The following is a 55,433-nucleotide window of genomic DNA, read 5'->3' as shown; positions in this document are numbered from 1 at the left end:
GCGGCGGTGCTGGGTATTGCGAGCATTTTGCAGACCGTGCCATCGCTGGCACTGCTTGCGGTGCTGATCTCGCTGCTCGGCGCCATCGGTGCGCTGCCGGCATTGATTGCGCTCACGCTCTATTCGCTGCTGCCGATCATGCGCAACACGGTCACCGGCCTGGCCGAAGTGCCGAACGGCCTGCGCCTGGCGGGTACCGCCCTTGGCATGACACCGCCGCAGAGCCTGCGGCTGGTGCTGCTGCCGCTTGCATTGCCCACGCTGCTGGCTGGCATTCGAACGGCCACGGCCATTGCCATCGGCACGGCGACCATTGCGGCGTTCATCGGCGCTGGCGGATTCGGCGAGCGCATCGTGACCGGGCTGGCGCTCAACGACCGCGAGCTGCTCTTGGCCGGGGCGCTGCCGGCCGCGGCGCTGGCGCTGCTGAGCGAGGGGATTTTCGAGCTCGTGGAAATGCTGATGCGGCGCCGCCGCCGGGCGTCGCCGCTTTCGCTTCCGCCATGAGGCACTCGCGCAGCAGCGCGGCGCCTGCGCCCAGTGTCTTGTCGGCACGGTGGCAAAAGTGGCACTGCTGGCTGGTTGCGCCTTCAGGGCCGATGCGGCTTACCGGCAATTGCACCAGCGTTCCGGCGGCCAGGTCGTCCGCCACGAGCCATGAGGGCATCTTTCCCCACCCCAGGCCCGCGCGCAGCAACGCAAGCTTGGCGTACATGTCGGTCACGCGCCAGGTCGAAGGCGAAAGCACGTCGATGTCGTAGCCCTGGCTGAGCGTGCTCGGGTCTTCCACCACGATTTGCACGTGCTCCGCCGCGGCGGTGTCCAGGCCTTTGGCGCCGCGTTGCCGCGCATGGACGGCCAGCGCATGGGAAGGCGCCGCTACCGCCAGCGTATGCAGCACCATCAGGAACTCGCGGCTGATTTTTTCTTCGGCATGGCCGAAGGCCGCAATGGCCAGATCGCACCGTCCCGAACTCAATGCATCGATGGTGCCGCCCATCGAGCTGTATTCCACGCGGATGGCAATGCTCGGATAGACCGCATGCATGCCGCGCAGCGCGCTGGCCAGAAGATCAGGCGGAAAAAGCGTGTCGACCGCTATCGCCAGGCCCAGCTCGATGCCTTGCTCGACCCCCTGCGCGCGCGAGCGCAACGCCTCGACCTTCGACAGGATGACCCTTACGTCGCCAAGCAGCGCCTTGCCCGTGGGCGTGAGCACGGGCTTGTGGCCGGAACGGTCGAAGAGCCGCACCTGGAGCTGCTCTTCGAGATTGGCGATGGCATGGCTCACGGCCGACTGCACGCGGTGCAGCCGCGCGGCACCGGCGCGAAAACTCCCGGCGTCCGCCACGGCGACGAACATCTGCATCTGGCTCAGCGTGAGGATGTCCAGCATGATCTTCTCAATCGATTGACTTGACCGATATTATTCGCTTTCATTGATCATGCATTCGCCGCAAAGTGGCGGCATGCAGAAGCAATTTGAAATGGCCGGCGCCCCGCCCGCCGCCCTTCCCCTCTCGTCTTCTTCAACGCACTGGCGCGGCGTGGCGCTGGTGGTGGCCGCCGGTGTGGTGGCCTCTCTCCAGGTCGGCAAGGTCGCCATTGCGGTGCCGCAGTTGCGCGCCGATTTCGGACTCGACCTCTCGATGGTCGGCTGGCTGATGGCGATGTTCTCGCTGCTGGGCGTGGCCGGTGCCGTGCCGGTCGGCGCATGGGTGGCGCGCGCCGGCGACAGGCGCCTGGTGCTTGCGGGGCTGCTGGCCATCGCCGCGGGCAGCACGGCGGGTGCGCTGGCAAACAGCGTGGCAATGCTGCTGGCCGGCCGCATCGTCGAGGGCCTGGGGTTCGTGCTGATCACCATTGCCGGGCCCTCGGTGCTGCAGCGCATGGTCTCGCCCGGCGGCAAGGACCTGGCGTTTGCAATCTGGAGCTGCTTCATGCCGACCGGCATTGCAATTGCACTGTTCAGCGGCTCGCTGCTCGATAGCTGGCGCGGCTTCTGGCTGGGCAATGCCGCGCTTGCGACCCTGCTCGCGGTCTTGCTGTTGCTTGGCGTTTCGCGTGGTGCCACCGCCAGTGCCGCGCCGGTGTCATGGATCAGCATGGTGCGCGATGCGGCCGCCACCGCCAAAGCCGGTGCGCCGGCGCTGATCGCGACCTCGTTCGTGATCTACAGCCTGCAGTTCTTCGCGCTCTTCAGCTTTCTGCCGGTGCTGCTGATCGAGCGCATGGGCGTAGGCATGGCGGCCGCCGGATCGCTGAGCGCGGTGGCCTGCTGCGTCAATGTGGCGGGCAATCTTGCAGCCGGCGTGCTGTTGAAACGCGGCGTGGCGCGCTGGCTGCTGGCAGCGGTGGCCAGCGCGTTGATGGGGCTCTCGGCCATTGGCATCTTTCTGCCGGTGCTCGGTGCGTTGCCGGCGTTCTTGCTGTGCCTGGCTTTCTCGGGCGCGGGCGGCCTGCTCCCTGCAACGCTGATCGGCACCTCACCCATCGTGGCACCGAGCGCGCGGCTGGTACCGATGTCGATGGGCTTGCTCATGCTGGGCAGCAATCTCGGGCAGATGATCGGCCCCGTGATCGTGGGCGGTGCGGTGGATTCGATGGGCTGGCCGGCGGCGGCCGTCATCGTCGCACTGGCAGGCGCGATGGGTGTGCTGCTTGCACTGGGGCTGCGGCGCTCGATGGCGCGCAGCGGCCACCCGCTCTGAAGGCGGGTGGCCGGGGGAACATCAAGCCAGCGTGTAGGCCGTCTTCACCGTGGTGAAGAACTCCTGCGCGTACTTGCCCTGCTCGCGCGGGCCGTAGCTCGAACCCTTGCGGCCGCCGAACGGCACGTGGTAGTCCACGCCCGCCGTCGGCAGGTTCACCATCACCATGCCGGCCTGGCTGTGGCGCTTGAAGTGCGTGGCGTACTTCAGGCTCGTGGTTGCAATGCCTGCAGAGAGGCCGAACTCCGTGTCGTTGGCCGTGGCCAGCGCTTCTTCGTAGTTCTTCACGCGAATCACGCTCGCCACCGGGCCGAAGATTTCTTCCTTGTTGATGCGCATGGCGGCCGCCGTTTCGCTGAACAGCGTGGGGGACATGTAGTAGCCGTCGGTCTCCAGCTTGAGGAGCTCGCCGCCCGCGGCCAGCGTGGCGCCTTCGCCCTTGCCGATGGCCACGTATTCCATGTCCTGGTCGAGCTGCGACTTGGACGAGACGGGGCCGATGTCGGTGCCCTGTGCCAGCGCATCGCCCACCTTGATCTTGGCCATGCGGGCCTTCATCGCCTCGATGAACTTGGGGTAGATGCCTTCGGTGACGATCAGGCGGCTGGAAGCCGTGCAACGCTGGCCGGTGGAATAGAAGGCGCTTTGCACGCTCAGCTCCACGGCCTGGGTCAGGTCGGCGTCGTCCAGGATGACTTGCGGGTTCTTGCCGCCCATCTCCAGCTGCACCTTCTTGTGGTTGGTCACGCACTGGATGGCGATGTTGCGGCCCACGCCCACCGAGCCGGTGAAGCTGATGGCATGGATGCCGGGGTGGTTGACCAGCGCGTTGCCGATGACGCTGCCGCGGCCCATCACCAGGTTGAACACGCCCGCGGGAATGCCCGAGCGGTGGATGATTTCGGACAGGGCCCAGGCGCTGCCGGGCACCAGGTCGGCGGGCTTCAGCACCACACAGTTGCCGAAGGCCAGGGCCGGGGCGATCTTCCAGGCCGGAATGGCGATGGGGAAGTTCCAGGGGGTGATGAGGCCGACGACGCCCACGGGCTCGCGGGTGATTTCGACGCCAATGTTGGGGCGCACCGAGGGCAGCACCTCGCCCGAGAGCCGCAGGCATTCGCCGGCGAAGAACTTGAAGATCTGGCCGGCACGGGTGGCTTCGCCGATGCCTTCGGCCTTGGTCTTGCCTTCTTCACGGGCGAGCAGCGTGCCGAGCTCTTCCTTGCGCGCGAGGATTTCGGTGCCAATCTTGTCCAGCGCGTCGGAGCGTGCCTGCACGCTGCCGGTGGCCCAGGCGGGGAATGCGGCGGTGGCGGCGGCCACGGCGGCTTCCACGTGCGACGCATCGCCCTGGGTGTACTGGCCCAGCACGTCGGCCAGGTTGCTGGGGTTCACGTTGGGGCTGTAGCTGCTGCCCGCGCGCCATTCGCCGCCAATCAGGTTGTCGAAGTTTTGCATGTGTTTTCCTTGCTGCTCGATGAAAAGAAAGAAGCCGGGCACTGGGTGTCCGGCTGCGGAAATGGAAACGGGAGACTAAACCTTCAGCGGACCAGACATGGTTTTTTATTGTCGAAAGTCCACCCGGGGATCAGGTATTGCATGGCCTGCGCGTCGTTGCGCGCACCCAGCCCGTGCTTCAGGTACAGCTGGTGCGCCTTCTCGACCTCGTCCATGTCGAGCTCGATGCCAAGCCCGCCGCGGGTCGGCACCTTCACGAAGCCGCCCTCGATCTGCAGCGGCGCCTTGGTCAGGTGCTGGCCGTCCTGCCAGATCCAGTGCGTGTCGATGGCCGTGACCTTGCCCGGGGCGGCCGCCGCCACGTGCGTGAACATGGCAAGCGACACATCGAAATGGTTGTTCGAATGCGAGCCCCAGGTCAGGCCCCAGGCCTGGCACAGCTGCGCGACGCGCACGGAGCCCTGCAGGGTCCAGAAGTGCGGGTCGGCCAAGGGAATGTCCACCGACTGCAGCGAGAGGCTGTGCACCATCTCGCGCCAGTCGGTCGCAACCATGTTGGTGGCAGTCGGCAGGCCGGTGGCACGGCGGAACTCGGCCATGACCTCGCGGCCGGAAAACACGCCTTCGGCACCGCACGGGTCTTCGGCATAGGCCATGACGCCGTGCAAGTCGCGGCAGAGGCGAATGGCGTCTTGCAGCAGCCAGCCGCCGTTGGGGTCGAGCGTGACGCGCGCTTGCGGAAAGCGCTCGTGCAGCGCGCGAATGGCTTCCACCTCTTCTTCGCCGCGCAGCACGCCGCCCTTGAGCTTGAAGTCGGTAAAGCCGTAGCGCGCATGCGTGGCTTCGGCCAGGCGCACGATGGCTTCGGGCGTCATTGCTTCTTCGTGGCGCAGGCGGAACCAGTCGTTGTCGGCGCCGGGGTCGCTCTCGTACGGCAGGTCGGTCTTCTTGCGGTCGCCCACGTAGAACAGGTAGCCGAGCATCTGCACCGCGTCGCGCTGCTGGCCTTCGCCGAGCAGTGCGGCCACCGGCACTCCGAGGTGCTGGCCCAGCAGGTCGAGCAGTGCCGCTTCGACGGCAGTGACCGCATGAATGGTCACGCGCAAGTCGAAGGTCTGCTGCCCGCGGCCCTCGCTGTCGCGGTTGGCGAAGGCGCTGCGCATGCTGTTGAGCACGGCGTTGTACTTGCCGATGGGCTGGCCCACGATGAGGCCGCGCGCGTCTTCGAGCGTCTGGCGGATCTTCTCGCCGCCCGGCACTTCGCCAACGCCGGTGTTGCCGGCGCTGTCGGTCAGGATCAGCAGGTTGCGCGTAAAGAACGGGCCGTGCGCACCGCTCAGGTTCATCAGCATGCTGTCGTGGCCCGCGACGGGCACCACGCGCATGCCGGTGACCACAGGCGCGCCGGAAACGGAAGATATGGAAGCTGGATTTGTCATTTGCGCGAAACCTGGTGGACGGTGGATGCTAGATGCGCACGGCTTGCCGGGCCAGCAACTTCCAGTCGTTGCCCTGCTTCTTCCAGATGCCGAGGATCTTCAGCGCCACCTTGCCGGGCTTGCCCGAATCCAGTGTATCGGCCGCCAGCGTGTGGCGCACGATGGCCGTGTCGCCGCCGACCACCTTGATGGTCTGCTCGGTGATGGTGATGCTGACGAAGTCCGACTTACCGGCGACCAGGTCGCCGATGAAGCTGTCCTTGGTGTCGACCCTGCCGCCCGAATGGCCGTAGCTCAGGTCGTCGGCCACCAGCGCGCCAAGGGCGGCCGGGGTCGGGTCGATCATGGCCACGCGCAGACGCTCGGCGGCTGCGGCCACCGCCGGCTCCGCCGATGCGCCGCCGCCCGCGGGCATCATCGCGCAGCCCGTGAACAGCATGGCCGATGCAGCGACCAGAAAAAGCTTCTTGATGAACATGTGTCGTTGTCTCCGTTGTTGTTGTGGTTGTCGCTTCGGCTGTTCTGCTTACTGCGGGCCGAGCGCGTCGATGAGCGCCTTCAGTTGCTCCATCTCGGCGGGCTTCAGGTCGGTGAGCGGCGCGCGCACCGGGCCTGCGTCGTGGCCGACGATCTTGGCGCCGGCCTTGACGATGCTCACCGCGTAGCCCGGCGTGCGGTTGCGCAGCTCGAGGTAGGGCATGAAGAAGTCCTTCAGCAGGCGATGCTGGGTGGCCATGTCGTCGTCGCGCACGGCTTCGTAGAACTGCACGGCGGTCTTCGGAATGAAGTTGAAGACGGCCGACGAATACACCGGAGTGCCCATGGCCTTGTAGGCCGCTGCATACACCTCGGCCGTGGGCAGGCCGCCCAGGTAGGCAAAGCGATCGCCCATCTTCTGGTAGATGGCAACCATGGCTTCGATGTCGCCAATGCCGTCCTTGAAGCCCACGAGGTTCGGGTTGCGCTCGGCCAGGCCGGCCAGCGTTTCGGGCTTGAGGCGGCTGGTGGCGCGGTTGTAGACGATCACGCCGAACTTCACGCTCTTGCACACGGCCTCGACGTGCGCGGCCAGGCCTTCCTGGCCGGCTTCGGTCAGGTAGTGCGGCAGCAGCAAAATGCCGTGGGCGCCGGCCTTCTCGGCCTCTTGCGCGCACTGGATGGCAAAGCGGGTCGGGCCGCCGGCGCCAGCAATGATCGGCACCACGCCGCGGCAGGTGTCGACCGCGGTCTTGATGATGCCGGGGTACTCGTCGCCCGTCAGCGAGAAGAACTCACCCGTGCCGCCGGCCGCGAACAGCGCGCTTGCGCCGTAGGGAGCAAGCCACTCGAGACGCTTCTCGTAGCTGCTCTTGTTGAAGTCCCCGTTCGCGTCGAAGTCGGTCAACGGAAACGAGAGCAGGCCGGAGCCCATGATGGATTTGAGTTCTTGAGGGTTCATCGAGACACCAATAAGGGTAATAAAAAAAGAATCCGTTCTTTTCGGGGACTACCGCGGAGCCGGCTTTGCCGGGCCGCTGGTAGTGCCCCCGGAAGGGGGTTGGCGCGCGCGACACGAAGTGCGCGCAGACTGGGGGAGAGCCTTAATCCAGCTTGATTCCGGCGTCGGCGACGACCTTGGCCCAGCGCACGCGCTCCTTGCCGAAGAACTGCTCTTCTTCGGCCGGCGCCATGGTCACGACCTCTGCGCCCTGCCCTGCAAGGCGTGAGCGGATGTCGGCCGAGCGGATGACGGTGATCAGCTCTTTGTTGAGGCGCTGCACGATGGCGTCCGGAGTGCCCTTGGCAACCCGCACACCCTGCCACGTGCCGGACTCGAAACCGGTCACGCCCTGCTCCGCGATGGTGGGCACTTCGCCGATGAGCGGCATGCGCGTCGACTTGGAAACGCCGAGCACCTTGAGCTTGCCGCTCTGCACATGCGGCAAGGTGGCGAGCATGCCGTTCATCAGGATCTGCGTCTGGCCGGCCACGGTGTCTTGCACTGCCTGCACGCCGCCCTTGTAGGGCACGTACTGCCAGCGCGCGCCGCTGGCACGCTCGAGCGCCACGCCGGCAAGGTGCGGCGCGCTGCCCGTGGCGGTCACGGCAAAATTGATGTCCGACTTTTTCGACAGCGCAATCAGCTCTTTCAGGCTGTTGGCCTGCACCGACGGGTGCACCACGAGCAAGTGCGGCGAGTAGGCCAGCATGGTCACGCCACGCAGGTCCTTCGAAGGATCGAACGGCAGCTTTGTATAGACGGATGGGCTGATGGCCAGCGCACCCACGTCGCACAGCAGCAGCGTGTAGCCATCGGGCCTGGACTTGGCGACGTAGTCGGCGCCGAGGTTGCCGTTGGCGCCCGGCTTGTTCTCGACGATGACCGGTTGGCCGAGTGCTTCCGACAGCGGCTGGCTGATGGAGCGGGCAATGATGTCGGACGAACCGCCCGGCGGGTAAGGCACCACAATACGCACCGGCTTCGATGGCCAGTTGTCGGCCGCATGTGCAGCGCCGCTGGCTGCAAGTACACCGCCGCCGAGGGCGCCGAGCATCAGATCGCGTCTTTTCAAACTCATTCAAGTCTCCAGCTGGTTTGTGTTGTCAGTCATCGTACAACTACAAACAACGATTGTCCAGCGTATTGCTGGAAATTTCGTTCAGGAAGCCGTCGGCGGCGTGGTGGCGGCCGTCTGCTGTGCCGCTTCCTGCGCCACGCGCAGCCGCTCTCGGCTGTTGGTCAGGTGGATGCGCATGGCCGCGCGGGCCGATTCGGGATCGCGGCGCGCAATTGCTGCATAGATTTCTTCATGCTCGCGGTTCACGCGGCTCAGGTACTCGCCGCGCCGGTCGTAGTTGCGAATCGCGGTGATGCGCGTGCGCGGAATGATCGTGGTGCCCAAGTGGCTCATGATGTCCGCGAAGTACGGATTGCCCGTCGCCTGGGCAATCTGCAGGTGAAAGCGGAAGTCCGGCGCCACCGTGTCCCCCGCCACCGCCACGTTGCGCTCGAAATCGTCGAGCGCCTGGCGCATGGCGAGCAGGTGCTCCTCCGTACGCCGCGAGGCAGCCAGCCCTGCGGATTCGGTCTCGAGGCTGATGCGAAGCTCGAGCACCGCCAGCACATCCACCGAGTTGGCAATATCGGTCGAATCGAGCCGGAACATGCCCGCCGCGCGCGGCTGCAGCACGAAGGTGCCGACGCCATGATGCGTTTCCACCAGGCCGGCGGCCTGCAGCTTCGACAGCGCTTCGCGCACCACGGTGCGGCTCACGCCGAACGACTTCATGATGGCCGATTCAGTGGGCAGCTTGTCGCCCGGGCGCAGCGACTGATTGCGAATTTTTTCGCCCAGGTCTTCGACCAGCCCATGAGCAAGACCGCGCGGGCGCGCACGCCCCACGAAGGAGCCGCCGCCGGCGACTTCCGTCGCCGCATCCGAAATTGAGGGATTACCCGTAGCCGTTTGGACCATGGTCAAGATAATAATCCCCTATTAGTTGTACGACAACAGATAACTTATCACTCCCGATCCTTCGTAAGTGCCGCTCTATCCATCGGCCGGTTATTTGGACTGACTCGATATCCGGATGAAGTTTGCCGCCAGATCAGGCCGCCTGGATTCACGGCCGACAGGAACCCACCCATTCACGCGCCAATAAACATGTCGACGTCCTCACAAGTTTCAAGCAACAAGCTCCACCGGATTCTGCTCACCGGCGCGGCCGGCGGCCTGGGCAAGGTATTGCGCGAACGCCTGCGCCCCTATGCCGAGATCCTGCGCCTTTCCGACATTGCCGCTGTCGCGCCTTCCGAGGGCGCGCATGAAGAAGTGGTGCCTTGCGACCTTTCCGACAAAGCCGCGGTGCATGCGCTGGTCGAAGGCTGCGACGCCATCGTGCACCTTGGCGGCGTGTCGGTCGAGCGTCCGTTCGAAGAGATTCTCGAAGCCAACATCAAGGGCGTGTTCCATATCTATGAAGCCGCCCGCCGCCACGGCGTGAAGCGCGTGGTGTTCGCGAGCTCGAACCACGTGATCGGCTTCTACAAGCAGAACGAGCGGATCGACGCCGGCGCCGCACGCCGGCCCGACGGCTACTACGGCCTTTCCAAGTCCTTCGGCGAAGACGTGGCGCAGTTCTACTTCGACCGCTACGGCATCGAGACCGTGAGCATCCGCATCGGCTCGTCTTTCCCCGAGCCACTCAACCGCCGGATGATGAGCACCTGGCTCAGCTACCGCGACCTCACCACGCTGATCGAAAAATCGCTCTTCACGCCGGAAGTGAAGCACACGGTGGTCTACGGCATGTCGGCCAACCGCGATGTCTGGTGGGACAACAGCGCGTCGGCGCACCTGGGCTTCGTGCCGCAGGACACCTCCGAAGTGTTCCGCGACAAGGTCGAGGCCCAGCCTCCCGTGGCGCCGACCGACCCGAACGCCATCTACCAAGGCGGCGCTTTCACGGCGCAAGGCCCGTTCGGCGACACCCAATGACTGCCGGCATGAAAGCCGAACTCGTTCTGGATGTGCAATGCGCGACCGGCGAAAGCCCGGTCTGGCGCGCGGACGAGCAGGCGCTCTATTGGGTCGATATTCCGGCCAGGCACCTGCATCGCTGGCACGCCCCGACGGGTGAACACAGCCGCTGGGCCGGCGACGAAATGCTCGCCTGCATCGCACCGCGCGCAGGCCACACGGGCGAATGGATTGCCGGCATGGAGAGCGGCCTGTTCGCAATCGCAACGCGCCCAGACGGCACGCTGGCCGCGAGCCCCATTGCCAGCGCGGCGCATGCCGAACACGGCATGCGCTTCAACGACGGCCGCTGCGACCGCCAGGGCCGCTTCTGGGCCGGCACCATGCAAATGGACATGGCGGCGGCCCACGAGGTCGGTCGTGTGTACCGCTACCAGGCCGACGTGAACGCGGGTGCCGCATTGCGCCCGCAGTTCGAACAGATGATCGTTCCGAACGGCCTTGCCTTCAGCCCCGACGGCAAGACCATGTACCTCTCGGACTCGCATCCGCTGGTTCAAACCATCTGGGCCTTCGACTACGACATCGACACCGGCACTCCGCATGGCCGCCGCGTGTTCGTCGACATGAAGCCGCTACCGGGCCGCCCCGACGGCGCCGCGGTCGACGCCGACGGCTGCTACTGGATCTGCGGCAACGACGCAGGCCTGGTGCACCGCTTCACGCCCGAGGGAAAGCTCGACCGTTCGCTCGAAGTGCCGGTCAAGAAGCCCGCCATGTGCGCCTTCGGCGGCCCGCAACTCGACACGCTCTTCGTGACATCGATCCGCCCGGGCGGCGACCTGTCCGATCAACCGCTGGCGGGCGGCGTTTTTGCGCTGCGCCCGGGCATCAAGGGTCTGCCGGAACCCGAATGCCGTTTCTGATTGCTTTTTAACCACCAACCCGAAGAGGAAGACAAATGAAATACACCCGCCACCTGATTGCACTGGCCGCCAGCGCCTGCGCGATGACGGCAAGCGCTGTCGAGTTCCGCTCGGCCGACGTGCACAACAGCGACGACTACCCCACCGTCGCGGCCGTCAAGCACATGAGCGAACTGCTCGACAAGCGCAGCAACGGCAAATACAAGATCAAGGTGTTCAACAAGAGCGCACTCGGCAGCGAGAAGGAAACGCTCGACCAGGTCAAGATCGGCGCGCTCGAAATGAACCGCGTGAACATCAGCGCGCTGAATTCGATCTGCCCCAAGACGCTGGTGCCGACGATGCCCTTCCTGTTCGACTCGATCGCCCACATGCGCAAGTCGCTCGACGGCCCCATCGGCGAAGAAATCCTGAAGGGCTGCGAGCACGAAGGCCTGGTCGGCCTCGCCTTCTACGACAGCGGCGCACGCTCCATCTACGCCAAGAAGCCGGTGAAGACGCTGGCCGACGCCAAGGGCCTGAAGATCCGCGTGCAGCAGTCCGACCTGTGGGTTGCACTGGTGAGCGCCATGGGCGCCAACGCCACGCCAATGCCCGCTGGCGAGGTGTTCACCGCGCTCAAGACCGGTCTCATCGACGCTGCCGAAAACAACATTCCTTCGTACGACGGTTTCAAGCACTACGAAGCAGTGAAGTTCTATTCGCGCACCGAACACTCCATGGCACCTGAAATGCTCGTGATGTCCAAGGCCATCTACGACAAGCTGCCCAAGGCCGACCAGGACCTGTTCCGCGCCACGGCCAAGGAATCGGTCGCGTTCCAGCGCAAGAAGTGGGACGAGCAGGAAGCCAAGTCGCTCGAAGTCGTGACCAAGGGCGGCGCCCAGATCGTTGCCGACGTGGACAAGGCCTCGTTCCGCTCGGCCATGACGCCGGTCTACACGAAGTTCATCTCGACGCCTGACCTGCAGCGCCTGGTCAAGGCCGTGCAAGACAACAAGTAGCGCGCCCCGGCCCTTCCCGTTCTGCGGGGAGGGCCCCACCCATATTCAGGGAAATTCCCATGACACTTACCGTTCCCGCGGTAGACACGATGGCGACCGGAGTGCCGGTCGAGCTCGAAGACCTGGTCAATCCGAACGGACGCCCTCCGTCCAACCACGCCTATTCCCGCTTCTGCGCGTTTCTCTCCAAGGCCAGCCTGATGCTCGCCGTGGCGATGCTCATCACCATCATCGTGTGCGTTCAGTACCAGGTGGTCGGCCGCTATGTTTTCAACGACACGCCGACCTGGGCCGAAGGCCTTGCGCTGCAGCTGGTGCTGTATGTCACCGCGCTTGGCGTTGCCGTGGGCGTGCGCGATGCCGGCCACATCGGGCTCGACTCGCTGGTGGTGCTGCTGCCCGAATCGCTGCGCCTGAAGATCGAAGTGCTGATTCATGCGCTGGTTGCGCTCTTCGGCGGAATCATGGCGTGGAGCGGCTGGATCTGGACCTCGCTCAAGTGGACCGACATCAAGCCCATGATGGGCATTCCGGTGGGTCTGGACTATCTCGCGCTCGTGATCGCGGGCCTCCTGATCGTGCTTTTTTCGATTGAACATATCGTCGCCCTGCTGCGCGATGAAGAAGTGGTGCCCGCGTGGAACTGACTGTCCTCTCTCTCGTTTTCCTGGTGCTGCTGGTGCTGGGCGTACCGGTCGCGTTCTCGATCGGCCTGGCCTCCGTTGCAACGGTGCTCTATGCGGGCCTGCCCGTTGCCGTGGTGTTCCAGAAGATGGTCGGCGGCATGCAGATCTTCTCTTTCCTGGCGATTCCGTTCTTTGTGTTTGCCGGTGAACTCATGCTCTACGGCGGCATCGCGCAGCGCATCGTCCGCTTTGCGAACAGCCTGGTGGGCCACGTGCGCGGCGGCCTGGGCATGAGCAACGTGATCGGCTGCACGCTGTTCGGCGGCGTTGCCGGCTCGCCGGTGGCCGACGTCTCGGCCATGGGCTCGGTGATGATTCCGCTCATGAAGAAGGAAGGCTACGACGCCGACTACGCCGTCAACGTGACGACGCACGCGGCCCTGGTGGGTGCGCTGATGCCCACGTCGCACAACCTGATCATCTTCACGCTCGCGACCACCGGCATTGCGTCGGTCAGCGTGCTGAGCCTGATTCTGGCGGGCCTCATTCCGGCGCTGCTGCTCACGGTGTGCAACCTGGCCGCCGCCTACTACGTGGCGATCCGCCGGGGCTATCCGATTCGCGGCGCCTTCCCCGGCTGGGGCGAGGTGCTGGCGGCGTTCATCGGCGCGCTGCCCGGTTTGATGATCGTGGTGATCATCCTGGTGGGCATTCTGTCGGGCGTGTTCACCGCCACCGAATCGGCCGCAACGGCCGTGCTGTGGGCGTTGGGCGTCACGGTGCTCGTCTACCGCTCGCTCAGCCGCAAGGACTTTCTCAAGGCCTGCGCCAAGGCATGCAAGACGACCGGCGTGGTGCTGCTGCTGATCGGCATCTCTTCCGCGTTCGGCTACTTCATGGCGCTGTACGAAGTGCCGCAGAAGACCGGCGAGCTCATGACCAGCGTCTCGAGCGATCCGTGGGTCATCTTCCTGATGATCAACGTGCTGCTGTTCGTGCTGGGCACCTTCCTCGACATGGCGGCCACGATCCTGATCTGCACGCCGATCTTCCTGCCCATTGCCATGCAGTTCGGCATGAGCCCGGTGCAGTTCGGCATTGTCATGCTGATCAACTGCGCGCTCGGCCTGAACACGCCGCCGGTGGGCACCACGCAGTTCATAGGCTGTGCGATCGGAGGGGTATCGGTCGGGCAGGTGATGCGGTCGATCTGGCCGTTCTATGGTGCTCTTTTGATCTGCCTGATGCTCGTGACCTACGTGCCGGCGTTCTCGATGTGGCTGCCTGACCTCGTCAACGCGGTGAAGTAACAGCAAAGACCAGCAACGCGAATCCCGTTTCCCGATGGCCGACTCACCACTCCCCTCTTCCGCGGCGGCGCGCCCGCCGCACCGCATCCACATGCACGCGGCGGACAACGTCGCCATTGTTGCCAACGACGGCGGGCTGAAGGCGGGCGCCACGTTCGCCGACGGGCTGGTGCTGGTGGACAACGTGCCGCAGGGCCACAAGGTCGCGTTGACCGACCTGGCCGAGGGCGACGCGGTCGTGCGCTACAACGTGGTGATCGGCTACGCGCTCAAGGCCATTCCGCGCGGCAGCTGGGTACACGAGCGGCTGCTCAAGATGCCCGCCGCGCGCGAGCTCGAGGGCTTGCCAATTGCCACCGTCAAGCCGCCCGTGCAGCCGGCGCTCGAGGGCTACACCTTCGAGGGCTACCGCAACCTCGACGGATCGGTGGGCACGCGCAACATCCTCGCCATTACCCAGACCGTGCAATGCGTGGCGGGCGTGGTCGACTTTGCGGTGCAGCGCATCAAGGCCGAGCTGCTGCCGAAGTACCCCAACGTCGACGATGTGGTGGGCCTTTCGCACAGCTACGGCTGCGGCGTGGCCATCGATGCGCCCGATGCGGTCATCCCGATCCGTACGCTGCGCAACATCAGCCTCAACCCGAACTTCGGCGGCGAGGTGATGGTCATCAGCCTGGGCTGCGAAAAGCTGCAGCCCGAGCGCCTGCTGCCGCCCGGCAGCATTGCGCTGGTGGACGAACGCAATGTGGCCGACATCGGCACCACCGCCGACGAAAAACTCGACGTGGTGTGCCTGCAGGACGACGCGCACGTGGGCTTCATGTCGATGATCGACTCGATCATGCGGCAGGCCGAAGAACACTTGGAGCGGCTGAACGCCCGCAGGCGCGAAACCGTGCCGGCCAGTGAGCTGGTGGTGGGCGTGCAGTGCGGGGGCAGCGATGCGTTCTCTGGCGTCACGGCCAACCCGGCCGTGGGCTTTTGCACCGACCTGCTGGTGCGCGCCGGCGCCACCGTGATGTTCTCGGAAGTGACCGAGGTGCGCGACGGCATCGACCAGCTCACCTCGCGCGCCACAACGCCGGAGGTGGCCGAAGCCATGATCCGCGAGATGGCCTGGTACGACGCCTACCTGGATCGCGGCCGCGTCGACCGCAGCGCCAACACCACGCCGGGCAACAAAAAGGGCGGGCTCTCGAACATCGTCGAAAAGGCCATGGGCTCGATCGTCAAGAGCGGCAGCGCGCCGATCTCGGGCGTGGTCTCGCCGGGCGAAAAGGCAAGGCAGAAAGGCCTGCTCTACGCCGCAACACCTGCCAGCGATTTCATCTGCGGCACGCTGCAGCTGGCCGCCGGCATGAACCTGCACGTGTTCACCACCGGCCGCGGCACGCCCTACGGCCTGGCCGAGGTGCCGGTGATCAAGGTCGCCACGCGCAGCGACCTTGCGCGTCGCTGGCACGACCTGATGGACGTGAACGCAGGCCGCATTGCCGACGGCGACGCCACCATCGAAGACGTGGGCTGGGAAATGTTCCGCCTGATGCTCGACGTGGCCAGCGGCAGGAAGAAAACCTGGGCCGAACAGTGGAAGCTGCACAACGCGCTGGTGCTGTTCAACCCCGCACCCGTGACCTGACTTCATTCGACGACCTCGAAAGGAAACACCATGGAAGACCTCAAAGGCAAGACAGCGCTCATCACCGGCGCCAGCACCGGCATCGGCGCGGCCGTGGCCGTTGCGTTCGCTGCGCGCGGCATGCGCGTGGCGGTGCACTACAACAGCTCGGCCGATGCCGCGAACCAGGTCGTCGAGACCATTCGCAAGGCCGGCGGCGACGCCTTTGCGCTGCAGGGCGACGTGCTCGACACCGCCGCCATCCGCGAATGCGTGAAGCAGACCGCCACGCGCTTCGGCCGCATCGACGTGCTGGTGAACAACGCGGGCAGCCTGGTGAAGCGCGTGCCCATTGCGGAGTTCGACGATGCGCTGTTCGACGAAGTGATGCACATCAACGCACGCTCGGTGCTCGCGTTTGCGCGCGAGGTGGTGCCGCTCATGCGCACCCACGGCGGCGGCAACATCATCAACGTGACGTCGGTTGCGGCACGCACCGGCGGCGGCCCCGGCGCCTACCTGTATGCGGGCTCGAAGGGCTTCGTGAGCACGGCCACGCACGGGCTCGCACGGGAGCTCGTCGGCGACAAGATCCGCGTGAACGCAGTCGCGCCCGGCGTTATTCAGACACCGTTCCAGGACCGCTTTTCCACGCCCGCCATGCTCGAGTCGTTCCGCGCCGGCATTCCGATGGGACGCATCGGCACGCCGGACGAATGCGTGGGCGCTTTCCTCTACCTGGCCTCCGAGCAGCTTTCGGGCTACGTGACGGGCCAGGTGATCGAGGTGAACGGCGGGCAATACATGCCCTGACGGCCAGACGAATTTCAGCCTTTTTCCCCGAGGCTTGCGGAATCAAGATCAATAACGGAGACAACAACCAATGAGAAGAAACAGATTCCTGCGCGGCCTGGCCGCCCTTTCGGCGACGGCAAGCCTCTCGCTCGGCTACGCGGCGCTGGCCACGGCCCAGAGCAACAGCAACAACTTTCCGAACCACGCCATCGAACTGCTGGTGCCCTACCAGCCGGGCGGCGGCACGGACGGCCTGGCTCGCGCGTTCTCCGAAGCGAGCCGCAAGCACACGTCGCAGAGCATCGTGATCGTCAACCGCCCCGGCGCCGGCGGTGCCATCGGCTGGACCGAGGTGATCAACTCCCGGCCCGACGGCTACAAGCTCGCGGTGCTGACGGTGGAGCTTCTCACGCTGCCGCACCTGGGCCTGGCCAAGTTCAACTACGACGACTTCCAGCCGATTGCGCAGCTCAATGCCGACCCGGCCGCCATCACCGTCAAGGCCGACGCGCCCTGGAACACGATCGAGGAGTTCCTGGCCGCGGCAAAGAAGTCGCCCGAGAGCGTTCGCGTCGGCAACTCGGGCAATGGTTCCATCTGGCACCTGGCCGCGGCAGCGCTGGAAGATAAGACCGGCACCAGGTTCGGCCACATTCCCTTCCAGGGCGCGGCACCCGCGGTGCTGGCATTGCTGGGTGGACACATCGAGGCGGTGGCGGTGAGCCCGGCCGAAGTGACGACGCATGTGCAGTCCGGCAAGCTCAAGGTGCTGATGGTCATGGCCGACAAGCGCGTGAAGGGCTTCGACAAGGTGCCCACCGCCAAGGAGCGTGGCATCGACCTGTCGATCGGCACCTGGCGCGGCCTTGGCGCGCCCAAGAACACGCCGCCCGAAGTGATGGCAAAGCTGCGCGAGATCACGGCCAAGACGGCGGCCGAGCCGCTCATGCATGAAGTGATGGACAAGCAGAACCTCGGCTATGTCTACACCGATGGCGCGGTGTTCAAGGAAACGCTGGCCAAGGACAACGCCTACTTCAAGGCGCTGATCGCCAAACTCAATATCAAGCCATGAACCGCAAGCCCACTCTTTGCACGCTGCGTGGCGCGGTTGCGCTGCTGTCGCTGGCTGCCGCGGGCCACGCCCTGGCGGGCACCTGGGTCTATGTGTCCAACGCCGACAGCCAGGAGGTCTCGGTGCTCGAACTCGACCGCTCGCTCGGCGTGCTCAAGCCGGTGCAGGCACTGAATGTCGGCGGCACCGTGATGCCGATGGCGGTGAGCCCCGACAAGCGCGTGCTGCATGCCGCGCTCCGTTCGCAGCCGTTCCGCGTGGTCAGCATGTCGATCGACCCGGCCACCGGCAAGCTGCAGAAAATCGGCGAAGCGCCCCTGGCCGACAGCATGGCCAACATCGATCTCGATGCAAGCGGCAAATGGCTCTTCGCGGCGTCCTACCAAGGCGGCAAGATCTCGGTCAACGCCATCGGCAAAGATGGTGCCGCGGGCGCAATCCAGCAGCTGGTGCAGACCGGGCCGAACGCGCACGCCGTCCACGCGGACGCGAGCAACCGCTTCGTGCTTGCAACCAGCTTGGGCGGCGACAACGTATCGAGCTGGCGCTTCGATGCGGACAAGGGCCTGCTGTCGGCCAACGATCCGCCGCTGACCATGTCCACCGCGAAGTCCGGCCCGCGCCACTTCGTCTGGGACAAGGCGCAACGCCGCGTCTACCTGCTGAACGAACTCGACGCGAGCCTGCACGTGTACGCCTGGGACGCCGCGCGCGGCACGCTCAAGCTGGAGCAGAGCACCACCACGCTGCCGCCCGGATTCACCGGCAAGCCGTGGGCGGCCGATCTGCACCTGACGCCCGACGGTCGCTTTCTGTATGCATCGGAACGCACGTCGAGCACGCTCTCGGCCTTCAGGGTGGACCCGTCCACCGGTCAGCTGAAGCCGCTCGGCCAGACACCGACCGAAAAAACGCCGCGCGGCTTCGCCATCGATTCGAGCGGCCGCTACCTGATTGCCGCCGGGCAGGAGTCGCACAGCGTTGCGCTGTACGCCATCGACCCGGCGACCGGCGCCCTGGGCAAGCCTTCGCGCATCAGCGTGGGCAAGAACCCGAACTGGATCGAAATCGTCGACACGCCGTGACGACGACCCGCAACATCATCAAAGGAGACCTCGCCATGCAACGCCGCACACTCATCCGCACCGCCCTCGCCTCTTCGATTGCCGTGGGCCTGCCCGCCTTCGCGCAGGGCACCGGCAACTGGCCCACAGGCAAGGCCATTACCTATCTCGTGCCGTTCCCTGCGGGCGGCACCACCGACGTGCTGGCCCGCCTGATCGGGCAGAAGCTCGGCACGGTGCTGGGCACGAGCGTGATCATCGACAACAAGGGCGGCGCCGGCGGCAGCGTGGGCTCCGAAATCGGCGCGCGCGCCGCACCCGACGGCTTCACGATGGTGGGCGGTACGATCAGCTCGCACGCAATCAACATCAGCCTGTACCCTAAGCTCGGCTACGACCCGCAGAAGTCGTTTGCGCCCGTCACGCTCATCGGCACCAACCCGCTGGTGCTGGTGGTGAACCAGGCGAGCCCCTACAAGACCTTGAAGGACGTGCTGGAAGCCAGCAAGACGAAGTCGGGCGGGCTTTCGTCGGCGTCCGCCGGCACGGGCACGTCGCAGCACCTGTCGCTCGAGCTGCTGGCGTTCAAGTCCGGCGTCAAGTTCACGCACATTCCGTACAAGGGCAGCGGCCCGGCCATCCAGGACGTGATCGGCGGCCAGGTCGACATGATGTTCGACACCAGCGTGGTGGCAGGCCCGCACGTGCAGAGCGGCAAGCTGCGCGCGATTGCCGTCACCTCTGCCAAGCGCCTGGCTTCGATGCCCGACGTGCCGACGGTTGCGGAGTCCGGCATTGCGGGCCTGCAGGACTTCGAGGTGCTGTCGTGGCAGGCGATCTTCGTGCCCGCGGGCACGCCGGCGCCCATCGTCGACCGGCTGCACACCGAGATCCGCAAGATTCTTGCAACGCCCGAAATGCAGGAGAAGCTCAAGGGCTTCGGCATGGAGCCCGCGGACCTGAGCACGGCAAAGATCGCGGCCTTCCAGAAATCCGAAGTCGAGAAGTGGGCCCAGGTGATCAAGGCGGCGGGCATCAAGGCGGATTGATTTCGCCCAGGGGGCCGGCGAGCCCCCTCCCCGCTTGCGCGCCCGGTGGGCCGGGTGCGCGATACAAGGGAAGCTTCCTACGTCCGGACGCCGGGGGCCTTTATAGAATGCCCCTCCGATTTGCATTCCAGGCCTGCCCGGCCATTCACACGTGTCCGACCGCTCAGCCGTACTGCACCAATACCTGTTTCCCAAGCAGGCACTGACAAATTTTGCCGGCTGGGTCGCAGGCAAGGAACGCGGCGCCGTCACCACGTGGATCATCCGGCGCTTCGTGGCCAAGTACGGTGTCGACATGGGCGAAGCGCTCGAGTCGGACATCAACCACTACAAGAGCTTCAACCAGTTTTTCACGCGCGCGCTCAAGCCGGGCGTGCGCCCCCTGGCCGACGCCGATCTGGTGTGCCCGGTGGACGGCGCAATCAGCCAGTTCGGCGCCATCGAGGGCGACCAGATCTTCCAGGCCAAGGGCCATAACTACACGACCACCGCGCTGGTCGGCGGCGACTCGACATTGGCGGCCCGCTTTGCGCACGGCAGCTTTGCCACGCTGTACCTGAGCCCGAGGGACTACCATCGCATTCACATGCCATGCGACGGCCGGCTGCTGCGCATGATCTACGTGCCCGGCGACCTGTTCTCGGTCAACCCCGCCACGGCGCGTGGCGTGCCCGGGCTGTTTGCGCGCAACGAGCGCGTGGTGTGCGTCTTCGAAACCGGGCGCGGCCCCTTCGTGCTGGTGCTGGTGGGTGCCACCATCGTCGGCAGCATGGCCACCGTGTGGCACGGCGTGGTCAATCCGCCGCGCGGCGGCGAGCTGCGCGAATGGAACTACGCCGACCAGGAGATCGTGCTCAAGAAGGGCGACGAGATGGGCCGCTTTTTGCTCGGCTCCACCGTGGTCATGCTGTTCCCGGCGCCCGCGCTGGTGTTCAACCCCGATTGGTCGCCCACCCGTGCCGTTCGCCTGGGCGAAGCCATGGCCGATTTTGTCAATTTGTGAGGCTTTGTCTCAGGGCCCGCATGCAGCATGCACCCGTAGCTATAAAACTAGTAGCATCCTGATCCTTGCGCTATAGTCGCCGACCAACGAGCGGCCATAGCAAGCCAACAAGAACGCGAGGCACCGGCCCTGCCACCAGGACCGATGGCCCGCCCAGCCCCGAGGAGATGATGTCGATGAGTACCAAGGAAAACGCAGCCATCAGCCAGCTGCTCGCACTGCTCGAAGCGCGCTATGCACTGCGCGTGCTCTGGGCGCTGCGCGACGGGCATGCGCAAACCTTCAGGCTGCTGCAGGACAGTGTCGGCGGCATCACTCCCAATACGCTCAATACGCGCATCAAGGAATTGCGCGAGGCCGGTCTCGTCAGCCATGGCGGCGACGGCTACAGCCTCACGGTGAGCGGACAAGACTTGCTCAAGCGGCTGTCCGACCTGCAGGCCTTTGCGGGCAAGTGGCAGCTGGGCCAGGTCAAGAAGGCCACGGCACCGGCGCCTGCCGCGCCTGCTTCATCGCCGGCCCCTGCCGTGCCTGCGGCACCCGCTGCTTCCGGCTCGGCGGAGTCTCCGGCGCCGGCACCGTCCTCCACGCCCTCCTCATCTACCCCGCCCGCCGACCCTGCCAATTGAGCAGGTCGGCAGGGCCGCGCGGGGCATCGGTAAACTTCTGGCCTTCGCTGGTCCATCCATTCATCATCCAAATTGACGCAAGGAGCGTTCACATGCCTACCACTCCCTCCGGCCTGCAATACGAAGACACCACCGTGGGCGACGGCGCCGAAGCCAAGGCCGGCCAACACGTGCACGTGCACTACACCGGCTGGCTCTACAACGACGGCGTGCAAGGCGCCAAATTCGATTCGAGCCGCGACCGCAACGACCCGTTCGCGTTTTCGCTGGGCGCGGGCCAGGTCATCAAGGGCTGGGACGAAGGCGTTGCCGGCATGAAGATCGGCGGCAAGCGCACGCTGATCATTCCCGCCTCGCTGGGCTATGGCGCACGCGGCGCCGGCGGCGTGATTCCTCCCAATGCCACGCTGAAGTTCGACGTCGAACTGCTCGACGCGCATTGATCGCAGCCTGCCCTTGGCACGAAGGCCCGGTTCCGGGCCTTTTTCATGCCTCCGCGGCCACTTAGGCCGCATTTTTTCGCTTGAAATGCCCCTGACCAGCCCCAAGTGGCTGGCTATCGTTTGTTTCCCGGCACACGCCGGTTCTTTGAAAAATGTCTGACCCGCAACAATCCGCACAGAATTCTCAAATGCTGCAAGGCGAGCCAAGCCCCGAAGAACTGGAGGCCGCACAGGCTGCCAACGAAGCCGAGGCACAAGACGCCTTGGTCGCGGCTCAGGGCGAGCTCGCCGCACTGCAGGCCAAGAATGCCGAACTGGCCGATCAATACCTGCGCGCGCAGGCCGACGTGCAGAACGCGCGCCGCCGTGCCGACGACGAGATCACCAAGGCGCGCAAGTTTGCGGTCGAAGCTTTTGCGGAGAGCCTGCTGCCCGTGACGGACAGCCTCGAAGCCGGCCTGGCCATCAAGGACGCCACGCCTGAACAGATTCGCGAAGGCGCCGAAGCCACGCTGCGCCAGCTGAAGAGCGCGCTCGAACGCAACAAGGTGATCGAGGTGGCTCCGGCCCCCGGCACCAAGTTCGACCCGCACCAGCACCAGGCCATCTCGGTGGTGCCCGCGCCCGACCAGGAGCCGAACACCGTGGTGAGCGTGCTGCAGAAGGGCTACACCATCAACGAGCGCGTGCTGCGCCCGGCGCTGGTCACGGTCAGCGCGCCCAACTAATCCGCTCTACCGATACACACGATTCCCACAGGAAATCCCCGCTTCATACCTTGAATCGCGCCGGGTTATCCACAAGTTCATAACAACATATTTTTCAGGCTTTCAGGAGTAAAGAACATGGCAAAGATCATCGGCATCGACCTCGGCACCACCAACTCGTGCGTGTCGATCATGGAAGGCAACACCACGCGTGTGATCGAGAACTCGGAAGGTGCGCGCACCACGCCGTCGATCGTGGCTTACCAGGAAGACGGCGAAGTGCTGGTCGGTGCCTCGGCCAAGCGCCAGGCGGTGACGAACCCCAAGAACACGCTCTACGCAATCAAGCGCCTGATCGGCCGCAAGTTCGAAGAAAAAGAAGTCCAGAAGGACATCGACCTGATGCCCTACACCATTGCCAAGGCCGAGAACGGCGACGCATGGGTGGAAGTGCGCGGCAAGAAGATGGCGCCCCAGCAAGTCAGCGCCGACATCCTTCGCAAGATGAAGAAGACCGCCGAAGACTACCTCGGCGAGGCGGTGACGGAAGCCGTGATCACGGTGCCGGCCTACTTCAACGACGCACAGCGCCAGGCCACCAAGGACGCCGGCCGCATCGCGGGCCTGGACGTCAAGCGCATCATCAACGAGCCCACGGCTGCGGCCCTGGCTTTCGGCCTGGACAAGCAGGACAAGGGCGACCGCAAGATTGCCGTGTATGACCTCGGCGGCGGTACCTTCGACGTGTCGATCATCGAAATTGCCGACGTGGACGGCGAGAAGCAGTTCGAAGTGCTGTCGACCAACGGCGACACCTTCCTGGGCGGCGAAGACTTCGACCAGCGCATCATCGACTACATCATTGCCGAGTTCAAGAAAGAGCAAGGCGTCGACCTGAGCAAGGACGTGCTGGCCCTGCAGCGCCTGAAGGAAGCGGCTGAAAAGGCCAAGATCGAGCTGTCGAACAGCGCGCAGACCGACATCAACCTGCCCTACATCACGGCCGACGCCTCGGGCCCGAAGCACCTGAACATCAAGCTCACGCGCGCCAAGCTCGAGAGCCTGGTCGACGAGTTGGTCGAGCGCACCATCGCGCCCTGCCGCCTGGCTATCAAGGACGCCGGCATCAGCGTGTCGGACATCAACGACGTGATCCTGGTCGGCGGCATGACCCGCATGCCCAAGGTGCAGGAAAAGGTGAAGGCCTTCTTCGGCAAGGAGCCGCGCAAGGACGTGAACCCCGATGAAGCCGTGGCCGTCGGCGCTGCCATCCAGGGCCAGGTGCTCTCGGGCGACCGCAAGGACGTGCTGCTGCTCGACGTGACCCCGCTGTCGCTGGGCATCGAGACCATGGGCGGCGTGATGACCAAGATGATCACGAAGAACACCACGATCCCGACGAAGTTCGCGCAGACCTTCTCCACGGCCGAGGACAACCAGCCGGCCGTGACCATCAAGGTGTTCCAGGGCGAGCGCGACATTGCCGCGGGCAACAAGCTGCTCGGCGAGTTCAACCTCGAGGGCATTCCGCCGGCAGCGCGCGGCACGCCGCAGATCGAGGTGAGCTTCGACATCGACGCCAACGGCATCCTGCACGTGGGCGCCAAGGACAAGGGCACCGGCAAGGAAAACAAGATCACCATCAAGGCGAACTCGGGCCTCTCGGAAGACGAGATCCAGAAGATGGTGAAGGACGCCGAGCTGAACGCGGCCGACGACAAGAAGAAGCTCGAGATCGTGCAGGCGCGCAACCAGGGCGAAGCCATGGTGCACAGCGTGAAGAAGTCGCTGGGCGAACACGGCGCGAGCCTCGACGCCGGCGAGAAGGAAAAGATCGAAGCCGCGATCAAGGACCTGGAAGAAGCCCTGAAGGGCGAGGACAAGGCCTCGATCGAGGAAAAGACCAACACGCTGATGACCGCAAGCCAGAAGCTCGGCGAAAAGATGTATGCCGAGGCGCAGGCCGCGGCAGGCGCCGCCGGCGGCCCGGGCGCTGCCGCTGGCCCGGAAGCTGCGAGCGCACCGGCCGATGACAACGTGGTCGACGCCGAAGTCAAGGAAGTCAAGAAGGACTGATCCTCAGTCTTTCGAACAAGGCTGGAATACCTGAGCGGGTGTTCCAGCCTTTCTCGCTTCAAGTTACGGCTTCACGCCCGCCCCGACCGAACCAGCCATGGCCACAAAACGCGACTATTACGAAACCCTCGGCGTTCCCAAGAACGCGAGCGAGGAAGAAATCAAGAAGGCTTATCGCAAGCTCGCGATGAAGCACCACCCCGACCGCAACCACGGCGACACCAGCAAGGACGCCGAGGCCAAGTTCAAGGAGGTGAAGGAAGCCTACGAAATGCTGTCGGACGGCCAGAAGCGCGCGGCCTACGACCAGTACGGCCACGCCGGCGTCGACCCGAACATGCGCGGCGGCCCGGGTGCAGAGGGCTTCGGCGGATTCGCGGAAGCGTTCGGCGACATCTTCGGCGACGTGTTCGGCGGCGGCCGCGGCCGTACCAGCGGCGGGCGCCAGGTGTTCCGCGGCAGCGACCTGAGCTACGCCATGGAGGTCACGCTTGAAGAGGCCGCAGAAGGCAAGGAAGCGCAGATCCGCATTCCAAGCTGGGATGACTGCGGCACCTGCCACGGCTCGGGCGCCAAGCCCGGCACCAAGCCCATCACCTGCACCACCTGCCACGGCGCCGGCGCCGTGCAAATGCGCCAGGGCTTCTTCAGCGTGCAGCAGACCTGCCCCACCTGCCACGGCAGCGGCAAGATCATTCCCGAGCCCTGCACGGTGTGCCACGGCCAGGGCAAGATCAAGAACAACAAGACGCTCGAGGTCAAGATCCCCGCGGGCATCGACGACGGCATGCGCATTCGCAGCACCGGCAACGGCGAGCCGGGCACCAATGGCGGGCCGCCCGGCGACCTGTACATCGAGATCCGCCTCAAGAAGCACGAGCTCTTCGAGCGCGACGGCGACGACCTGCACTGCGTGGTGCCCGTCAGCATGACCACGGCGGCGCTGGGCGGCGAGATCAGCGTGCCCACGCTCAAGGGCCCGGCCGCCATCGATATTCCCGACGGCACGCAAAGCGGCAAGCAGTTCCGCCTGCGCGGCAAGGGCATCAAGGGCGTGCGGTCGAGCTACCCGGGCGACCTGTATTGCCACGTGCGTGTCGAAACGCCGGTCAAGCTCACCGAGCACCAGCGCAAGCTGCTGAAGGAGCTTGATGAGTCGCTCAAGAAGGGCGGCGACAAGCACAGCCCCACCGACAAGGGCTGGCTCGACAAGGCCAAGGAATTCTTCAGCTGAAGAAGCTGGAGTAGCAAGAACAGGGGCCCATGCGGCCCCTGTCTTCGTTCATGCACGCGAACGGTGCCTGCCGACCTTGTTCGGTGCCGCGCACCATGAAGGCTCCCGCCAGAACCACGCCGACCAGTGTTTGGCGCGCGTTCCCACGCGGACATGCGCGACTTGCCCATCAAAAGATGGCGCGCAGATTGCTTTTATATATTTTTGGTTTGAGCAATAAACCCAAACAGCACATGGCGCGTTATTGTGATGTAACCGTTTTTGGGCCGCGGGGGGCTCAATAGGAGGTGCTTTCCCCGGAAAAGATGCAATGACTGCATAGGCCGATTGCCATAGGTATTTTCACTGGGCATCGGGATAGCACCGAGTCCGTTTGCCGAACCTTGGAATTTAGCTGGAATTGAGAAATGGTGCGGGTTTTTCTTGGGAACTTTACTCGGCACTGTGGTTCTGATTTAACAAACAATATTCCGGGTGCACTCTTTGCTTTATGCTGTTTGTGCAGATGTGATTAAGGGAGTTTTCCACGGCTTGCAGCCATGGGGCGGGCACACCTTTAAAAAGTTGCGACGCATTGCGGCTGCAGGCTTCGGGTTAATAAAACCCGCAGACTTGATGGAGGCGTGACCATGGATGTGATCAGCAACTTTGCCGCCCGCTACGAGCGCACCCGCGAGGAAGTCCTCTCGCTGCAGGACTACCTGGATATTTGCAAACGCGACCCCACAGCGTATGCCACTGCGTCCGAGCGGATGCTCAAGGCGATCGGCGAACCCGAGCTGGTCGACACGCGCAACGATCCCAGGCTTTCGCGAATCTTCGCGAACAAGGTCATCAAGATCTACCCCGCGTTCAAGGAGTTCTACGGCATGGAGGACGCCATCGAGCAGGTGGTGTCGTACTTCAGGCATGCCGCCCAGGGCCTCGAGGAAAAGAAGCAGATCCTCTACCTGCTGGGCCCCGTCGGTGGCGGCAAGAGCTCGATTGCCGAACGCCTGAAGCAGCTCATGGAGCATGTGCCCTTCTATGCCATCCAGGGTTCGCCGGTCAACGAAACGCCGCTCGGCCTTTTCGACACCGTGGAAGACGGCGAGATTCTTGAAAAAGAATACGGCATTCCGCGTCGCTACCTGAACCGCATCCTCTCGCCGTGGGCTGTCAAGCGCCTCGAAGAGTACGGCGGCGACATCCGCCAGTTCAAGGTGGTCAAGCGCTACCCTTCCGTGCTGCGCCAGATTGCAGTGGCCAAGACCGAGCCCGGCGACGAGAACAACCAGGACATCTCCTCGCTGGTCGGCAAGATCGACATCCGCAAGCTCGAAACCTACGCCCAGGACGACCCCGACGCCTACGCCTACTCGGGCGGCCTGTGCCTGGCCAACCAGGGGCTGCTCGAATTCGTGGAAATGTTCAAGGCACCCATCAAGGTGCTGCACCCGCTGCTCACCGCCACGCAGGAAGGCAACTTCAAGGGCACCGAAGGCTTCGGCGCCATTCCGTTCGACGGCATCGTGCTGGCGCACAGCAACGAGAGCGAGTGGAAAGCCTTCCGCAACAACAAGAACAACGAGGCTTTTCTCGACCGGATCTACATCGTCAAGATTCCCTACTGCCTGCGCGCGTCGGAAGAAATCAAGATCTACGAAAAGCTGGTGCGCAACTCATCCTTGGCCAAGGCGCCCTGCGCTCCCGGCACGCTGCGCATGATGGCCCAGCTCTCGGTGCTCACGCGGCTGAAGGAGCCCGAAAACTCCAGCATCTACAGCAAGATGCAGGTGTACGACGGCGAGAACCTCAAGGACACCGACCCCAAGGCCAAGTCGATCCAGGAATACCGCGACTATGCCGGGGTTGATGAAGGCATGAGCGGCGTATCGACCCGCTTTGCGTTCAAGATCATCTCCAAGGTGTTCAACTTCGACAGTTCCGAGGTGGCTGCCAACCCGGTGCACCTGATGTATGTGCTCGAGCAGCAGATCGAACGTGAGCAGTTTCCGCCGGAAACAGAACAGAAGTACATCAGCTACATCAAGGAGCTGCTGGCGCCGCGCTATGCCGAGTTCATCGGCAAGGAAATCCAGACGGCCTACCTGGAGAGCTACAGCGAATACGGCCAGAACATCTTCGACCGCTACGTCACCTATGCCGACTACTGGATCCAGGACCAGGAGTTCCGCGACGTGGACACCGGCGAGGTCTTCGACCGGGCTGCGCTCAACGCCGAACTCGAGAAGATCGAGCGGCCCGCGGGCATCGGCAATCCGAAGGACTTCCGCAACGAGATCGTCAACTTCGTGCTGCGTGCGCGTGCCGGCAACGCCGGGCGCAACCCCGCATGGACGAGTTACGAAAAACTGCGCGCCGTCATCGAGAAGAAGATGTTCTCCAACACCGAGGAACTCCTGCCGGTGATCAGCTTCAACACGAAGAGCAGTGCCGACGAACAGAAGAAGCACGAAGACTTCGTGACCCGCATGGTCGAAAAGGGCTATACGGCCAAGCAGGTTCGCCTGCTCTGCGAGTGGTACCTGCGGGTACGCAAGAGTTCATAGCGGTAGTCCATAGCGGCGAGGCCGGGGCCTCGCCCCCTTTTTGCAAGGAGCTTTGACATCATCGTGGCCATCCTGCAGCAGATCATCGACCGCCGGCTCTCGGGCAAGAACAAATCCATCGGCAACCGGGAGCGTTTCCTCCGGCGCTACAAAGGCCAGATCCAGGAGGCCGTGCGGCGTGCGGTCAGCGGGCGCAACATCCGCGAACTGGAGCAAGGCGAAGATGTCACCCTGCCGCGCCACGATGTGTCCGAACCGGTGTTCGGCCATGCGCGCGGCGGCGACCGCGAGTACGTGCACCCGGGCAACCAGGAATACCTGAAGGGCGACCGCATCGCGCGGCCCGAGGGCCAGGCCGGCGGCGGCTCTGGGAGCGGCGAGGCCGGGGACGGTGGCGAAGGCGAGGACGACTTCGTGTTCCGCCTTACGCGCGAGGAGTTCATGCGCGTGTTCTTCGACGACCTGGCGCTGCCGCACCTCATTCGCACGCAGATTGCCGAAGTGCCCGAATGGAAGAGCCACCGCGCCGGCTTCACGAACGACGGCACGCCCAACAACCTGCACGTGGTGCGCTCGATGCGCGGCGCCCTCGCGCGGCGCATTGCGCTTGGCGGCGAGCCGCGCAAGGAACTGCGACGGCTGGAAACGCACCTGCTGCACCTGAAGACGCATCCGCAGGCCGACCAACCTTTCATCCAGAAAGAGATTCGCGAGACTGAAGAGCACATTGAAGAGCTGCGCAGAACCGCACGGCACGTGCCCTACATCGACCCGATCGACCTGCGCTACCGCAACCGCGTGAAGACCCCGGTGCCCAGCGCCAAGGCTGTGATGTTCTGCCTGATGGACGTTTCGGGCTCCATGGACGAAGCGCGCAAGGACATGGCCAAGCGCTTCTTCATGCTGCTCTATCTGTTTCTTACGCGGCACTATGAACGCATCGACCTCGTGTTCCTGCGCCACCATACGCAGGCGCAGGAAGTAAACGAGGAAGAATTCTTCCACGCCACCGAAACCGGCGGCACGGTGGTGTCGAGCGCGCTGGTGCTGATGGACGAGATCATCAAGGCCCGCTACCCGAGCGGCGAATGGAACGTGTACGGCGCGCAGGCAAGCGACGGCGACAACTGGCACCAGGACAGCGGGCGCTGCCGCGAGCTGCTGGTCGAAAACATCCTTCCGGTGGTGCGCTACTACGCCTACGTGCAGGTGGCCGAGACCGAGCAGAACCTGTGGCAGGAATATGCGCAGCTGGAGGGCCTGCAGCCCAACTTCGCGATGCGCAAGGTATCGGACGCCAGCGACATCTACCCCGTGTTCCGCGACCTCTTCAAGAAGGAAGGGGTGCCCGCATGACTTCCGACCACCCTCCCCTCGAGCGCATGAACCCCACCGGTCGCCTGGAGCGCCTGCCCAGCCCGTCGGACTGGACCTTCGACCTCATCGAGACCTACCACACCGAAATCGCAAAAACGGCCAAGGGCTTCGGACTGGACGTGTACCCCAACCAGCTCGAGGTGATCACCGCCGAGCAGATGATGGATGCCTACGCCAGCGTCGGCATGCCCATGATCTATCGCCACTGGTCGTACGGCAAACAGTTCATCGCCACCGAAAAGAACTACCGCCGCGGCCACATGGGGCTGGCCTACGAGATCGTCATCAACTCCGACCCCTGCATTGCCTACCTGATGGAAGAAAACACCATGGCCATGCAGGCCCTGGTGATTGCGCATGCGGCGTACGGCCACAACAGCTTCTTCAAGGGCAACTACCTGTTCCGGATGTGGACCGATGCGTCGTCGATCATCGACTACCTCGTGTACGCGCGGCACTACATCGCCGAATGCGAAGAGCGCCATGGCCTCGATGCGGTGGAACAGCTGCTCGACTCCTGCCACGCGCTGATGAACTACGGCGTGGACCGCTATCGCCGTCCACAAAAGCGGTCGCTCGCGCAAGAGGGCATGCAGCGTGCTGAACGCGAGCGCCACATGCAGCAGCAGGTGAACGATCTGTGGCGCACCCTGCCGCGCAAGAGCGAACACGCCGCGGAATCCGACTCGTCCCGCCGCTTTCCTTCGGAGCCGCAGGAGAACCTGCTCTACTTCATCGAAAAGAACGCGGCGCTCCTCGAACCCTGGCAGCGCGAGGTGGTGCGCATCGTGCGCAAGATCGCGCAGTATTTCTATCCGCAGCGCCAGACGCAGGTCATGAACGAAGGCTGGGCCACCTTCTGGCACTACACGCTGCTCAACACCATGTACGACCGCGGCCAGCTCGCCGACGGTTTCATGATGGAATGGCTCAGTTCGCACACGGGTGTGATCTTCCAGCCGCCCGTGGGGCACCGCGCCTACAGCGGCATCAACCCCTACGCGCTGGGTTTTGCCATGTTCACCGAACTGCGGCGCATCTGCGAAAAGCCGAACGAGGAAGACAAGCGCTGGTTCCCGGACTTTGCAGGCACCGACTGGGTCAAGACGCTCGACTATGCAATGCGCAACTTCAAGGACGAGAGCTTCATCGGCCAGTTCCTGAGCCCGAAGACGATGCGTGATTTCAGGCTGTTCGCGATCCGCGATCACCAGAGCGAGCCCGAGCTCGAGGTGTCCGCCATTCACGACGACAGCGGCTATCACGCGCTGCGCGAATCGCTGTCACGCCAGTACGACATCAGCAGCAGGGAGCCCGACATCCAGGTGTGGAACGTCAACATGCGCGGCGACCGCGCCCTGACGCTGCGCCACACGCAGCGCAACAACCTGCCGCTGCACGACGATGCGGAAGAAGTGCTGAAGCACGTCGCCCGGCTGTGGGGCTTCGACGTTCACCTGGAGAGCGTCGACTCCCAGGGCCACATCAGCCGCAGCTGGAAGGCCGCGGCTCCAAGGCAGGCCGACTGATCGGAAGGGCCTGAACGGCTCAGGGCACCAGGGCCGCAATGGCCAGTGCGTAGCCCTTTACGCCCAGGCCGACGATGATGCCGCGCGCCGCCGGCGAAATGTACGAGCGGTGGCGAAACTCCTCGCGCGCGTGCACGTTCGAGATGTGCAGTTCGATCAACGGCACGCTCGCGCCCTTGATGGCGTCGTGCAGCGCAATCGACGTGTGGGTGTAGGCGCCGGGGTTCATCACCACGCCTAGCATGTTGCCCGCGGCCACCTCGCGGCCGGCCTCATGGATCCAGTCGATCAGCACGCCCTCGTGGTTCGACTGGCGGCACTCGATTTCCACGCCGTGCGCGGCGCCCGCCTCCTTGCACAGTCGTTCGACGTCGGCCAGCGTGTCGCGTCCGTATTGCTCGGGCTCGCGCGTGCCAAGCAGGTTGAGGTTGGGGCCGTTGAGGACGAGTATTTTCTTCATGATGAGTGGCGTCTGGCGATGCCGCCATTATGAGTGCGCGCCCCGCCCAGGACTTGCGCTAAGGTAGCGCGCATCATGATGAGCGCAGACAGCATTTCAGCCTGGCACCCGGTCGCCCGTTCGGCCGATGTGCGCCCCAGCGCCAACATCGTCGCGGGCTTTGCGCTCGGGCAAGAGCTGGCGCTCTGGCGTTCGGCCGACGGTGCACCGCAGGCATGGGAGAACCGCTGCCCTCACCGCAGCGTGCGCTTCACGCTCGGCCAGGTGGTGGAAAACCGCCTCTCCTGTGCGTACCACGGCTGGCAATACGCCGCCGGAAGCGGGCAGTGCACGCGCATCCCCGCGCATCCCGATATGCCGCCGCCAAGCAACCTGTGCGCGAGGGTGTTCAGCGCCGCCGACGCGGCAGGCATGCTGTGGGTGAACCTTGCTCGCGAGACCGCGAAGGCCCCGCCGACGGGCGACATCGTGCCTGCCGGTTGGTCGTTCTGCCGCACGCTCGCCGTGCGCTCCGACGCGGCGGGTGTGCGCGATGCACTCGCCCGGCGCGGCTTCAGGGCAAGTACGACAGCGGCGGCATGGCGCGGTCCGCTCGGCCAGTCCAGCACAGTGGCCGTGGTACTCGATGCGCAACCACAGCTGGCCTTCATTCACCTCTGGACAGATGCTGCGCCCGACACCGCCGCCATGAAGACACTGCACATCGCCGCACGCAGCCTGCGCAGCCAGATCGAAGAAGAAGAAGAAGAAGAAAGTCGCCGGCCGCAGAAGGCAGCCTGAAGAGAACCATGCCCTTAATCACAGACGACCCCAACATGCTCGACGACTGGCTGGTCGTCGGCCCTTCGGCTGCGCTCGCTGGCAGCTCCGATGCACAGCCCCGCACCACTCGCCTGCTCGGCGAAACACTGCACATGTGGAGCGATGCAGCCAGTGCGCCGCAGTGCCGGCTCGGCACCGGCACCCAAACGCTGGCCATCCAGTCGCGCTACGGCTACCTCTGGGTCTGCCCGAGCGGCAAGCCGACGCGGCCCCTGTTCGACTTTCCTGAATATGGCGAAGCTGGGCGCCGCATGGTCGACTGCGGCAGCATCGGCGTGGCCGTATCGGGGCTGCGCGTGATCGAGAACTTCCTGGACATGGCGCACTTCCCCTTCGTGCACGCCGGTTTCCTGGGCAAGGTGCCGCACACCGAAGTGGCAAAGTACCAGGTGCAAGTCGACCCGGCCACCCAGGAAATCTGGGCCACCGATTGCCGCTTCTGGCAACCCCGCGCCTCGGCCGCCCACGACAGCGGCGCCGAGGTAACGTACAAATACCGCGTCATGCAGCCGCTCACGGCCATGCTCTACAAATCGAGCCATCGCGCCGGCGAGCTCGATGCCATCGCGTTGTTCCTGCAGCCGATCGACGACGAGCGCGTGATCGCCCATACGCTGCTCGCCTGCTACGACGACACCTCGACGGACGCCGAGCTCATCGCGTTCCAGCAAACGATCTTCGGGCAGGACAAGCCGATTCTCGAGAACCACGCCTTCAAGCGCATGCCGCTCGAAGGCCGCGCTGAAACACCGACGCGCGGCGACACGACCTCCGTCACCTACCGGCGCTGGCTGCGCGAGCGCGGCATGCGCTTCGGCGTGAGGCAAGCCGCATGATCAAGCTCTACGACTACGCCCTTTCTGGCAACTGCTTCAAGGTGCGGCAAATGCTGGCCTGGCTGGGCGTCAACTACCAGAGCGTGCCGGTCGACTTTCACCCCGGCCGCGAGCACAAGTCGGCTGCGTTTCTGGCGCAGGTCAATCCGCTCGGGCAGATCCCGGTGATCGACGACAACGGCTTCGTGCTGCGCGACGCCCAAGCCATCCTCGTCTATCTTGCGAGCAAATACGACCCGCAGGGCCGCTGGTATCCGGCCGAGCCGCAGCTGCGCGGCCAGGTTGCGATGTGGTTCACCACCGCCGACGAAATCACCCGCACCGCGTCGGCGGCCCGGCTGCACGATGCATTCGGCTACGAAAATCTCGACATCGACGCCTGCCGGCGCGGCGCGCATGCGGCCTTTCGTTTACTCGACGACCACCTGGCCGAACGCGCCTGCGAAGGCCGGCAATGGCTGGTCGGGCAACACGCCACGGTGGCCGACCTGGCCTGCTTTCCCTATGTGGCGCTGGCCGGCGAAGGCGGCATTCCCCTGGACGAATACCCCGCGCTGCGAAGCTGGGTGTGGGACTTTCGCCATCTGCCCGGCTTCATCGGAATGTCGGGTATCTTTGCTGCCGGCCCGGCCTGAGCGCCGGTCTGGGTATCCTTGTCCCTCTTCTCCTTTTTGCCCTCAAGCCATGAAAACAAAAGCTGCCGTCGCCTGGAAATCCGGAGACCCCCTCACCATCGAAACCGTCGACCTCGAGGGCCCGAAATTCGGCGAGGTGCTGGTCGAGATCAAGGCCACCGGCATCTGCCACACCGACTACTACACGCTCTCCGGCGCCGACCCGGAAGGCATCTTCCCGGCCATCCTCGGCCATGAAGGCGCGGGCATCGTGGTCGACGTGGGCCCCGGCGTCACCACGCTGAAAAAGGGCGACCACGTCATTCCGCTCTACACGCCCGAGTGCCGCCAGTGCAAGTTCTGCCTGTCGCGCAAGACCAACCTCTGCCAGTTGATCCGCGGCACGCAGGGCAAGGGTCTCATGCCCGATGCGACCTCGCGCTTCAGCCTCGACGGCAAGCCGATCTTTCACTACATGGGCACGTCGACCTTCAGCAACTACACGGTCGCGCCCGAGATCTCGCTGGCCAAGATCCGCGAAGACGCCCCGTTCGACAAGGTCTGCTACATCGGCTGCGGCGTGACCACCGGCATCGGCGCGGTGATCTTCACGGCCAAGGTGGAAGCCGGCGCCAATGTGGTGGTGTTCGGCCTCGGCGGCATCGGCCTGAACGTGATCCAGGGCGCGAAGATGGTGGGTGCCGACAAGATCATCGGCGTCGACCTGAACCCCGAGCGCGAAGCCATGGCGCGCAAGTTCGGCATGACGCATTTCATCAACCCGAAAGACACCGAGAACGTGGTCGATGCCATCGTGCAGCTGACCGACGGCGGCGCCGACTACAGCTTCGAGTGCATCGGCAACACCAAGGTGATGCGCCAGGCGCTCGAATGCACGCACAAGGGCTGGGGCCGCAGCATCATCATCGGCGTGGCCGAGGCGGGTGCGGAAATCAGCACGCGGCCGTTCCAGCTGGTCACCGGCCGCAAGTGGGAAGGCTCGGCCTTCGGTGGCGCGCGCGGCCGCACCGACGTGCCGAAGATCGTCGACTGGTACATGGAAGGCAAGATCAACATCGACGACCTGATCACCCACACCATGCCGCTCGAAGACATCAACAAGGGCTTCGACCTGATGAAGCGCGGCGAGTCGATCCGCGGCGTGGTGCTTTACTAGCCTCTGGAGGAGAACGCCCGCCATGAACCGCATGGAGCCCTTGCGCAAAATCGAGGCGGGCGTTCTCGAAATCGCCTGCTACGAGGCCGGGCCTGCCGACGGCCCGCCCGTGCTGCTGATGCACGGCTTTCCGTACGACATTTATACCTACGCCGAAGTGGCGCCGATGCTCGCCGACAAGGGTTGCCGCGTCATCGTTCCGTATCTGCGCGGCTACGGCGGCACGCGCTTCCTGAGCGATGCCACGCCGCGCTCCGGCGAACAGGCGGCGCTAGGGGCCGACCTGCTTGCGCTGCTCGACGCACTCGGTATCCAGCGCGCGGTGCTTGCCGGCTACGACTGGGGCGGCCGCGCCGCGTGCGTGGTGGCGGCACTCTGGCCCGAGCGCTGCGCGGGGCTGGTCTCGTTCAACAGCTATAACATCCAGGACATCGCCAAGGCGATGGAGCCCGACACGCCCGCGAACGAGCACAGCCTCTGGTACCAGTACTACTTTCACAGCGAGCGCGGCCGCGCCGGGCTGGCGAAGGACCGCAAGGCGCTCACCCGCCTGCTGTGGCAGCTCTGGTCGCCGACGTGGAAGTTCGGCGACGCCACCTTCGAGCGCAGCGCGGCGGCGTTCGACCACCCTGACTTCGTCGACGTGGTGATTCATTCATACCGACACCGCTTCGGGCTGGTGGCGGGCGACCCGGCCTACGCCGACATCGAACGCCGCCTGGCCGCGCAGCCTGCGATATCGGTACCCACCATCACCTTCGACGGCCTGGACGATGGCGTTCGTCCGCCCGCCGAAGCCTCTGCTCACGCGCACCGCTTCAGCGGACCGCGCTCGCACCGGCTGGTGCCCGGCGTGGGCCACAACATGCCGCAAGAGGCGCCGCGCATCTTTGCCGACGCCGTGCTCGAACTCGTGCCCGCGCTAGTGCCCAACAACAACTCCCGATGACCGACATTTTCAAGACCCTTTCCGAGCACCACGTCTTCGGCGGCGTGCAAAGCTTTCACGAGCATGCCTCGCACGAGATCGGCTTGCCGATGCGCTTCTCGGTCTACCTGCCGCCGCAAGCCGCCCACGAACGCGTGCCGGCCCTGCTCTACCTTGCAGGGCTGACCTGCAACGAAGAAACCTTTGCTGTGAAGGCCGGCGCGCAGCGCATGGCCGCCAGCCTGGGCTTGGCGTTGATCGCGCCCGACACCAGCCCGCGCGGAAGCACCGTGGAAGGCCTTCCCGGCGCCACCGCCAACTGGGATTTCGGCATTGGCGCGGGCTTCTACCTCGACGCCACCGAGGCCCCGTGGTCCGCCCACTGGCGCATGGAAAGCTGGATCGTGCATGAACTGCTGCCCTTCGTGGCAAAGCACTTCGCGGTCGACGACCAGCGCCTTGGCATCTTCGGCCATTCGATGGGCGGCCACGGCGCGCTCACGCTCGCAATGCGGCATCCGGGGCGCTTCAAGTCGCTGTCGGCATTTGCGCCCATCTGCGCGCCCTCGCAGTGCCCGTGGGGCGAAAAGGCGTTCAGCGGCTACCTGGGAGAGCCCGGTGGCGACCGCGCGCAATGGCTTGCGCACGACGCCAGCGCGCTCATGAAATCGCAAACCGCCGCGCCGTATCCGCAGGGCATATTGATCGACCAGGGACTGGCCGACAAATTCCTTGCCGAGCAGCTGTATCCGGAAGCCCTCGAAGCCGCCTGCTTTGCCGCGGGCCAGCCGCTCACGCTGCGCCGACACGCGGGCTACGACCACGGCTACTACTTCATCCAGACCTTCATGGCGGACCACCTCGCTCACCACGCTCAAACCTTGCGTGGCTGATCGGCCACTCGTATCGACCGCGGCACACGGGCGCCGTATCATGAGTCGCATGTCTGCAGCACAGATTCCCGCGTTCCAATTGCGCTCTCGCGACGGCGCCCCCGAAGAGAGCCTGGTGCTGGCCGGCATCTGGCGCCGGGCCTGGATAGCGGCCAACCGCAGGGCCACCGTCATCGAGCCGATCACGCACTGGCTGCGGCGCGTGCAAACAGAATTCGTACCGCCGGCCGACGTGGTGCTGGCCGAGCGCGAAGGCCAGGTGCTTGCCTTCATGGTGCTGCTTGCCCGGCGCGAATACGTGGCCCAGCTGTTCGTCGAACCGCATCTGCGCAACCAGGGCCTGGGGCAGGCGCTGCTCGACGAAGCCAGCGTGCGCATGCCGCTCGGCTGGAAGCTTCACGTCGCCATCAACAACACCGCGGCGCAGCGCTTCTACGAGCGCTACGGCCTCGTGCGCGGCGCGGTCGACCGGCATCCCACCAGCGGACGCGAACGGGTCGCCTACCATTGGTTTCCGCAGGGCACGACACGGCAGCCGCGGCGTATCGGCTGAGCGTCCTTCTCCTTCGTCTTGTCTTTCCATGCGCATCGATCACATTGCTCTCTGGACCACCGATCTCGAACGCTGCAAGCGCTTCTACGTCGACTACTTCGGCGCCACGGCTGGCGCCGGCTATGTCAACCCGGCCAAGGGTTTTGCCTCCTGCTTCCTGAGCCTGGGTGATGGCGCCCGCATCGAAGCCATGACCACCAGCACCCTTTCGCCCGTGCCCGCCGAACCCGGCGCGCAGCGCATGGGCTGGACGCACCTGGCCATCAGCGTGGGTTCCGATGCGGCGGTGGACGAGCTCACGCAGCGCCTGAAGGCCGACGGCTACCCGCTGCTCGATGGCCCGCGCCGCACCGGCGATGGCTACTACGAAAGCGTGGTGCTCGACCCGGACGGCAACCGGATCGAGATCACGTCATGAGCGGCTTGCGCGATGAGTGAATTCGTAGAAAGCCTGCATGAGATTTTCGAGCGCTTCGGCCGCATCCAGACTCGCCGCATGTTCGGCGGCCACGGCATCTTTCACGAGCAACGCATGATCGCGATCGTCCTGAAGGACACGCTCTACCTGAAGTCCGATGCCGACAGCGCCGAACATTTCGACAAGCTGAACCTGCCGCCCTTTACCTACGAGCGCAACGGCAAGACCATGCCGATGTCGTACCGGCAGGCGCCTGCCGATCTCTTCGAAGACCGACACGAAGCCGCGCTGTGGGGTCGCCGCGCCTACGAAGCGGCCTTGCGTTCGGGCCAGCCGCCAAAGCAGAAAAAGACCACCGCCGGCAAGACGGCCGCCAAGAAAACACCAGCAAAGAAAGCCCCAGTGAAGAAAAAGAAAGCAGCCTCCTCGTGAGCGGCGACATCGCCGCATTGCCGCCTCTTCCCGAACGCGAGCAGATCGCCCTTTTGGAGGCCTTCGAGGGCTTGGGCCTGCAGGACATCGTCGTCGTCACCACGCTGCAAGACGCCGAGCACGCCGCCGCCGCACTGCTGGCCGCCGGCGTTGCAGGCTTCGACACCGAATCGAAGCCCACCTTCGCCAAGAACGAAGTGTCGGGCGGCCCGCACGTTGTGCAGTTTTCCACGCGCGAGAAGGCCTGGCTGTTCCAGCTGCACCACACCGAATGCAACCCGGTCGTCGCGGCGCTGCTCGCCTCGACCGAACTCAGGAAGGTCGGCTTCGGGCTTTCGAGCGACCTCACGCTCATACGCAACCGCCTCAATATCGAGCCGAAGGCGGTGTTCGACATCGACACCGAGTTTCGCCGCCGGGGCTACCGCAAGTCGGTGGGTGTGAAGACGGCCGTGGCGCTGGTGTTCAACCGGCGCTTCGTCAAGTCGCGCAAGGCAACCACGTCGAACTGGGCCAACAAGCAGTTGACCGAAGCGCAGATTCGCTACGCGGCCAACGATGCGTATGCCTCGATCCGCGTGTTCGATGCGCTCTTCGGCGGCTGAGCGGCCCGGGTCTTAGTCCCGCCCCGCCTCCAGGATCGCTTGCGCCAGCCGCTTCGGGTTCGAGAAGAACATCTCGTGGCTGCCGGGGCATTCCACCAGCCTGAAGAGCCCGAGCCGCTCCGACAGCCGCGGGTGCCATGGCAAGCTGTGCGGCAGGGCCGTGTCCTGCAGGCAATTGACGTAAGACTTGCCCAGCTGCAGTGCCGCCAGCGGCTCGCGCAACCGGATCTTGTCGGTGAAGGTGCGGTAGGGATGCGGATTCAGCCGCTCGTAGCTCGCCTGCGCCAATGCCAGATCGGCATCGTTGATGAAGGCCTCGCGCCAGACTTCGAACGGCAGGGTCACCGCGTTGTCGTTGGCTTCGGCAATGGCGTCGAACATCGCGACGTAATGCGGCGGCACCATGTCGTTGAGCGACTCGCCATCGAGCGGCACGAAAGCGTTGACGTACACCAGCCGCTTCAGCCGCTGCGCGATGCGGTCCGCCACGCCCGAAATCACCATGCCGCCATAGCTGTGGCCCACGAGGCGAACCTCGGTCAGGTCTTTCTCCTCGATGAAGCGAACGGCCGAGTCGACCGCATCGACAAGGCCGGTGCGCGAGCGGTCGTCGCCGGCGCGGTTGCCCGCCAGCGTCGGGCAATGCACCACGTGGCCGGCCTCGCGCAAGCTGGCGGCCACGGCTTCCATCTCGCCGCCGGTGTGCCATGCGCCGTGCACGAGAACATAGGTGTCGGACATGCGTGTCTCCTTGGTCGTTGAATGGAGAGACGACTCTAGGCAATACCAATGGGTGCAAATGGCCGCTGGCTGCCAGGCGGATAGCCGATTGATGCCAGGCGCCTGCCCGGCTGTGCCTTGGCCTTGCCTCAGCGCTGGCGGCGCAAAGTGCCTGGGGTGGCGCCGAAATGCCGGCGACACTGGCGAGCGAAGTGCGATGCGTCGGTAAATCCGATGCGAAACCCGATTTCTGCAATGTCCAGGCGGTCGAAACGTGCATCGCCCAGCATGCGCCGCGCAACCTGCATGCGAAAGCCGGTCAAAGCGGCTGCGAAGGTGGTCGCTCCGTCGCTCAGGCTGCGATGCAAGCTGCGCTCCGAAATGCCCAGCCCGCGGGCCACACTTGCGGCAGTCAGTCCCGGCTCGGCATGGCGTTCGCGCGTGGCGTCGAGCACGCGGCGGCGCAGCTCGGCACGGCCGCCTTCGCCGGGCGAAGCGGTCCCGTGGGTTCCGGCCGCGAGCGAGAGCAAGCCGCCGAGATGATCGGAAAGCAACGCCGTCGGCATCGGTGGCTGCAACGCGATCTGCGGCGAAAGCTGCTGGACAAAACCGCTCAGCACACCGCCCCATCCCGATTGCGCGTCGATGCGCCGCGCCACCTGGTCGCCTGCGTCGGGCAGCCACGCCTCGACCCACGCAGTCGGCAGTTCGAGCGAAACCGTATCGGCACACCGCAGAAAGTGAAATTCGTAGCACAGCCGCGAGTCGACCAGCACCACGTCGCCCGGCAGCATGCGCGCCGAGCGGTCGTCCTGCACTGCGACCCAGGGCGAATCCGTCTTGCACAGCAGGTAGTAATAATTGCTGCGGCTATGGGCGATGGCCCTGCGCGTGCGGTACACGTCTTGCGCGGTGCCCCGGACCCGGTTCACGCCAATACAGCCGAGCGGCGCGGACTCGAGCGTGGCATTGAAGCCGCCAGCCACGGAACTGGTCACGTCCATTTCCAGAAAGCCCTCGCACACCGCGCCGATCCAGTAATCGAGCCGCTGCGGCGCCGGCACATCATCGGTGGACCACGTCTGGATTGCGGCGGAGGCGTTTCTGTTCATCGCGCCAACATACCCAAGCCCTGGGTGCTTGCCAAGCGGGTATTGCCGGGCCGGAAGGCAGCCCCGCGGCACGCCCGGCACAATGCCGGTCACATCTATCGCACAGGAAAGAAGGGCCATGAGCAACAAAAGCGATTTCGGTTTGATCGGCCTGGCCGTGATGGGCCAGAACCTGGTGCTGAACGTGGAAAGCCGCGGCTTCCAGGTCAGCGTGTACAACCGCACCGAAGCCACCACCGAGGCCTTCATTGCCGCGAACCCCGGCAAGAAGCTGGTCGGCGCAAAGACGCTCGATGAGTTCGTTCAGAGCCTCGCCAAGCCGCGCAAGATCCAGATCATGGTGAAGGCGGGTGCGCCGGTCGACCAGGTCATCGAGCAGCTGATTCCGCTGCTCGACAAGGACGATATCGTCATCGACGGCGGCAACAGCCTCTATACCGACACCGAGCGCCGCGATGCGTACCTCTCGGCCAAGGGCTTGCGCTTCATCGGCGCGGGCGTATCGGGCGGCGAGGAAGGCGCGCGCAAGGGCCCTTCGATCATGCCGGGCGGGCCGCTTTCCACGTGGGAGGTGATGAAGCCGATCTTCGAGAGCATTGCAGCCAAGGTCGATGGCGAGCCTTGCGTGATTCACATCGGCCCCGGTGGCGCGGGCCACTACGTGAAGATGGTGCACAACGGCATCGAATATGGAGACATGCAGCTCATCTGCGAGGCCTACAGCCTGTTCAAGGCCGCGGGTTTCACCACCGACGAAATGGCCGCGGTCTTCAATGAATGGAACGACGGCGAGCTGCAGAGCTACCTGATCCAGATCACCGCCAAGGCGCTCGAGCAGAAAGACCCGGAAACCGGCAAGCCGATCGTCGATGTCATTCTCGACAAGGCAGGCCAGAAGGGCACCGGCCAGTGGACGCTCATCAACGCGGCCGAAAACGCGGTGGTCATCAGCACCATCAACGCGGCTGTCGAAGCGCGGGTGCTGTCGTCGCAAAAGAAGCAGCGCGTGGCCGCAAGCAAGCTGCTGCAGGGGCCGAAGGCCGAGCTTTCGATGGGGAAGAAGGCGCTGGTGGCCAAGGTGCACGATGCGCTCTATGCCTCGAAGGTCATCAGCTATACGCAAGGCTTCGACCTCGTCAAGACCATGGGCGAAAAGAAGGAGTGGAAGCTCGACCTCGGCCGCATCGCTGCGATATGGCGCGGCGGCTGCATCATTCGCGCGCGCTTCCTGAACCGCATCACCGATGCCTACCGCACCGATCCCGCGCTGGGCAACCTGATGCTCGACCCGTTCTTCAAGGACCTGCTCAACCGCACACAGCAGAACTGGCGCGAAGTGGTGGCGCTGGCGGTGAGCAACGGCATTCCGGTGCCGGCGTTCAGCGCATCGCTCGCCTACTACGACAGCTACCGCACCGAGCGGCTATCGGCAAACCTGCTGCAGGCGCAGCGCGACTTCTTCGGCGCGCACACGTATGAGCGGGTCGACAAGCCCGCGGGCGAGTTCTTCCATACCAACTGGCCTGAAGTGATCTAAGGGCCGGCGCAGACAGCCCGGTGCTTGCGCTCTAGCGGCGCGCAGCTTCCGGGATTTCACGTTTGACCTGCGCGACCAGTTCCGGCAGCGGCGCGGTGGCATCGACTGCCACCACGCCGGCCTCGCCCACCGGCGATTCGAGCGTCGCGAACTGGTTGGCCACCAGGCTGGCCGGAAACATGTGCTCGCCCGCACCCGCACGCGCGGCCACGCGCCGCTCGGCCTCGTCGCGTTCGATGGACATGAACACGAACCGCAGGTCCGGCACGGCCGCACGCAACTGCTCGCGGTAGGCGCGTTTGAGCGCCGAACATGTCAGCACCGCACCCTGGGGCTTGTCGGCAAGCGCGCGACCCAGCGTGGCAAGCCAGCCGGCGCGGTCGGCATCGGTCAAGGGGATGCCCTGGCGCATTTTTTCGACGTTCGACGCAGGGTGGTGGTCGTCCCCTTCGATCAGCGGCAGCGCAAAGGCGGTGGCAAGCGCCGCCCCCAGGCTCGATTTGCCGCAGCCTGAAACTCCCATCACCACCATCCATATCCCGTTCATGCGTACCTTTGCAGCCAAGGCCGGACGGCCGCTGCCGCCGGTGGGTTGAATCTACCGCTTATTTTGAAGCGGATTTGATGCGATGCCCGGCTGCAGGCCGCACGGGAACAGCCCTCAGAAAAGACTGCCCTGCCCCGCCGCACCGGGCGGCCGAAAGGCGCCCAGGTCGAGCGGAATGCGCTCCCGGTTGAAGCCGATGCGGTTTGCCGCCTTCTCGAAGCGCTGGCGGATCAGGTCGGCCCAGAGGCCGGTGCCCTTCATGCGCGTCGCAAAGTCGGCGTCGTAGTCCTTGCCGCCGCGCATTTCGTGGATGCGCGCCATGATGCGGTCGGCGCGCTGTGGGTAGTGCAGCGCCAGCCATTCCTTGAAGAGCGGCGCCACCTCCCACGGCAACCGTATCACCGTGTAGAAGGCGCTGCGCGCACCGGCCTCCCAGGCCGCTTCGAGCACCTGCTCCATGTCTTCGTTGACGAACGGAATCTGCGGCGCCACGCTCACGCCCACCGGCACGCCCGCCTCGGCCAGGGTGCGAATGGTGCGCAGTCGCCGATGCGGCGCGGCCGCGCGCGGCTCGAGCTTGCGGGCCAGTTCGCCGTCGAGCGTGGTCACTGTCACGTACACCGCGGCCAATTGCTGGGCGGCCATGGGCGCGATCAGGTCGAGGTCGCGCTCGACCGCGCTCGACTTGGTGACCAGCGCAAAGGGGTGCCGTGTTTCTTGCAGCAGCTCGATGATCGAACGGGTGAGCCGCAGCTCGCGCTCGATGGGCTGGTAGCAATCGGTGGCGGTGCCGATTGCGATGTGGCTGGGCCGGTAGCCCTTGCGGCCGAGCTCGGCGCGCAGCACCTCGACGATGTTGCGCTTGGCAATGAGCTTGGTTTCGAAGTCGAGCCCCGGCGAGAGATTGAGGTAGCTGTGGGTGGGCCGCGCAAAGCAATAGATGCAGCCGTGCTCGCAGCCGCGATACGGGTTGAGGGAACGGTCGAACGACACGTCGGGCGACTCGTTTTCGTTGAGCACCGACTTCACGTCTTCGAAGCGCACCTCGGTCGCCAGCGCAGGCAGGTCTTCCGCTTCGGCGGCGCCTTCTTCGAGCGTGCCCCAGCCGTCGTCGAAGGCGTTGCGCTCGTCGCGTGAAAAGCGGTGTGCCAGGTGCGTGGCCGCGCCGCGGCCCTTGATGGCGTGAATGGGAATGCGGGCAGCCGGCATGGCAGTTCCTTTTCTCAAGTCAAATACTGTTTATTTGTACAGTATTCCAATCAGGCGGCTTGCGCAAACGAATCTTTATTTCTCTATTGACAGAAATTTCTAAAATCCTAGACTTCGAAACATGGAACTCACCGACATCCAACGCAAGTTCGTCCTCCACTGGGGCGAAATGGGCTCCATGTGGGGTGTCAACCGCACGGTTTCGCAAATTCATGCGCTGCTGTTCGCCCATGGCAAGCCCATGCATGCCGAAGAGCTCTCCGACACCCTCGGCGTGGCCCGTTCCAACGTGAGCAACAGCCTGAAAGAACTCCAGGCGTGGAACCTGGTGCGCGTAACGCACATCCTCGGCGACCGCCGCGACTACTTCGAAACCAGCGTCGACGTGTGGGAGCTGTTTCGTACCGTAGTGCGCGAGCGCAAGGAACGCGAGTTCGATCCCACCATCCGTGTGTTGCGCGAAATCGTCTCGAGCCCCGACTTCCAGAAGGAGCCCGCCGATGCGCAAGACCGCATCCGCTCCACCATGGACCTGATGAGCAAGCTCGCCACCTGGGCCGACGAAATGCTGCGGCTCTCGCCCGGCACGCTAGACAAGGTGCTGACCTTGGGGGCCAGCGTGCAGAAGTTCGTTCGCGGCGATGCACCTCTGGCAGCGCCCGCGGCACCGAAGAAGAACGACGACGACCCGGATGCCCATCACGCCAGCCTGCCAATGATCTGAGCTTCTCTTTTTTTGCCCATTCATTTCTGTTTTGACAGAAATAACGAAACAAAAACCATGCACCCTGCTGTCACCTACCCTCTCACCGTCTACTACGACGCCACATGCGCCCTTTGCACGGCAGAGATGAACGGCATGAAAGCGCGTGACGCCGCCGGGCACCTGCAACTGGTCGATTGTTCGCCGCCAGGCTTCAATGCCGGGCCTGCGCCGCGCGAGGCGCTGATGACGGCAATCCACGCGGTCGATGCCGCTGGGCAGGTGTTCGCGGGTGTCCCGGCCATCCGAGCTTGCCGCGACGCCGTCGGGCTGCCGAGCGGCAGCTTCCTGCTCGACCTGCCGCTCGTCGCGCCGCTGGCCGACCGCGCCTATGCGGTGCTTGCGCGCAACCGCTACCGGTTGCCGCGCTGGCTGGTCACGCTGGTCGCCGGAAAGGCCGCGCGCTCGTCGGCCTCATGTGCGGGCGGCAATTGCCGAATCTGAAAAGAAAAAGGAGCTCTTCGTGCCCAATGTTTTCCAGCCCGATTTCCGCGCGGCGCAGACACCTGAAGCTCCGCTGTCCAACCCGGCCATCACACGCGCGGACACGCAGGACTACTTCACCGAAGTGGCCGACGACTACCGCGCATGGAGCCCCAGCTACAACATGCACTTCGGCTTCTGGCGGCTCGGGCTCAATCCGCTGCGGCGCGAAGGCATGCTCGTGGAGATGAACCGAGCGGTCGGCCGCGCATTGGAGCTCGATGAGCCCGATGCTGCCAATTCGAATCAGGAGGCGGCACGACCCCGGCGCTGCGTGATCGACCTGGGCTGCGGCGCCGGTGCCACCGCGCGTACGCTGGTGAGCGAAGACCCGTCTCTGTATGCCGTCACCGTTACCAACGTGGCCGTGCAGAACAGCATCGCCGCCCGGCTCGACGCCCGTGCCGGCGTGGCCGATCGCATGGCGCACATCGAGGCCGACTACACCCGCACCGGCCTGCCCGCGGCGCAAGCCGACGGCGCCTGGGCGGTGGAAAGCGCCTGTTACGCCAGCGGCACGGCCAAGGCCGACTTTGTGCGCGAGGCGGCCCGCCTGCTGAAGCCCGGCGCGCGGCTGGCGGTGGTCGATGGCTTTCTGCTGCGGCGCCAGCCCGGCCGCATCGCCGGCTGGCTGCACCGCCTGTGGGCCGACAGCTGGGCCGTGCCCACGCTGGCCGTGCAAGAAGACTTTGTGGCCGCGCTGCGCGACAACGGCTTCGAAGACGTCAAGGTGCAGTCGCTGCGATGGCGCGTCGCGCCCAGCGCACTGCACATTCCGGCGCTGGCCACGCGCTTTGCGCTGGCCGAACTCTGGAAGGCGCGCGGCAAGCTGAGCCCATGGCGCCGCAAGCACATCGTGGCCAGCTACTGCGCCCTTGTGCTGGGCGTTTTCTGGCGCGACTTCGACTACTGCATGGTGACCGCCAGGCGCAGCGGCTGACAACAAGCGCCACCGAAACAACAAGACAGCAAACACAACGAGGAGAAGAAACCTTCATGAGCACCGAACCCGAAGAAGCCGCACCCCGCGAGTTGCCGCCCACCGCGACCAGCGCCGCAGAAATGCAGGAGCCGCCAATACGCCGCATGCCCTTCGCATGGTTCTGGCCACTGCTGGTGGGCGCCGCGGCCGCGTTCGTGCTGCGCATCGCCTTCAGCGGATTGCCGGGCCAACGCTTCTCGGCCATGCTGGGCTCCTTCATCTACCTTGCCCCCGCGGTGTGCGGTGCCGTCACGGTCTACATGGCCGAGCGCATCGAGCGGCGCGGCTGGGGCTACTACATCTGGGCACCCTGGGTTGCCACCGCGCTGTTCGTGGTCGGTACGCTGCTGGTCTACATCGAGGGAATGATCTGCGCCATCGTGATCGTGCCGATGTTCGCCTTCATGGGCAGTCTCGGCGGGTTGGCGATGGGGCTGGTCTGCCGCGTTACCAACTGGCCCAGGCCCGCGCTCTACAGCTTTGCGGTTCTGCCGCTGCTGCTCGGCGCCATCGAGCCGCAGTTGCCCAACCCGGAGCTGATCTCGAAAACGTCGCGCACGGTCTTCATCGCCGCACCCGCCGAGCGCGTGTGGCATGAGCTCAACGATGTGCGCGACATTCGCCCGACCGAAGTGGGCGACGCTTGGGCGTATCGCATCGGCGTGCCCATGCCGGTGGCAGCCGTCACCGAGCAAACGCCCGAAGGCCGCGTGCGCAAGGTGCAATGGCAGAAGAACGTGCACTTCGACGAGATCGTTACCGACTGGCAGCCGCTGCAGCGCGTGGAATGGCGCTATCGCTTCTCGCCCGACTCTTTTCCGGCCGGTGCGCTGGACGACCACGTACTCATCGGCGGCCACTATTTCGACCTGCGCGACTCGGCCTACACCCTCACCCCGCGCGAGGGCGGCACGGAGCTTCGCATCGACGTTTCGTGGCGCGTAAGCACGCGCTTCAACTGGTACGCCGACCGCGTGGCGCACTTTCTCCTCGGCGATTTTTCCGAGCACATCCTGCGCTTTTACAAGGTGCGCAGCGAAGCAACCGCGGCGGCCGCATGAACGACAGCCGGCCCGTCTTCCAGCAAGTGCTCGGCCCTGCCTGGGAGCGGCTGGGCGAGGTGATCCGCCGCCACTACACCATGGCGCCGTTCTCGAATGCCCACGTGTGCGTGCGCGGCACCATGGACGAAGTGCACCACGCCCCCTGGGCAAAGCTGCTCATGCCCTTTGGCCGCCTGTTCGGGGCGCTGGTTCCCTACACCGGCACCGGCGTGCCGATCGATGTGCACTACCGCTGCCGGCCGGACGACGCCCTTTTGTACTGGGACCGCGTCTTCCGCTTCGAAGGCCGCGCGCCGTTCCACTTTCGTTCGCACATGGCACATGTGGCAGAGCGCGGCAACGAGGTAGTCGAATACGTGCGCTTCGGCATCGGCATGCGCCTGGCCGTGAGCGCGGAAGAAGGCGCGCTGGTGTTCCGCGACAAAGGCTACATCTGGCGCCTTGGCAAATTGCGCTTGCCGCTGCCGCTGGGCCTGCTGCTGGGCACGGCCTACGTCGAGGAGCGGCCCGATCCGGCCGATGCCGACGGCTTCACCATGAAGATGGTGCTGCGCCACCGTTGGTTTGGCGATGTGTTCCGCTACAGCGGGCGCTTCAGGTTAGGGCCACAATGAGCCGATATGCCGCGCCGCCCTGAAAACCTCTATCCGCAATACCACGCCCACGTCTACTTCGGCCCCGACACGGTCGCACAGGCAAGGCAGCTGTGCGAGCGCGCGGGCCGCGAGTTGATGGTGGTGGTCGGCCGGGTGCATGAGCGCCTGGTCGGGCCGCATCCGCACTGGAGCTGCCAATTGGCGTTCGACGCAGCCGAGTTCGACCAGGTGATCGAATGGCTGGAGGCCAACCGCAACGGGCTCGACATTTTTGTGCACGGCGTCACGGGCGACGACCTGGCCGACCACACGGCGCATGCCATGTGGCTCGGCGAGGAAAGCGCGCTCGACCTGCGGATGTTCCGGCACTAGGCGGCCGGACGCTCAAAACTCCGCGTCCAGTTCGTCGATTTCCTCGGGTTCCTGCTTCGCGGCGGCCACCCACTCCTGCATGGCGGGCAAGTCCATCACGCGCTTGCAATAAGAGGCGCAAACGGAGTCCAGCGGCACGTCGTAGCTCAGAAAGCGCGTGACCACCGGCGCGTACATGGCGTCGGCCATGCCGGGCTGCTTGCCGAAGAGGAAGGGGCCGCCGTAGGTCTTCAGGCATTCGCGCCAGATGGCGACGATGCGGTCGATGTCGGCCTGCGCGCGCGACCAGATCTTGAAGCCCGGAAACCGGGCCTTGATGTTCATCGGCAAGGCGCCGCGCATCGAGGCAAAGCCCGAATGCATTTCGCCGCAGATCGCGCGGCAATGCGCGCGGGCCTGGATGTCGGCCGGCAGCAGCCCGGCCTTGGGCTTGATTTCGCTCAGGTATTCGCCAATGGCCAGCGTGTCCCACACCTTCACGCTGCCGTGTTGGAGCGAAGGCACCAGCATCGACGACGAGAGCAGCAGCATCTCGGCCTTCATGGCCGGATCGTCGGGCGGAATGATCTTTTCGCTGAAGTCCAGCCCGGCCAGCCTGCACATCAGCCAGCCCCGCAGCGCCCAGGCGCCGTAGTTCTTGCTGCTGATGGTGAGAACGGGTTTGGCCATCGTGGGTCTCCTTGGCGGGTCTGCCTAGCTGCCGGGTTGGCCCCCATGTCCGTGCAAGGCCTGTGCCACCGCTTGGCCCGCAACTTGCCTGTACTACTTATATGTTGTACCGGGCCTACCAGAACCAAGCCGACCTGCTCTCGCCCTCCCGGCTCGCAGCCCAGTACCTCGGCCAGGCACTCTGGAAGGACGGCACCGAGCGCACCATGGTGCGGCGCATGGCCGCCCAGTTCGAGGTGTTTTCGCGCATGCGGCTCACCCATTCACGGCCCGACTACGCCATTCACAGCGTTGTGGTGGACGGCGTGGAAACCGCCGTGCACGAAGAGAAAACACTGGTTTCGCCCTTCGGCACGCTGCTGCACTTCCGCAAGGACACAAAGGCCGTGCACCCGCCCGTGCTGCTGGTTGCACCACTGTCGGGCCACTTTGCCACGCTGCTGCGCGAAACCGTGCGCACCCTGCTGCGCGACCACGACGTGTACCTGACCGACTGGCACAACGCGCGCGACGTGCCGCTATGGCATGGCGGCTTCAGCCTGGACGACTACACGCTGCAGCTCATCCAGTTTCTGGAAGCGGTCGGCCCGGGCGTGCACATGGTGGCCGTGTGCCAGCCCTGCGTGGCCGCACTGGCCGCCACCGCCCTCATGGCCGAAGACGACAACCCCGCCACGCCGCGCAGCCTCACGCTCATGGCGGGGCCGGTCGATTGCCGCATCAACCCGACCGGTGTGAACAAGCTCGCCACCAGCAAGCCCATCGAGTGGTTCCGCCGCAACCTGATCAGCCACGTGCCGTGGCCGCATGCCGGCATGATGCGGCGCGTATACCCGGGCTTTCTCCAGCTTTCGGCCTTCATGAGCATGAACCCCGAGCGCCACAAGAAGCAGTTCGAAGACCTGGCCAAGCACCTGGTCGAGGGCGAAATCGATAAGGCGCGCACCATTGCCGCCTTCTACGAGGAGTACCTGGCGGTGAACGACCTGCCGGCCGAGTTCTACCTGGAGACGGTGGAGCGCGTATTCCAGACCTACGACCTGCCGCGCGGCGTGCTCACCGTGGGCGACCGCACGGTGAACCCGGCCGCCATCCGCCGCACCGCGCTGCTCACAGTCGAAGGCGAGCGCGACGACATCTGCGCGGTCGGCCAGACGGTGGCGGCGCAAGACCTGTGCACCGGCATCCGGCCCTACCTGAAGGTGCACCACCTGCAGGCCGGCGTGGGCCACTACGGCGTTTTCAGCGGCAGCAAGTGGAATGCGCAGATCTATCCGCGCGTGCGCGAAACCATTCACGCCGCGGCTGAGCTGCACTAGATCGACCCGGCCTCAGCGCCGACTTCAGCGCCTCGATCTCAGCGCCGACTCCGCGCGCCCTTCGCCGCCACGCGCCGCACCGCGGCTTCGCCGGCCTGTGGAAGCCGATCACGCAAAAACGCAATCAGCTCTTGCGCCGCCACGTTGCGCATCGGCCCCGGCAGGTAGGCCAGCACCACGCGCCGCTCAATGCGCGGCTTCGACAGCGGAATCACCACCAGCTCCGGGTCGCGCAGCGACGAGGTATAGAGCCGCGGCATGAGGCCCAGCGCCTGGCCGCTTCGCACCAGTGCATACAGCGTTTCGGAATAGCTCACGCGGTAGGGCTCGGGCCCCTGCTCGAACTGCGCACGGGCCGGGTTGCCGAGCGCCGGCATGCTGCCGCTTTCGAACAGCACCAGCCGCTCCTTGCCGATGGCCTCCCAGCTCGCGTCAGAGGCTGAGGCCAGCGCATGGTCACGCCGCACCACCAGCACCAGCGGGTCGCGGAACAGGTCGACACAGGCCAGCCCGCCCGGTGCCTCCGTGATGGCTGCAACCGCCATGTCGAGCTGGCCGCTGCGCAGTTCGGCCAGCAACACGGTCGAGGGCGCGTCCCGCCAGGCAATTTCGACCTCGCGCCGTCCGGTTTCGAGAAATTCGCCCGCAGCGGCCATGACGCGCCCGCTGGCCGACGGAATCACGCCCACGCGCACGAAAGCTCGCCCGCGCTGCACCGTGCTTTCGATGTCGCGCAGTGCCACGTCGAACGCATTGACCAGGAAATCGGTGCGCGCCAGCACCTCGGCGCCCACCGACGTGAGCTCCAGCCGGTGGGTGGAACGGGTCAGCAGCTCGGCGCCCAACAGTTTTTCCATCTGCTTGATGGCGTTGCTCAGCGCCGGCTGGGTAATGGCCAGCCGGCGCGCGGCGTGGCCGAAGTGCCCTTCTTCCACCAGCACCGAGAAGAACTGAAGCTGGCGCAGCGTGAGCGCCCTGAGCGGCGGAGAGGCCATGGAGTTGGGTAAGCGATTGATTCAGTGAATCAAATTATAGAAATTCAAAATTTTGCTTATGAGGCGCCGCTCCCTAGACTGCCCGGCATGACCCGCCCCGATCTGCCGCCCCTCACGCTGGAAGCCATGCTGCATGCGATGCCCAAGGTGGAGTTGCATTGCCACCTGTTCGGCACGGTGCGCCACGAAACCTTCAAGCAACTCAACCATCGCGCCGGTTCGCCGCTGGCGGCCGACGAAATCGAAGGCTTCTATACGCGTGGAGAAAAGCCCGTTGGCGTGCTGCGCGTGCTGCGCGCACTCGATGCGCAGCTGGTTCGCAGCCCGGGCGACCTGTACCAGCTGACGCGCGAATATTTGGAGGACGCCGCGGCGCACAACGTGCGCTACGCCGAGTTCTTCTGGAACCCGACGGGCACCGTGCACGGCTCCGGCATTCCGTATCCGGTGGCGCAGTGCGCGATCGTGCGCGCCATCCAGGACGCGCAGCAGGAGTTCGGCATCATCGGCCGCCTCATCGCCGCCATCGACCGCGAGGCCAGCCCCGAGGCTGCCGTCGAAATGGTGGAGTGGGTCAAGGCGCACCGCTGCGACGAGGTGATCGGCATCGGCATCGACTACCGCGAGGTCGACCGGCCGCCCGAGCTTTTTGCGGAGGCGTATGCCGAAGCCCGGCGCGCGGGGCTCAAGGCCACGGCGCACGCGGGTGAGTTCGGCATGCCCTGGACCAACGTGCGCACCGCGCTCGACACGCTGCAGGTCGACCGCATCGACCACGGCTACACGGTGGTCGACCAACCTGACTTCGCACGCGAGTGCGCCGAGCGCGGCGTGATCTTTACCGTGGTGCCCACCAATTCCTACTACCTGCGCACCCTGCCGCCGGAGCGCTGGGCGCTCGACCATCCCATTCGGCGCATGCCGGGCCTGGGCCTGCGCATCCACCCCAACACCGACGATCCGACGCTGCACAAGGTGACGCCCACGCAGGCCTGGCTGATGATGGTGCGCGACTTCGGCTTCGGGTTGGACGACTTGCGCGGCTTCATGCACAACGGGCTCGACGGCGCATGGATCGACGACACCCAGCGCCGCGAATGGCGCACCCAATGGAGCCAGGAGTTCGACGCGCTGCACGCCCGCCTTGTACAAGAACCGCAACCCGCCCATCCGCAATGAGCCAAGCCATGACCCAATCCGCCCGCCTTCCCCGCCGCACTCTTCTGGCCGCCACCCTGTTCTGCGCAATGCTGCCTGCCGCGGCACTCGCCCAGGCCGCATGGCCCGCTGCCAAGCCGATCACGCTGATCGTTCCCTACACGGCCGGCGGCAGCGTGGACGTCAACGCCCGCCTCGTCGCCACGCGGCTGGCCGAGCGGCTGAAGCAGTCGGTCGTCATCGAAAACGTGAGCGGCGCGGGCGGCGCCATCGGCGTGGCCAAGGCCGTGAACGCGGCGCCCGACGGCTACACGCTGGTGGTCGGGCCCGACAGCGCCATCGCCATCGGGCGGCTGGTCAACCCTTCAGCCTTCAAGTTCGATCCGCTCAAGGACCTGGCGCCGGTGGGCATGCTCAACACAGCGCCGATGGTGCTGGTGGCCCGCCCCGGCCTGGAAGCCCAGACCTATGCCGACTTCGTGAAGCTCGCCAAGGCCAAGCCCGGTGCCTACAACTACGCCACTTCGGGCGTGGGCACGGTGCTGCAGCTGGCGATGGAGCTCCTGAAGCAGCGCAGCGGCATCTTCGTGACCCACGTGCCCTATCGCGGCGGCGCGCAGATTGCCACGGACGTGATCGGCAACCAGGTCGACCTGGCAATGCTGGTCAGCACCAGCGCCATTCCGCATGTGAACGGCAACCGCCTGAAGGCGCTGGGCATTACCGGCGGCCAGCGCCTTGCCGCGCTGCCGAACGTGCCCACCTTCGGCGAGATGCCCGGCCTCAAGGGCTACGACATGGTGAGCTGGACCGGCATCTTCGCGCCCGCCAAGACCCCGCCCGCCGTGGTGGCGCGCCTCAACCAGGAGTTGAACGCGGTGCTGGCCGAAGACCAGGTGCGCAGCAAGCTCAACGAGCAAGGCGCCCTGCCCGGCAGCGGCACGCCGGAGCAATTCGGCCAATTCGTGCAGGCCGAATACGCCCGCAATCAGAAGATCGTGCAGTCGGCCAATATCAAGGAATAAGCTCGCCGGGCCGCGCGGGCGGCGCCGCCGCGGCTACTGCTCTTCGGGCCAGTCGCGGATGTAGGCCTTCAGCATCTTGTTCTCGAAGTTCTGGCTGTCCACCACCGCCTTGGCCACGTCGTAGAAGCTGATCACGCCCATCAGCATGCGCTTGTCCATCACAGGCATGTAGCGCGCGTGGCGCTCCAGCATGATGCGGCGAATTTCGTCGAGTTCGGTTTCGAGGGTGCACGTAACGGGCGCGTCGTCCATGGCCTTGCGCACGAGCGTGCCGCCCACCTGGCCGCCGTTGTCGACCAGGGCCACGATCACTTCCCTGAAGGTGAGCATGCCGACCAGGTCGCCGTGTTCCATGACCACCAGGGAGCCGATGTCCTTTTCCGCCATGGTCTTGACCGCTTCGGCCAGCAGGTCGTCAGGCGTGATGGTGAAGAGCGTGTTGCCCTTGACGCGAAGGATGTCGCTGACTTTCATCGTGTGCTCCTCTCGGAAATCGTTCTCGGCGGCGGTGCCGAATTGAATATAGCCCACAATCGGCGCCGACTCCCACGCCCATGATGCGCGCGCATGATTAGCAGACGTAACGGGGCATTGCGAACGAACCCAGAAAGGTGCTCATGCCCGGCTACTCCGACCCCGGATTCGATACTTTGGCGCTGCACGCCGGCGCCGCACCCGACCCCGCCACCGGCGCGCGGGCGGTGCCGATCCATCTCACCACGTCTTTCGTCTTCGAGTCGAGCGACCATGCGGCGGCGCTCTTCAACCTCGAGCGCGCGGGCCATGTGTACTCGCGCATCAGCAACCCGACCAATGCGGTGCTCGAGCAGCGCGTTTCGGCGCTCGAAGGCGGCATTGGCGCCATTGCCACCGCCAGCGGGCAGGCCGCGCTGCATCTCTCGATCGCCACGCTCATGGGCGCGGGCTCGCACATCGTGGCGAGCACCGCGCTCTACGGCGGCTCGCAGAACCTGCTGCACTACACGATGCGGCGCTTCGGCATCGAAACCACCTTCGTGAAGCCCGGCGACCTGGACGGCTGGCGCGCCGCGGTGCGCCCCGAAACCAAGCTCTTCTTCGGCGAAACCGTGGGCAACCCCGGGCTCGACGTGCTCGACATTCCGGCGGTGAGCGACATTGCCCACGAAGCCGGCGTGCCGCTGCTGGTCGACTCCACGCTCACCTCGCCCTACCTGATCAAGCCATTCGACTGGGGCGCCGACCTCGTTTACCACTCGGCCACCAAGTTCCTCTCGGGCCACGGCACCGTGATTGGCGGCGTGGTGGTCGACGGCGGCAGTTTCGACTGGGAGAAGTCGGGCAAATTTGCGGAGTTGACCCAGGCCTACGACGGCTTTCACAACATGGTCTTCAGCGAGGAGAGCACGGTCGGTGCATTCCTGCTGCGCGCGCGGCGCGAGGGCCTGCGCGACTTCGGCGCCTCGATGAGCCCGCACACCGCCTGGCTGATCCTGCAGGGCATCGAAACCCTGCCGCTGCGCATGGAGCGCCACATCGACAACACGCAAAAGGTGGTCGAGTTTCTCGCGAGCCACCCCTTCGTGTCGCGCGTGGGCCATCCGCTGATCGAGTCGCACCCGAGCCATGCACTGGCGCAGAAGTTGTTGCGCCATGGTGCGCGCGGTGCCGGCGCGGTGTTCAGTTTCGACATCAAGGGCAGCCGCGCGCAGGGCAAGGCATTCATCGAAGCGCTCAAGCTCTTCAGTCACCTGGCCAACGTAGGCGATTGCCGCAGCCTGGTGATCCACCCGGCCAGCACCACGCACTTCCGCATGACCGACGAGGCGCTGGCGGGTGCGGGCATTTCGCAAGGGACGATCCGGCTTTCCATCGGTCTTGAGGATCCGGCCGACCTGATCGACGACCTGAAGCGGGCGCTGAAGGCTGCTGAAAAGGCGAGGGTTTGAGGATGCTTTGTGTTCATGTTCGGCGCTTTTGGGTTCGGGTTCATTCGGGGCGCGCACCCGCCGACGGGGTACCTTGCTCCGCGAATGTCCCCCGGCCTGCGGCCTCCTCCTTTATTTCGCTGCGCAAG

General features: G+C 65.1%; 56 protein-coding genes and 1 pseudogene (1 of these 57 running past the window's edge). 42 read left to right on the top strand and 15 right to left on the bottom strand.

What is annotated here, in order from left to right; genetic code table 11:
* Positions 1-507, top strand: partial view of an ABC transporter permease/substrate-binding protein gene (locus V9L21_RS23155; RefSeq protein WP_337315187.1) — the end only. 1,047 nt of this gene lie to the left of the window's left edge; the window shows 507 of its 1,554 coding nt (coding positions 1,048-1,554); its start codon lies beyond the left edge, outside the window; its stop codon occupies positions 505-507.
* 49 nt (positions 508-556) lie between these two features.
* Here the strand turns inward: V9L21_RS23155 and V9L21_RS23150 are convergent.
* Positions 557-1,369: pseudogene (locus tag V9L21_RS23150) on the bottom strand (LysR family transcriptional regulator); the annotation flags it as partial.
* A 100-nt stretch (positions 1,370-1,469) separates the two neighbouring features.
* Here V9L21_RS23150 and V9L21_RS23145 point away from each other — a divergent pair.
* On the top strand, positions 1,470-2,711 hold the full coding sequence (locus V9L21_RS23145; protein ID WP_337315186.1) for an MFS transporter: 1,242 nt from the start codon (positions 1,470-1,472) through the stop codon (positions 2,709-2,711).
* Between the two features lie 21 nt (positions 2,712-2,732).
* Here the strand turns inward: V9L21_RS23145 and V9L21_RS23140 are convergent, their stop codons facing one another.
* From V9L21_RS23140 to V9L21_RS23115, 6 genes are all read right to left on the bottom strand, one after another.
* The gene (locus V9L21_RS23140; protein WP_337315185.1) at positions 2,733-4,169 is read right to left on the bottom strand and encodes an aldehyde dehydrogenase family protein; all 1,437 of its coding nucleotides are present in this window, start codon (positions 4,167-4,169) and stop codon (positions 2,733-2,735) included.
* Positions 4,170-4,252: 83 nt separating this feature from the next.
* Complete coding sequence (gene gudD, locus V9L21_RS23135) at positions 4,253-5,608, bottom strand: glucarate dehydratase (RefSeq protein ID WP_337315184.1); 1,356 nt, start codon at positions 5,606-5,608, stop codon at positions 4,253-4,255.
* A 28-nt stretch (positions 5,609-5,636) separates the two neighbouring features.
* Positions 5,637-6,086, bottom strand: a complete 450-nt coding sequence (locus V9L21_RS23130) for a nuclear transport factor 2 family protein (protein ID WP_337315183.1) — start codon at positions 6,084-6,086, stop codon at positions 5,637-5,639.
* A gap of 48 nt (positions 6,087-6,134) precedes the next feature.
* Positions 6,135-7,046 (bottom strand): 5-dehydro-4-deoxyglucarate dehydratase, encoded by a 912-nt coding sequence (gene kdgD, locus V9L21_RS23125; protein ID WP_258505181.1) that lies wholly within the window; start codon positions 7,044-7,046, stop codon positions 6,135-6,137.
* A gap of 142 nt (positions 7,047-7,188) precedes the next feature.
* Positions 7,189-8,166, bottom strand: a complete 978-nt coding sequence (locus V9L21_RS23120; protein WP_337315182.1) for a Bug family tripartite tricarboxylate transporter substrate binding protein — start codon at positions 8,164-8,166, stop codon at positions 7,189-7,191.
* 81 nt (positions 8,167-8,247) lie between these two features.
* Entirely contained in the window at positions 8,248-9,063 is an 816-nt protein-coding gene (locus V9L21_RS23115) for a FadR/GntR family transcriptional regulator (protein WP_258505179.1), read from the bottom strand.
* A gap of 189 nt (positions 9,064-9,252) precedes the next feature.
* Here V9L21_RS23115 and V9L21_RS23110 point away from each other — a divergent pair, with 189 nt between their 5' ends.
* From V9L21_RS23110 to V9L21_RS23020, 19 genes are all read left to right on the top strand, one after another.
* A complete protein-coding gene (locus V9L21_RS23110) occupies positions 9,253-10,086 on the top strand; it encodes an NAD-dependent epimerase/dehydratase family protein (protein WP_337315181.1) in 834 nt (277 codons plus the stop codon).
* 8 nt (positions 10,087-10,094) lie between these two features.
* Entirely contained in the window at positions 10,095-10,994 is a 900-nt protein-coding gene (locus V9L21_RS23105) for an SMP-30/gluconolactonase/LRE family protein (RefSeq protein WP_337315180.1), read from the top strand.
* 35 nt (positions 10,995-11,029) lie between these two features.
* Positions 11,030-11,998: a TRAP transporter substrate-binding protein gene (locus V9L21_RS23100; protein ID WP_258505176.1), complete on the top strand. Its 969-nt coding sequence runs from the start codon at positions 11,030-11,032 to the stop codon at positions 11,996-11,998.
* A gap of 200 nt (positions 11,999-12,198) precedes the next feature.
* A complete protein-coding gene (locus tag V9L21_RS23095; protein WP_260590673.1) occupies positions 12,199-12,645 on the top strand; it encodes a TRAP transporter small permease in 447 nt (148 codons plus the stop codon).
* Entirely contained in the window at positions 12,636-13,934 is a 1,299-nt protein-coding gene (locus V9L21_RS23090) for a TRAP transporter large permease (protein WP_126747414.1), read from the top strand. The genes V9L21_RS23095 and V9L21_RS23090 overlap by 10 nt, the downstream gene beginning before the upstream one ends.
* Positions 13,935-13,968: 34 nt before the next feature.
* The gene (gene garD / locus V9L21_RS23085; protein ID WP_337315179.1) at positions 13,969-15,576 is read left to right on the top strand and encodes a galactarate dehydratase; all 1,608 of its coding nucleotides are present in this window, start codon (positions 13,969-13,971) and stop codon (positions 15,574-15,576) included.
* Between the two features lie 30 nt (positions 15,577-15,606).
* The gene (locus V9L21_RS23080) at positions 15,607-16,368 is read left to right on the top strand and encodes an SDR family NAD(P)-dependent oxidoreductase (protein WP_337315178.1); all 762 of its coding nucleotides are present in this window, start codon (positions 15,607-15,609) and stop codon (positions 16,366-16,368) included.
* Between the two features lie 70 nt (positions 16,369-16,438).
* Positions 16,439-17,425 (top strand): Bug family tripartite tricarboxylate transporter substrate binding protein, encoded by a 987-nt coding sequence (locus V9L21_RS23075; RefSeq protein ID WP_337315177.1) that lies wholly within the window; start codon positions 16,439-16,441, stop codon positions 17,423-17,425.
* Entirely contained in the window at positions 17,422-18,510 is a 1,089-nt protein-coding gene (locus tag V9L21_RS23070; RefSeq protein ID WP_337315176.1) for a lactonase family protein, read from the top strand. The genes V9L21_RS23075 and V9L21_RS23070 overlap by 4 nt, the downstream gene beginning before the upstream one ends.
* A 35-nt stretch (positions 18,511-18,545) precedes the next feature.
* Positions 18,546-19,538, top strand: a complete 993-nt coding sequence (locus V9L21_RS23065; protein WP_258505168.1) for a Bug family tripartite tricarboxylate transporter substrate binding protein — start codon at positions 18,546-18,548, stop codon at positions 19,536-19,538.
* A gap of 151 nt (positions 19,539-19,689) precedes the next feature.
* Positions 19,690-20,541: an archaetidylserine decarboxylase gene (gene asd, locus V9L21_RS23060; protein ID WP_258505166.1), complete on the top strand. Its 852-nt coding sequence runs from the start codon at positions 19,690-19,692 to the stop codon at positions 20,539-20,541.
* A 176-nt stretch (positions 20,542-20,717) separates the two neighbouring features.
* Positions 20,718-21,170, top strand: a complete 453-nt coding sequence (locus V9L21_RS23055; protein ID WP_337315175.1) for a winged helix-turn-helix transcriptional regulator — start codon at positions 20,718-20,720, stop codon at positions 21,168-21,170.
* A gap of 92 nt (positions 21,171-21,262) precedes the next feature.
* Positions 21,263-21,613: an FKBP-type peptidyl-prolyl cis-trans isomerase gene (locus V9L21_RS23050; protein WP_012746856.1), complete on the top strand. Its 351-nt coding sequence runs from the start codon at positions 21,263-21,265 to the stop codon at positions 21,611-21,613.
* 152 nt (positions 21,614-21,765) lie between these two features.
* Positions 21,766-22,341 (top strand): nucleotide exchange factor GrpE, encoded by a 576-nt coding sequence (gene grpE, locus V9L21_RS23045; protein ID WP_337315174.1) that lies wholly within the window; start codon positions 21,766-21,768, stop codon positions 22,339-22,341.
* A gap of 117 nt (positions 22,342-22,458) precedes the next feature.
* On the top strand, positions 22,459-24,396 hold the full coding sequence (gene dnaK / locus V9L21_RS23040) for a molecular chaperone DnaK (protein ID WP_157613067.1): 1,938 nt from the start codon (positions 22,459-22,461) through the stop codon (positions 24,394-24,396).
* Between the two features lie 97 nt (positions 24,397-24,493).
* Positions 24,494-25,630: a molecular chaperone DnaJ gene (gene dnaJ / locus V9L21_RS23035; RefSeq protein WP_157613066.1), complete on the top strand. Its 1,137-nt coding sequence runs from the start codon at positions 24,494-24,496 to the stop codon at positions 25,628-25,630.
* 629 nt (positions 25,631-26,259) lie between these two features.
* Entirely contained in the window at positions 26,260-28,182 is a 1,923-nt protein-coding gene (locus V9L21_RS23030) for a PrkA family serine protein kinase (protein WP_337315173.1), read from the top strand.
* A gap of 63 nt (positions 28,183-28,245) precedes the next feature.
* Positions 28,246-29,538, top strand: coding sequence for a YeaH/YhbH family protein (locus tag V9L21_RS23025; RefSeq protein ID WP_337315172.1), 1,293 nt, complete (start codon positions 28,246-28,248; stop codon positions 29,536-29,538).
* On the top strand, positions 29,535-31,088 hold the full coding sequence (locus V9L21_RS23020; protein ID WP_337315171.1) for a SpoVR family protein: 1,554 nt from the start codon (positions 29,535-29,537) through the stop codon (positions 31,086-31,088). The genes V9L21_RS23025 and V9L21_RS23020 overlap by 4 nt, the downstream gene beginning before the upstream one ends.
* A gap of 19 nt (positions 31,089-31,107) precedes the next feature.
* On the opposite strand, the gene aroQ is transcribed toward V9L21_RS23020, so the two are convergent.
* Entirely contained in the window at positions 31,108-31,548 is a 441-nt protein-coding gene (gene aroQ, locus V9L21_RS23015; protein ID WP_337315170.1) for a type II 3-dehydroquinate dehydratase, read from the bottom strand.
* A gap of 75 nt (positions 31,549-31,623) precedes the next feature.
* Here aroQ and V9L21_RS23010 point away from each other — a divergent pair, with 75 nt between their 5' ends.
* Genes V9L21_RS23010 through V9L21_RS22965 form a run of 10 tightly spaced genes read left to right on the top strand, consistent with a single transcriptional unit; the run spans position 31,624 to position 38,826 of the window.
* The gene (locus V9L21_RS23010) at positions 31,624-32,328 is read left to right on the top strand and encodes a Rieske (2Fe-2S) protein (protein ID WP_337315169.1); all 705 of its coding nucleotides are present in this window, start codon (positions 31,624-31,626) and stop codon (positions 32,326-32,328) included.
* An 8-nt stretch (positions 32,329-32,336) separates the two neighbouring features.
* Positions 32,337-33,206: an aromatic ring-hydroxylating dioxygenase subunit alpha gene (locus V9L21_RS23005; protein WP_337315168.1), complete on the top strand. Its 870-nt coding sequence runs from the start codon at positions 32,337-32,339 to the stop codon at positions 33,204-33,206.
* Positions 33,203-33,841, top strand: coding sequence for a glutathione S-transferase family protein (locus tag V9L21_RS23000; protein WP_337315167.1), 639 nt, complete (start codon positions 33,203-33,205; stop codon positions 33,839-33,841). Before V9L21_RS23005 ends, V9L21_RS23000 begins: the two co-directional genes overlap by 4 nt.
* 49 nt (positions 33,842-33,890) lie before the next feature.
* Complete coding sequence (locus tag V9L21_RS22995; protein WP_055799863.1) at positions 33,891-34,997, top strand: S-(hydroxymethyl)glutathione dehydrogenase/class III alcohol dehydrogenase; 1,107 nt, start codon at positions 33,891-33,893, stop codon at positions 34,995-34,997.
* 22 nt (positions 34,998-35,019) lie between these two features.
* Positions 35,020-35,946, top strand: a complete 927-nt coding sequence (locus tag V9L21_RS22990; RefSeq protein WP_337315166.1) for an alpha/beta fold hydrolase — start codon at positions 35,020-35,022, stop codon at positions 35,944-35,946.
* Complete coding sequence (fghA, locus tag V9L21_RS22985; RefSeq protein ID WP_337315165.1) at positions 35,943-36,818, top strand: S-formylglutathione hydrolase; 876 nt, start codon at positions 35,943-35,945, stop codon at positions 36,816-36,818. Before V9L21_RS22990 ends, fghA begins: the two co-directional genes overlap by 4 nt.
* A gap of 49 nt (positions 36,819-36,867) precedes the next feature.
* On the top strand, positions 36,868-37,371 hold the full coding sequence (locus tag V9L21_RS22980; protein WP_337315164.1) for a GNAT family N-acetyltransferase: 504 nt from the start codon (positions 36,868-36,870) through the stop codon (positions 37,369-37,371).
* 28 nt (positions 37,372-37,399) lie between these two features.
* Entirely contained in the window at positions 37,400-37,789 is a 390-nt protein-coding gene (locus V9L21_RS22975) for a VOC family protein (protein ID WP_337315163.1), read from the top strand.
* A 12-nt stretch (positions 37,790-37,801) separates the two neighbouring features.
* Positions 37,802-38,221, top strand: coding sequence for a TfoX/Sxy family protein (locus tag V9L21_RS22970; protein WP_337315162.1), 420 nt, complete (start codon positions 37,802-37,804; stop codon positions 38,219-38,221).
* Positions 38,218-38,826 (top strand): 3'-5' exonuclease, encoded by a 609-nt coding sequence (locus V9L21_RS22965; protein ID WP_337315161.1) that lies wholly within the window; start codon positions 38,218-38,220, stop codon positions 38,824-38,826. Before V9L21_RS22970 ends, V9L21_RS22965 begins: the two co-directional genes overlap by 4 nt.
* A gap of 12 nt (positions 38,827-38,838) precedes the next feature.
* Here V9L21_RS22965 and V9L21_RS22960 read toward each other — a convergent pair whose 3' ends face one another.
* On the bottom strand, positions 38,839-39,567 hold the full coding sequence (locus tag V9L21_RS22960) for an alpha/beta fold hydrolase (protein WP_337315160.1): 729 nt from the start codon (positions 39,565-39,567) through the stop codon (positions 38,839-38,841).
* Between the two features lie 128 nt (positions 39,568-39,695).
* On the bottom strand, positions 39,696-40,658 hold the full coding sequence (locus tag V9L21_RS22955; RefSeq protein WP_337315159.1) for a helix-turn-helix domain-containing protein: 963 nt from the start codon (positions 40,656-40,658) through the stop codon (positions 39,696-39,698).
* A 118-nt stretch (positions 40,659-40,776) separates the two neighbouring features.
* Here V9L21_RS22955 and gnd point away from each other — a divergent pair, with 118 nt between their 5' ends.
* Positions 40,777-42,195, top strand: coding sequence for a decarboxylating NADP(+)-dependent phosphogluconate dehydrogenase (gnd, locus tag V9L21_RS22950; protein ID WP_337315158.1), 1,419 nt, complete (start codon positions 40,777-40,779; stop codon positions 42,193-42,195).
* 31 nt (positions 42,196-42,226) lie between these two features.
* Here gnd and V9L21_RS22945 read toward each other — a convergent pair whose 3' ends face one another.
* Positions 42,227-42,742, bottom strand: coding sequence for a gluconokinase (locus V9L21_RS22945; protein WP_337315157.1), 516 nt, complete (start codon positions 42,740-42,742; stop codon positions 42,227-42,229).
* A gap of 114 nt (positions 42,743-42,856) precedes the next feature.
* Entirely contained in the window at positions 42,857-43,951 is a 1,095-nt protein-coding gene (locus V9L21_RS22940; protein WP_337315156.1) for a PA0069 family radical SAM protein, read from the bottom strand.
* Positions 43,952-44,072: 121 nt separating this feature from the next.
* On the opposite strand from V9L21_RS22940, the gene V9L21_RS22935 reads away from it, so the two are divergent.
* The 6 genes from V9L21_RS22935 to V9L21_RS22910 are packed head-to-tail and all read left to right on the top strand — an operon-like array spanning position 44,073 to position 48,211.
* On the top strand, positions 44,073-44,675 hold the full coding sequence (locus tag V9L21_RS22935) for a GbsR/MarR family transcriptional regulator (RefSeq protein ID WP_337315155.1): 603 nt from the start codon (positions 44,073-44,075) through the stop codon (positions 44,673-44,675).
* Between the two features lie 57 nt (positions 44,676-44,732).
* On the top strand, positions 44,733-45,158 hold the full coding sequence (locus tag V9L21_RS22930; RefSeq protein WP_337315154.1) for a thiol-disulfide oxidoreductase DCC family protein: 426 nt from the start codon (positions 44,733-44,735) through the stop codon (positions 45,156-45,158).
* Positions 45,159-45,177: 19 nt separating this feature from the next.
* The gene (locus tag V9L21_RS22925; protein ID WP_337315153.1) at positions 45,178-46,137 is read left to right on the top strand and encodes an SAM-dependent methyltransferase; all 960 of its coding nucleotides are present in this window, start codon (positions 45,178-45,180) and stop codon (positions 46,135-46,137) included.
* Positions 46,138-46,193: 56 nt separating this feature from the next.
* Positions 46,194-47,240 carry an SRPBCC domain-containing protein gene (locus V9L21_RS22920; protein WP_337315152.1) on the top strand — a complete coding sequence of 349 codons (1,047 nt, stop codon included), beginning with the start codon at positions 46,194-46,196 and terminating at the stop codon, positions 47,238-47,240.
* Positions 47,237-47,857 carry a DUF4166 domain-containing protein gene (locus V9L21_RS22915; RefSeq protein ID WP_337315151.1) on the top strand — a complete coding sequence of 207 codons (621 nt, stop codon included), beginning with the start codon at positions 47,237-47,239 and terminating at the stop codon, positions 47,855-47,857. The genes V9L21_RS22920 and V9L21_RS22915 overlap by 4 nt, the downstream gene beginning before the upstream one ends.
* A 6-nt stretch (positions 47,858-47,863) precedes the next feature.
* Positions 47,864-48,211 carry a DOPA 4,5-dioxygenase family protein gene (locus V9L21_RS22910; RefSeq protein ID WP_126747444.1) on the top strand — a complete coding sequence of 116 codons (348 nt, stop codon included), beginning with the start codon at positions 47,864-47,866 and terminating at the stop codon, positions 48,209-48,211.
* A 12-nt stretch (positions 48,212-48,223) separates the two neighbouring features.
* Here V9L21_RS22910 and V9L21_RS22905 read toward each other — a convergent pair whose 3' ends face one another.
* Positions 48,224-48,880, bottom strand: coding sequence for a glutathione S-transferase (locus tag V9L21_RS22905; protein WP_337315150.1), 657 nt, complete (start codon positions 48,878-48,880; stop codon positions 48,224-48,226).
* A 101-nt stretch (positions 48,881-48,981) separates the two neighbouring features.
* On the opposite strand from V9L21_RS22905, the gene V9L21_RS22900 reads away from it, so the two are divergent.
* Positions 48,982-50,199: a polyhydroxyalkanoate depolymerase gene (locus V9L21_RS22900; protein WP_337315149.1), complete on the top strand. Its 1,218-nt coding sequence runs from the start codon at positions 48,982-48,984 to the stop codon at positions 50,197-50,199.
* 38 nt (positions 50,200-50,237) lie between these two features.
* On the opposite strand, the gene V9L21_RS22895 is transcribed toward V9L21_RS22900, so the two are convergent.
* The gene (locus V9L21_RS22895; RefSeq protein WP_337315148.1) at positions 50,238-51,194 is read right to left on the bottom strand and encodes a LysR family transcriptional regulator; all 957 of its coding nucleotides are present in this window, start codon (positions 51,192-51,194) and stop codon (positions 50,238-50,240) included.
* Between the two features lie 87 nt (positions 51,195-51,281).
* Between V9L21_RS22895 and V9L21_RS22890 the strand changes: the two genes are divergently transcribed.
* Together V9L21_RS22890 and V9L21_RS22885 are read left to right on the top strand one after the other, a co-directional pair.
* Positions 51,282-52,373 (top strand): adenosine deaminase family protein, encoded by a 1,092-nt coding sequence (locus tag V9L21_RS22890; RefSeq protein WP_337315147.1) that lies wholly within the window; start codon positions 51,282-51,284, stop codon positions 52,371-52,373.
* Positions 52,374-52,381: 8 nt separating this feature from the next.
* The gene (locus V9L21_RS22885; protein ID WP_337315146.1) at positions 52,382-53,377 is read left to right on the top strand and encodes a Bug family tripartite tricarboxylate transporter substrate binding protein; all 996 of its coding nucleotides are present in this window, start codon (positions 52,382-52,384) and stop codon (positions 53,375-53,377) included.
* Positions 53,378-53,410: 33 nt separating this feature from the next.
* Here V9L21_RS22885 and V9L21_RS22880 read toward each other — a convergent pair whose 3' ends face one another.
* Positions 53,411-53,851 carry a CBS domain-containing protein gene (locus tag V9L21_RS22880; RefSeq protein WP_126747450.1) on the bottom strand — a complete coding sequence of 147 codons (441 nt, stop codon included), beginning with the start codon at positions 53,849-53,851 and terminating at the stop codon, positions 53,411-53,413.
* Positions 53,852-53,994: 143 nt separating this feature from the next.
* Here V9L21_RS22880 and V9L21_RS22875 point away from each other — a divergent pair, with 143 nt between their 5' ends.
* Positions 53,995-55,305 carry an O-acetylhomoserine aminocarboxypropyltransferase gene (locus V9L21_RS22875; protein ID WP_337315145.1) on the top strand — a complete coding sequence of 437 codons (1,311 nt, stop codon included), beginning with the start codon at positions 53,995-53,997 and terminating at the stop codon, positions 55,303-55,305.
* Positions 55,306-55,433 lie beyond the last annotated feature (128 nt).

The organism is Variovorax sp. CCNWLW235 (assembly GCF_037204085.1).
Taxonomy (GTDB): Bacteria; Pseudomonadota; Gammaproteobacteria; order Burkholderiales; family Burkholderiaceae_C; genus Variovorax.
Note: the sequence above shows the minus strand (reverse complement) of the source record. Positions and strands in the feature narration are given on the sequence as shown.

Excerpts from the sequence above, each read along its gene's own strand:
- V9L21_RS23145 (WP_337315186.1), top strand. The coding sequence starts at position 1,470 with ATGCAGAAGCAATTTGAAATGGCCGGCGCCCCGCCCGCCGCCCTTCCC.
- V9L21_RS23140 (WP_337315185.1), bottom strand. The coding sequence starts at position 4,169 with ATGCAAAACTTCGACAACCTGATTGGCGGCGAATGGCGCGCGGGCAGC.
- gudD (WP_337315184.1), bottom strand. The coding sequence starts at position 5,608 with ATGACAAATCCAGCTTCCATATCTTCCGTTTCCGGCGCGCCTGTGGTC.
- V9L21_RS23130 (WP_337315183.1), bottom strand. The coding sequence starts at position 6,086 with ATGTTCATCAAGAAGCTTTTTCTGGTCGCTGCATCGGCCATGCTGTTC.
- kdgD (WP_258505181.1), bottom strand. The coding sequence starts at position 7,046 with ATGAACCCTCAAGAACTCAAATCCATCATGGGCTCCGGCCTGCTCTCG.
- V9L21_RS23120 (WP_337315182.1), bottom strand. The coding sequence starts at position 8,166 with ATGAGTTTGAAAAGACGCGATCTGATGCTCGGCGCCCTCGGCGGCGGT.
- V9L21_RS23115 (WP_258505179.1), bottom strand. The coding sequence starts at position 9,063 with ATGGTCCAAACGGCTACGGGTAATCCCTCAATTTCGGATGCGGCGACG.
- V9L21_RS23110 (WP_337315181.1), top strand. The coding sequence starts at position 9,253 with ATGTCGACGTCCTCACAAGTTTCAAGCAACAAGCTCCACCGGATTCTG.
- V9L21_RS23105 (WP_337315180.1), top strand. The coding sequence starts at position 10,095 with ATGAAAGCCGAACTCGTTCTGGATGTGCAATGCGCGACCGGCGAAAGC.
- V9L21_RS23100 (WP_258505176.1), top strand. The coding sequence starts at position 11,030 with ATGAAATACACCCGCCACCTGATTGCACTGGCCGCCAGCGCCTGCGCG.
- V9L21_RS23095 (WP_260590673.1), top strand. The coding sequence starts at position 12,199 with ATGCTCGCCGTGGCGATGCTCATCACCATCATCGTGTGCGTTCAGTAC.
- garD (WP_337315179.1), top strand. The coding sequence starts at position 13,969 with ATGGCCGACTCACCACTCCCCTCTTCCGCGGCGGCGCGCCCGCCGCAC.
- V9L21_RS23080 (WP_337315178.1), top strand. The coding sequence starts at position 15,607 with ATGGAAGACCTCAAAGGCAAGACAGCGCTCATCACCGGCGCCAGCACC.
- V9L21_RS23075 (WP_337315177.1), top strand. The coding sequence starts at position 16,439 with ATGAGAAGAAACAGATTCCTGCGCGGCCTGGCCGCCCTTTCGGCGACG.
- V9L21_RS23070 (WP_337315176.1), top strand. The coding sequence starts at position 17,422 with ATGAACCGCAAGCCCACTCTTTGCACGCTGCGTGGCGCGGTTGCGCTG.
- V9L21_RS23065 (WP_258505168.1), top strand. The coding sequence starts at position 18,546 with ATGCAACGCCGCACACTCATCCGCACCGCCCTCGCCTCTTCGATTGCC.
- V9L21_RS23055 (WP_337315175.1), top strand. The coding sequence starts at position 20,718 with ATGAGTACCAAGGAAAACGCAGCCATCAGCCAGCTGCTCGCACTGCTC.
- V9L21_RS23050 (WP_012746856.1), top strand. The coding sequence starts at position 21,263 with ATGCCTACCACTCCCTCCGGCCTGCAATACGAAGACACCACCGTGGGC.
- grpE (WP_337315174.1), top strand. The coding sequence starts at position 21,766 with ATGTCTGACCCGCAACAATCCGCACAGAATTCTCAAATGCTGCAAGGC.
- dnaK (WP_157613067.1), top strand. The coding sequence starts at position 22,459 with ATGGCAAAGATCATCGGCATCGACCTCGGCACCACCAACTCGTGCGTG.
- dnaJ (WP_157613066.1), top strand. The coding sequence starts at position 24,494 with ATGGCCACAAAACGCGACTATTACGAAACCCTCGGCGTTCCCAAGAAC.
- V9L21_RS23030 (WP_337315173.1), top strand. The coding sequence starts at position 26,260 with ATGGATGTGATCAGCAACTTTGCCGCCCGCTACGAGCGCACCCGCGAG.
- V9L21_RS23020 (WP_337315171.1), top strand. The coding sequence starts at position 29,535 with ATGACTTCCGACCACCCTCCCCTCGAGCGCATGAACCCCACCGGTCGC.
- aroQ (WP_337315170.1), bottom strand. The coding sequence starts at position 31,548 with ATGAAGAAAATACTCGTCCTCAACGGCCCCAACCTCAACCTGCTTGGC.
- V9L21_RS23010 (WP_337315169.1), top strand. The coding sequence starts at position 31,624 with ATGATGAGCGCAGACAGCATTTCAGCCTGGCACCCGGTCGCCCGTTCG.
- V9L21_RS23005 (WP_337315168.1), top strand. The coding sequence starts at position 32,337 with ATGCCCTTAATCACAGACGACCCCAACATGCTCGACGACTGGCTGGTC.
- V9L21_RS23000 (WP_337315167.1), top strand. The coding sequence starts at position 33,203 with ATGATCAAGCTCTACGACTACGCCCTTTCTGGCAACTGCTTCAAGGTG.
- V9L21_RS22995 (WP_055799863.1), top strand. The coding sequence starts at position 33,891 with ATGAAAACAAAAGCTGCCGTCGCCTGGAAATCCGGAGACCCCCTCACC.
- V9L21_RS22990 (WP_337315166.1), top strand. The coding sequence starts at position 35,020 with ATGAACCGCATGGAGCCCTTGCGCAAAATCGAGGCGGGCGTTCTCGAA.
- fghA (WP_337315165.1), top strand. The coding sequence starts at position 35,943 with ATGACCGACATTTTCAAGACCCTTTCCGAGCACCACGTCTTCGGCGGC.
- V9L21_RS22980 (WP_337315164.1), top strand. The coding sequence starts at position 36,868 with ATGTCTGCAGCACAGATTCCCGCGTTCCAATTGCGCTCTCGCGACGGC.
- V9L21_RS22975 (WP_337315163.1), top strand. The coding sequence starts at position 37,400 with ATGCGCATCGATCACATTGCTCTCTGGACCACCGATCTCGAACGCTGC.
- V9L21_RS22970 (WP_337315162.1), top strand. The coding sequence starts at position 37,802 with ATGAGTGAATTCGTAGAAAGCCTGCATGAGATTTTCGAGCGCTTCGGC.
- V9L21_RS22960 (WP_337315160.1), bottom strand. The coding sequence starts at position 39,567 with ATGTCCGACACCTATGTTCTCGTGCACGGCGCATGGCACACCGGCGGC.
- V9L21_RS22955 (WP_337315159.1), bottom strand. The coding sequence starts at position 40,658 with ATGAACAGAAACGCCTCCGCCGCAATCCAGACGTGGTCCACCGATGAT.
- gnd (WP_337315158.1), top strand. The coding sequence starts at position 40,777 with ATGAGCAACAAAAGCGATTTCGGTTTGATCGGCCTGGCCGTGATGGGC.
- V9L21_RS22945 (WP_337315157.1), bottom strand. The coding sequence starts at position 42,742 with ATGAACGGGATATGGATGGTGGTGATGGGAGTTTCAGGCTGCGGCAAA.
- V9L21_RS22940 (WP_337315156.1), bottom strand. The coding sequence starts at position 43,951 with ATGCCGGCTGCCCGCATTCCCATTCACGCCATCAAGGGCCGCGGCGCG.
- V9L21_RS22935 (WP_337315155.1), top strand. The coding sequence starts at position 44,073 with ATGGAACTCACCGACATCCAACGCAAGTTCGTCCTCCACTGGGGCGAA.
- V9L21_RS22930 (WP_337315154.1), top strand. The coding sequence starts at position 44,733 with ATGCACCCTGCTGTCACCTACCCTCTCACCGTCTACTACGACGCCACA.
- V9L21_RS22920 (WP_337315152.1), top strand. The coding sequence starts at position 46,194 with ATGAGCACCGAACCCGAAGAAGCCGCACCCCGCGAGTTGCCGCCCACC.
- V9L21_RS22915 (WP_337315151.1), top strand. The coding sequence starts at position 47,237 with ATGAACGACAGCCGGCCCGTCTTCCAGCAAGTGCTCGGCCCTGCCTGG.
- V9L21_RS22910 (WP_126747444.1), top strand. The coding sequence starts at position 47,864 with ATGCCGCGCCGCCCTGAAAACCTCTATCCGCAATACCACGCCCACGTC.
- V9L21_RS22905 (WP_337315150.1), bottom strand. The coding sequence starts at position 48,880 with ATGGCCAAACCCGTTCTCACCATCAGCAGCAAGAACTACGGCGCCTGG.
- V9L21_RS22900 (WP_337315149.1), top strand. The coding sequence starts at position 48,982 with ATGTTGTACCGGGCCTACCAGAACCAAGCCGACCTGCTCTCGCCCTCC.
- V9L21_RS22895 (WP_337315148.1), bottom strand. The coding sequence starts at position 51,194 with ATGGCCTCTCCGCCGCTCAGGGCGCTCACGCTGCGCCAGCTTCAGTTC.
- V9L21_RS22890 (WP_337315147.1), top strand. The coding sequence starts at position 51,282 with ATGACCCGCCCCGATCTGCCGCCCCTCACGCTGGAAGCCATGCTGCAT.
- V9L21_RS22885 (WP_337315146.1), top strand. The coding sequence starts at position 52,382 with ATGACCCAATCCGCCCGCCTTCCCCGCCGCACTCTTCTGGCCGCCACC.
- V9L21_RS22880 (WP_126747450.1), bottom strand. The coding sequence starts at position 53,851 with ATGAAAGTCAGCGACATCCTTCGCGTCAAGGGCAACACGCTCTTCACC.
- V9L21_RS22875 (WP_337315145.1), top strand. The coding sequence starts at position 53,995 with ATGCCCGGCTACTCCGACCCCGGATTCGATACTTTGGCGCTGCACGCC.